This window comes from Lysinibacillus sphaericus OT4b.31 (genome assembly GCF_000392615.1).
GTDB classification, from domain to species: domain Bacteria; phylum Bacillota; class Bacilli; order Bacillales_A; family Planococcaceae; genus Lysinibacillus; species Lysinibacillus sphaericus_B.
Genome location: NZ_KB933403.1, coordinates 1 through 53,994 on the forward strand (window position 1 = coordinate 1; position 53,994 = coordinate 53,994).

Below are 53,994 nucleotides of genomic sequence, written 5' to 3' on the forward strand. Positions count from 1 at the left end.
TTCTTCGGTCTCTTAAAATCAGAATTACTTTACTTACAAGAGTTTGAAAACATGGAACACTTCAAGCGAGAGCTTGAACAATATATTGAATACTACAACCACAAACGAATTAAGGCAAAATTAAAAGGATTAAGTCCAGTACAATATCGAACTCAATCCCTACAAGCTTCTTAACTAAATAAAGTGTCTAACTTTTTGGGTTCACTTCATCACGGAGTGGTCTTGTTATGGATTATTTAATTAAAGCACCCCATTATCTTATAATATTTTTTAGTTAATATGATAATGAAGCCACATACTATTGCTATGCCAAAAAACGAGGTGCCTAAAAAAACTACTGGGGAACCTACAAAAACGAACATCACATCGGTATGACTTGTAGCTACATATCCCCCCAATATATCAGGCTTATCGAATTTCGTTTTAATATATGCCCATCCATAGGTACTGAAAAAATATACTATATGTATAAACAGCGAACAAAAAAATGCCTGCATAATTGTTTTCATTACAAACTCCCCCATTTAACTAATTCACAGGAAGGAATCTACTCCCACCTTGGTTATTTACCATCAATATTTTTTCTCATCTTCCCTATAAATCAATACGTATGTTACATTTATTTTTATCATTTTCTATTATCACTTCCAATTTTCTAATCTAAATATCTAATGTATAACAGGGACGTTCTTCAACTAACCTGCGCCGTTAGTTTAATAATACCTCAAATCAGACCCATTTGGATATTTATTTCCATTTATTGTTGTGACATATACAAAAAATGACCACCCATCACCGGAGTGGTCTTGTTTAAATTTGTTCAACTAAACCCTCTAATCCTTCATTTATCCATTACCATGGCCTATTTCTTCAGCTGCTGCATCAGCTTTCGTTACATGTACTGTACCGAATGGATGGTTAGGAGGAGCATATATCGAATAAAGTTTTAATGGTTCGTTCCCTGTATTCGTTACGTTATGCCATGTTCCTGCAGGGACCATTATCGCAAAATCTTCATAGATGTTCCTTTGGAAGTTTAAATTGTCTTTGCTTGGCCCCATCTGAACAATTCCCTGACCTTGTTCTATACGTAAAAACTGATCAACATTAGGATGCACTTCCAAACCAATATCTTCGCCTACTTCTAGACTCATTACAGTAACTTGTAAATTCGATCCTGTCCACAACGCTGTACGATAATTATTGTTTTGTTTAGTTATCTTTTCAATATCAATAACAAAGGGGTTAGGTCCATAATCCTTTAGTATGTTTGCTTCCTGAAAATAAGGATTTCTCCCCATGTGCTCTACCTGATTGGGATAGGTCCAATACACAGGTTGATAACTATAATTATACATCTGAGCATTGCCATAATAAGGGTAATACATTTACCTCAATCCTCTCGCACATTATAAAATCATATTATGCAATTTGTTGAAGGGATGTGTTTACCTTTAAAATGAATGGTGAAAATAAGGTTTTCTAAAAGCTATCCCTTACCTCTAACCAGTTATAGAAAGGTACTGAACGCTCTCTATTAGTTGTTTCTTCTATATATGATGAATTTACTAAACTTCATACTAGAACGCTCTACAGCCTTACTATATGCCCCTACAACTACGGCTCTTAATGTACTAGCAACTGTCAGTACACCTTCTTTAATATCCATAGCAATTTTGAATAGTACGTTCTTAGCTTTTATGAAGTCAGGTGCACTATTAACCTGAGTAGCCAATACAACCTTGTGCAATTCATCTTTTAAGTTATCTGCTAATGGCAAGCTATTCATGAAATCGAACAGCATTTGTTGGTACTCATTCATGTATTCCTTACAAGCTTCTTTTTCAGCGTGAGCATCTATATATACTTGCTGTAAAGTGCTTGTTTTAAAAGAAGAAAGATTAAAAGATTTAGATGATTGGTTTTCTGTAAATTGCTCCGAAACCACGTCGTTACTAGCTTCGTTAGCTGTCTCTCGTTGGCACCCGACTTAGGTGTTAACAATGTAGTAGGAATGACTGGTGCTATGAATGCTACTCAAATTAGTGTCCATAATGATTGAAATGAAGTAAATTTAGTCACTCAACAGAGTGGCTATTTTATTTACTCTGTTTTCTTGTAAACAAACAAAAAAGACCAGGTACTCACTTTAAAATGAGCGCCTGGTTATTTGTTTACTACTTCTCGAACTTTATCAAAATTAAACCTTTTAAATGATACTGTTCTTAGAGAGCCTGTGTTAGTTTTCTCTAAATACTGAACCTTACATTTTGTTAGTTGAAGAATCTAAATTTCTGTTCCATTTGAGAGTCTCTTTTTAATAACAAAATAAGTTACTACTCCTAAGCTAATGTAGATTATTAACATACTACTACCCAATATCGCAGAGTATTTATATACATCATAAAGACTGTATATACTTTGTAAAATATAGATTGTTAAAAACACAAATCCTTTCTTTCTGCTTTTCACAAAGACTGAGGAAAAAATAGACAAAACTATACTAACGACTGCCAACTGAAATAAAATGAGTATTGTGAACATCAAAATATTATTATCCATTACACCAATCCCCCCTTCATGACTTCTACAAATGAAATCAATTTCCTTGTTCCGCTAAACTGCTCCGTTAGTACAATAAAATGTTGTATAAAAATTGAAGTCTTATCGTTGTAAATCCGAATAAATTTGACTAGCCTCATCTAAGACGATGGTGCAACATCACTTCAAATGCTTCAAAACCTTTGCCATGACTGACTTTTAACAAAAGTGCATAATACAACGCATAAACAATGTTCATAAGAAAAGCCACGAACGTTGATTTCACAATATTCGTGGCTTTTTCATGTGCGCCCAAACTTTCATTTGGGAACGGTTTTTTAATATAAATCTTATAAATATTCATTGTAAAAATTATTCTACGGATTATGTGATATAGGATAAAAGGTGAAAACTAATTTTATTCTTTATTAGCAAACCATTTTTCACTTAAGTATTGAGAAAACCCGAGAATAATCGTAATACTAATGCCAATTAAAATAAATCGTATATCTTTATTAGGTAAAATTCTATTTATGATAAAAACAGAAATCATTACAATAAGTGCAAATGTTATTGAAAATAATATTTTTTTCAGCATTCGTTACACCAACTTTTTTTGATATATTGTTTATTATACCAATTTTTGGATTGTTTTCTCAATGTTATTAAGCTTCCCAAAGCGCCGTTTGGTAACAATTCTTTCCTTAACGTTGTAAATCCGCATAAATATGGCCAGACCCCTTATTCCACTAAAGCACCCCGTTCGTATTATAAGGTCAACCGGAGAAATCTGGTTGACTATTTTTTATTCAATTTATAGATTGATAGTAGCCGGAGTAGAACGGAAGCACCCGTGGGACTTGATCCCGATAACTAAACTGTTCGCCCTCTACCTGTTAACACATGATTAGGCTGGTTGGAACATAGTGATCCCGTATAACAAGCGAAGATATGAATAACAAGCTAGATAGAGGTTGCTGGTCAATCTACTTCATAAGGAGGAGATAATTTATGAATCCAGTTGTAGGTCTGGATGTCGCAAAAGGTGAAAGTCAAATTCAAATGTTCTTGGATAAAAAAAGGCCCTATAATAGTGTGAAAGTTGAACATACGGTGGAGGGGCTAGAAGAGTTACACTCTTATTTAATAGATTTAGAGCGTCAAACAGGGATGAAACCACCTGTTGTTTTGGAGTCAACAGGACACTATCATGCCCCAGTTGTTCAGTTTTTAGAAGCAAGAGAGTACATTGCTATTATCGTAAATCCACTAGTATCTTACCGAGCAAAAAGTTCTAACTTACGAAAAACCAAAACAGATGCCATTGATGATTATCACTTAGGCGAACTGTATTACAAAGAGGATTTAGAGCCTCAGAAAAAGCGTGGTGTTCAGTTATTAAACCTTCGGCATCTAACAAGGCAACATGAAAATATGACGGGTATTATGATTCAAACTAAGCTTCAATTTCAAGCCGTATTAGATCAAATATTCCCTGAGTACAAAGGAGTTTTTGGCGATTTATACGCTGAGATTTCCATAAAAACTTTACAAGCCTACCCTACTTCTGAATCAGTCAAAAAAGCAGGTGTTGAAGAGATCGCACAATTCATTGATACACATTGCAAAGCACGTTCGTTTAATTGGGCGCTCGAAAGATCGGAAAAATTAATCGGAGCTGCAGAACGCAATCCATTTCAATCAACGCTTTATCAAAGTCTTCTAGTCAGTTTGAATATGTATATTGATTTATTTCAAGTGTACCACCAATAACTTTCTACGTTGGAGCGTGAGATTGATGAGTTAGCGGCACAACTTGAAGAATATGAATTACTCCAATCAATTCCCGGTATAGGTGAAAAAATCGCTGCCACGATTATTTCAGAAATCGGAGAAATTGGTCGGTTTAATCATCCAAAAAAGTTAGTGGCTTTTGCGGGACTAGATCCAAGTGTATTTGAATCAGGACGCTTTAAAAGTACGAAAAATCACATTACTAAACGTGGCTCAGCTAGGCTTCGTCACATGCTTTATACAGCTGTTCGTTGTTCTATTCGAGATAGTCGGAAAAAGAAAACAACACCTGAAACTTTAGCACGAAATAAGCGATTACGAGCTTTCTATGATTTAAAACGACCATATAAAGCAGCTATAATTGCTTGTGCTAATAAGCTTTTACACTGGATTTATGCCATGTTAAAAACGAAAACACCATTCCAAGAAACTATATAGTAACAGCATTTTCAAATACAACAAAAACCTTCCAAATTGAATTCGGAGGGTTATTTGAGTTGCGCTTTTTAGTATAGCATGAAGTGTTATTTAATTTAAAAGATTTTATTGATAATCTATTAGCTGGTTTAGCTTAAGAAGATGTTTTATGATTAAGGTTTTTTCCCTAAAGAAAACCCTTCAAATAGTCGACCGCCGAATGGTTCCAAAACCATTTTACTTAGTTGAACAACTTTTCTTTTCTCACCCGTTTTATAAAAAGTATCAAAGGCTTCAATGAATTCTTCGGTAAATTTTACATCGTAATGCTTCAAAGCACGAACAACCCATTTTGAAGAACCTATCCAACAACCATTAGTTCTTAGCACAAATTCATGAATAAGCTCAGCTAATGTGTTAGCTATAAATATTTCTTCGGCTCGATTATTACAACCTATAAAATCATCTAGGACATCAGTTAAAAAATATCGCTTTGTCGTAATTATTTCTTCTGTCCATCTTTCAGGACCCTTATCCAATATCTCTTTAGCTTCTTCTTTAATAGAGTCTATAATTCCTTCATCTTTTAATATAATCCCTTCTAATAACATTCTTTGCATAGAAGGCTTAGCATCTTTATAATCCATTTCGAAAAAATGTTTATAAGAAGTTAGATTATGGACGAAAATCTCTATTGGCCAACCAAAATCTATCAATGACTCCCTGTACGACGAGGTTATACTTTTTTCAAAAACGACAATATCAAGGTCAGAGGTATCTGTTTCCTCACCTCTAACAACACTTCCAGCCAATACAGCTCCCTGACAGTTTGGGAAGCTCTTATTAATAAATCTTTTAGCTGCCTCTATTGGATTTAACTTTTTAGTATTACCCATTTACTTCGCCTCATTCTATTTGAATTCCTACTAACCCAGTATTCGTTACTTAGCCTCAGTAATCCTCTTACTTTTACCTTATTAAAGTAATCTGCCTCGTTAGTTCAATAAAAATTTAACAACTTTATTATTTTTCAAAGGACTTTATTGTATATTAAACAACTTTATTATCTCTTAACACCATGGTCACTTCTTATATTGTGTTTTCTATTTAATCTTGTTTAAGGCATGACCCATTTCATTTAGCCAGTGTTTCCCACCATACACAACAAATGTAGTATTATTTTCTTCTCTATCAAAAATATGAACTCTTTGTGTAATAAGAAGATTTAAACCGAGTTCAGTTCGATCTACCCTGCCTAAACTTAATTCCCAATATAAATTAGGATTTATATTAAGAGCATGGGCGTAAAAAATTAATCGTTGATTTGTCAATAATAGCCGGCCACCATCAGAAGGCTTTTCACTTACTAATGAAAAATATGATCCTGTAACAAACAATGCTAAATCTGTCCAATCAAAATATTCATTTACAAAAGTTGCCGGCATTGCAATTGATGGTTTCCCTATTGGTTGGTCAGAAGCATTTACCATGCGTACGAATATTAAGATTACATCTGTTAGCGGCGAGATTATAAAATATACAACAAATTCTTATACAGAATAACATATAAATCTGTCTATCTATAAAATTTTCTAATGTTTTTAAAAATTAACTGCATCTCAATTATTAGATGAAATCTAACTATTGGGGATGTGGTTTTTTTATGACTAAATTTATAATGCAAGAAAGTTATTTAGAGGTATTTAAGCGAAAAATTAAGAACTGCCGATACAGATATTTTAAGCTGAGTGAATTAAGATTAAGGCTGGTACAATTAGATGGAGAAATATTGTAAATGGTTTCAATCAAGTGGAACTATGTAGATATATGTCTCGTAAAGGCAACTGTCACGACAACTTGTGCTGGGAATTTCTTTAAAATCCAAATTCCTATATATTGAAGGGATTTGAAAGTATAGAGCAACTTAAAAAAGTACTAAAAAAACATATCATTACAACACGCAACGGATGCAGGCAAAATTAAAACTAAGTCCGATAGAAAATCGAACTCAGCCTAATGAAATAACCGTATCTAATTTTAAAGGGTCACTTTATTTGTCTTACTTTGGTAAGTTCACTGAAAAGTACATTTTTAAATAAGAGCGTTGACGTGGACGAAATTTCATTCGAGTCATCGACTTTTTTCGCTCTTACTTATTAAACCAAAAGTTGTTTATCGTAATATATTAATCTATTTCTTTTAGCAAATTTTCAATTTTAATTACTCGTTCATTTAATTCATCTACTCGTTTTTGTAAAACAAAAGCTTGCTGTTTTTCTACGTTTAGTCTTTCCTCTGCACGCTTCATATTCTTCTTATATGCTTTATAAATAAAAATTACTAGAATAAAGGGAATTGCTATCAATCCTAATATAATAATTGTTGCTATTATATCTCCAAAGTTCACTCCGGATACACCGTTAAACATTAATTTATTCCTCCATTTTCTTATTTTTTTTCATAGTAAGCGTTGGTTCTAACCTAGTAATGAGCTCCTCATTAAGTAAAAAATTGAACGAATTTAGCATATAGTATTTCGCAGCTTTACCACTCTCTAATAATTCCATATCACTTGAAACGAGATTTGCTTCTTCAAGCTTTTGTAAATGAAGATATAAGAGTGGTCTGCTTATACCCAGTTCTCGGGCAAGTTGACTAACATATTGTTTACCATTAGACAAAATGCTAATAATTCTTAACCTTTGAGGATTAGATAAAGCTTCCAAAAACAAAAGTAATTCATTCCCGTTATCAATATGTTTCATATGTAATAATTTTATTACATATGGTGTTTTTTGTCAAGTTACAGCGAGGTTTTTGAACAATTTTTTCTAAGTCTGACTTAAGTAAAACCCTTTTACGTAAAAATTTTCTTAACTTATATTTTCTGCTTTTTGTTGGTTGTTATTTATTTTAGTTTTATAGAAAAGGGTCAAAACTATAAAGAAAAAAAGCCCAGGCTCAAAATTAATTGAGTCCTAGGCTTTAGTATTTTTATGATTAAATTTAGCAAGTACTGTACTGATTTTAACTATTTTTTATTATTTCTACGTTGCTGAATAGTTATTTGCAATCCAATCAAACGATCCGTAGTCATCACACCATTCTGTAAATCCTTCAAATGCGATTCCTGAATAATCCCATCCTTAACAGCCTGTGCAATAAAGTTTTCTGTCTCAGTTTTCATAGCTGGCGAACCTGGATTCCTTGTTGTATTTGTCACTTTAATTTCCTCCTTTTTGTCTTCCACAATTAATTGAACTTTTTTTGCTGTTGCTTGGTACAATTACTTGTCCTTCCAATTTGTAACTCTTCGGCATTAACCAATTAGCTTTTACTTCAAAGTGGGGACGGTCAATAGCGTTTGTCCATGTACCTCCCCACTCAATGCCTAATTTTTTAGCAATGGCACCGGCTTTATTTAAAGTAGTCACATCATATAAAGTTTGTGGAGGGCCTACAGCAATGTCCCATGCTAGACGTGATTTATGATTGCTATTTAACGTCCCAGTAACAATCTGCCCTGGTCGAGTGCGTCCTTGTGCGTATAGATATTTTTGGCGTTCCTGTGACCGATATGTTTCAGTAATGAAGATGTTCCTAATGCCCGCCTTGTAACACTCCTGAAATAGCAATCGACAGGCTGTTTGTGCAGGTTGTAATAGTTCGGCTAAGTCTCGACATGTAGTTGTTACACTTGTCATTTCACATCATCCTTTGGTTTGTCATCATTGTCGATTTGAAGTTGCGTAAAAGCATTTGTTAAAAACTTTGGCACTTTGATTCCTAACTTACCTAGATTCTCAATCATACTGATACCTTCCATGCCAATAAGGAAAAGAACCATGGCATTACGCATAAAGTTACCGCTCTCGGTTGCTAAATCTAATTGCACTGCAGCAATAACCATTAAACACATTGCTGTCTTTATGATTAACCCCTTAAACATCTTTTTACTTTCAGTTTTCTTGAAGACTAAACTAACCATAAATCCTAGTACATAGTCGATAGTCATGAATATAACTAACGCTTTTATTAAATGGTCAATGCCGCCAACAAAATAAGTGCCCCATGCCATTGAGCCGCCTACAAGTGATGTATATAATGTATCTGTTTTCATTTGACACCTTCTTTTTAGCATAATAAAAGCCCTCCACAGATGATTGTGGAAGGCGTAATGTTTAAAATTTTACTCAGTTATATATCCCCGTACAACGTCCCAATACACACCATAAAAAACTAAACTTTCAAGATTGAATTGCTCTACTATATTCCATATTTGTTTACCTAATTCATCACTATATCCATCACCATATTCCATAGTAAATCGCACGTAGCAATCACCGTTAATTTGTTCTACTTTAACGTTATCTATGCCTTTAGTAAGGAATAAGTAATGTGCAAATTCATAAGCTTCTTTTAGATTATTTGTAAAAAAGTTAACTATATTCATTATATCTTTTCCATAGTTTGAGAAAACCTCACTTTATTTACCCTACCCATTAACATTCTCCTTTCCACTGTTTAAACGAATTATAAACAACGCTTTTTTCAATTTTATTACTATGTTACCATATAAAGAAGTATAAGCTTTAGGAGGAATACAATATGAAATGTAATAAAATAGGAATACTACTATTAATAAATTTACTCTCTATCTTACTATTATCTGCTTGTAGTAAAGAAAATGATACAGGTTTCGATGAACAATTTGTCGCTGATTTAAAAGACTATATTAAAGTAGAAAGGGAATATAAAAACATAGAAGAAAATAATATTATTAGTTTGATTAATTTACATGAATCACAATCACATTCATGGCTAAATTCTAGTGATGAAATAAAAGAATCTCTTGCACAACAGCTAGTATTCTATGAAGATGCAACAAATTATTCAGATATCAAAATAGATTTCAATCCTAAAACAAGCTCGCCAGAAGAAAAAGAAGTCTTTGATGCAATAGATGATTTTGAAACAAAAAAACTCTCTCATTACACCCCAACTACCAGTTTAGTCGATGCAACAAATCAAGGTAATATACAAAACGCTAAAGAAGAGTATGAGCATTCTTTACGTGAACTAGATAAATCATGGGATAATATTAAATCTCTTTCAGAAAAGTATAGTTTGAATCTTTTTGGAGATGTAGAATGAACGGATATTTTTAAATTAATTTAATCGAAGAAGCCTTACATGTTACCTCGTGTGTAGGGCTACTTCATCACCCTCAGCGTAATCAATTTCAAATTTAAACATTTCACAATCACGTCTTTCAGTAGCTTTTTATTTTTCTTGTTCTTTTAATAACACATCGGTTCTTATTTGAACGTCTTAATAGTCATTGTCCCCCTGTGAAACAATTTGTAATGTAATTTCTTTTCACTCAAATCCACTTAAATGATTAAACTCATAACACCTACCTTCCATAGATAATCAAGGAGGGCAATATAATATAACCTACCCAAAAGAGTAAGTTGTCAAAGTTGATTTTTGGTAAATATAATTTCAGTTTTTCATATCCTATTTAATATTCCAAAAATATAAAGAAAAACTTGACCCCCTAGGAAGTCAAGTTTTCATATTAATACGTCGATTGTTGCACTTGTTGGCGCAGTTTTTTTGCAGCGGCTACCATATATGCTAGCGCCTCTACAGTCTCGGGCTCTTTCCTTGTCTTCAAGCCACAATCTGGATTAACCCAAAATTGGTTTTTTGATAATACCTGTAAGCTATCCTGCATAATGTTCAACATTTCATCTTCACTTGGTACGCGTGGACTATGAATATCATAGACACCCAGTCCAATACCTTTTTCATAGGGATTTACTTGAAGGGAAGAAATCAGCTCTCCATGACTACGAGACGTTTCAATGGATATGACGTCCGCATCGAGCGCACTTATTGGCTCGATAAAATCATTAAACTCACAGTAGCACATATGTGTATGAATTTGTGTGTCATCTTTTACGCTTGCTGTTGCCAGCTTAAAGGCATTGACTGTCCATTGCAAATAGCTGCCCCAATGTTCTTTACGCAGTGGTAAGCCTTCTCGCAAAGCAGGCTCATCAACTTGAATGATTGCAATGCCTGCTGTTTCAAGCGCCTCGACCTCTTTTCGAAGGGCCAATGCAATTTGATAAGTCACATCTTCTCGTGAAATATCATTCCGTACAAAGGACCAATTTAAAATTGTTACGGGACCAGTTAGCATTCCCTTTACGTATCGCTCTGTTAAACTTTGAGCATACACTGTTTCTTTCACAGTCATCGGTGTTTCCCACGCAACATCTCCGTAAATAATCGGTGGCTTTACACAACGAGAGCCATAAGATACGACCCATGCCTTTGCCGTAAAAGCAAAGCCTGTTAGCTTTTCACCAAAGTATTCCACCATATCTGTACGTTCGAATTCACCATGTACCAGTACATCGAGATCCAACTCTTCTTGAATAGCAATCCATCGCTTCGTTTCTTGTGCAACAAATGCTGCATACTCTTCATCTGATAACTGTTTCTTACGCCATGCGCTACGCGTACGTTTGACCTCATCTGATTGTGGGAAGCTACCAATTGTTGTCGTTGGGAATAAAGGGAGCTGTAATTTGGCTTGCTGAATCATTTGGCGAGCTTTAAAATCATGCTGGCGTTCAAAATCCTGCGAGGACACAGCTTGGACAGCCTTTTGAATCGCACTATTATTACGTACTGGATGATTTTTTAAAGCTTCAATCGCCTTCATGCTCTCTGAAATTGTTTGATTCGTGGCATGATTTTTTTCCTTTAAATATTTTGTCACTTCCGTAATTTCTAGTAATTTCTCATCGGCAAAGGCAAGTGCATTTTTTACAACGGGTTCAAGCTTTGTCTCAAGTGCCGTAGTGATAGGCACATGCTGTAAGCTACAAGAGGACTGAATCCAAAAATCCTTGACATGGCTCAGCTGTTCAATCGCCTTTACTGTTGTGCTAACCTCTGCTAAATTTGCCCGCCAAATATCCCGACCATTAATAACACCTACAGCTAAAACTTTATCCTGCGGGAAACCATATTGACGCAGTGCCTCCATATTATTATCGTAGCCATGTACAAAGTCTAAACCAATCCCTTTGACAGGAAGCGCTACTATATCTTCATATGCGGATAACGATTCAAAATAAGTTTGTAGCATAATATTTGCACCTGGTACAGATGCGGTTAATTGTGTATAAATTTCCTGAACGAGCATTATCTCAGCATCATCTAGTGTTGTGACAAGTGATGGTTCTTCTAATTGAATCCAATCGGCGCCAGCATCTATTAGCTCTTGGATAACCTGCGTATAAAGTGGTAGTAGTGCTAAAATAAATGAAGCCTCTGTAATTTTGTCATAGCCCTTTGTCAGCTTACAAAATGTATACGGCCCAATCAGCGTTGGCTTCGCTGTAATGCCAAACGCTTCTTTCGCTTCTAAGAAAGCAGCGAGAATTTTATTTTCTGTCAGCTGTAATGTTTGTCCCTCGAATTCAGGCACAATGTAATGATAGTTCGTATTAAACCATTTCGTCATTTCACACGCTACTGCGTGATCGTTACCACGAGCCGCACTGTAATAGGTTTGTAAATCTACTTCATCCCCTTGCCAGTTAAAGCGTTTGGGTACTAAACCAAACATCATCGCGGTATCGAGCATCCTATCATAATAGGTGAAATCACCTACGCTTACGATATCTAAGCCAGCACGAAGCTGCTTGTCGATTCGCCCTAAGCGAATTTCCTTTAATTTCTGTAAAAAGTTCTCCTCTGAAAGCTCATTTCTCCAAAATGCCTCTAATGTTTTTTTCCATTCGCGGTCTTCCCCAATATATGGGTAACCTATTGCTGTAGTTGTATATGTCATGTCTCTCTCTCCTTTTGTAAAATAAAAAAAGCCATTGTCCTATTCGGAAAATGGTTTATTGTACGTCGAAATTAACTAGAACGAAACGATACGAAATTCATCCTAACATCGTACTATTTCTTTCGTTTTCGCACAGTGCCGATACGGTCACATCTCACCACCTATTTCCACGTAGGTTATTTGGTGTGTACTAGATATTGGCAGGTCTCCTGGCTTCTCATCCACACCTCACAGCCTTCCCAGTTCCCCAGTGGCATTTGTGATTTGCTCCGATTTACAGTTGCGGGACAGCGTCGGATTCTCACCGACTTCCCTTTTAAGCCAAACTTTCATTTGGCACCAATTCTTACACAATATTCAATTATGCTCTAACTATAGCATATATTTTTCAGAAAAGTAGAATTATTTCGGTAGTGGTGTTGTTCCTATCCATCAGTTCGGGAAGTCTATCCGTCAGTTTGGTGAGTCTATCCGTCACTTCGGGAAGTCTATCCGTCAGTTTGGCGAGTCTATCCGTCACTTCGAGGAGCCTATCCGTCACTTCGAGTAGTCTATCCGTCTCTTCGGCGAGTCTATCCGTCTCTTCGAGGAGTCTATCCGCCTCTTCGAGTAGTCTATCCGCCTCTTCGCCAGTTCTATCCGCCTCTTTGAGGGGTCTATCCGTCACTTCACCCGTTTTATCCACCACTCCCTAAAACCATCTAATTTATGGGCTGTAATATATTTAAAGTAATCGACTTCAGGCACTATACAAGGCCGAGTTTCACTGACATGGGGCGATTTGCCTTGATAGACCAACTTGTAGGATTCACTAACAACATAGGCACCTATTTCAGCTAATAATACAGTAACTGAAACAATTGTAATGAAACTGTAAATTCCTACGATAAAGCCTTTTATATCAAGCTTTAAGGCCTAGTCAATGCTGCGCGTGGAAACATTTACCTAGAAGAACCGCTACTTTTTCATGCTACGATTATTCCAATCACTAGCCAACAGTATTATTCCAATCGCTAGTATTACAGGAGGTAACACACAGCATGAAAAAACAATTTTTAACAACTACATTAGCATTAACATTAGGTTTTAGCTCATTGGGCATGGTTCCAGCTACTATGCATCCAATAGAAGTAGAGGCCGCAACTACAAATGCACAAAAAAACGCACAAGCCGTTGCAACGAAAGCGGACCAACTAATTCAAACTGGGAAAAGCTTAATAGGAAAGGCTACATACAGCAATACAGAATACAAGCCTACATATCCTTACAAATTTTCTTGTGCTTCATTTTTAATGTACATTTTCGAGAAGAACGGTGTAGATCTAGGCACGTATAATGAAAATTATATGATTCAACAAGGGACATATGTTGCGAGAAATCAATTACAAAAAGGGGATCTACTATTCTTTAAGAGTAAAAAAACCGGAACAGACCCCGATCATGTAGGCATGTACATTGGTGACAATAAAATGATTCATATGGCTGATACCAAGCAAAATATCGTTATTTCTGATTTAAATAGCAAGCCGTATTATACAGAAAATTATGTATCTGCGCGTAGAGTCTTACCTACTCTACTGTCAGCTAATCCTGCAACGAAGGGCGATAAAATTGTTGAAAACGCCCTAAATTATAAAAACAAAGTTACAATGAGCTCAACAAATAATGAAGCAAGTCTACGCTTTACAGCACCAGGGTTTGTAGACTTTGTCTATCGAAAAAGTGGCGTGAATCTTGGTACAACAACATTAAAGGAACAAATGAAGGTAGGAACAACCGTTTCACGTGCCAATTTAAAGAAGGGTGATCTCGTATTCTTTAATAGTGTTAAAGGCTCTCAAACGCCTTCACTTGTAGGCATCTACGCTGGGGATCATCGTATCATCATTCCGAATTCGGATGGTGTCATGACAAGAGTGTTATTCGTTGACTATTATGCTGAGCATTATATTACAGCAAAACGTGTTTTTTCAGAGAACTCCACTCCGGTTGTCAACGCACCATCAGCTTCTGCTGATAAAATCATCGCTACTGCTTCAAGTATGACGGGTAAAGCAAAATTCGGTTATACGTATAACGAAAGCTCACTGACATTTACAAGTGCAGGGTTTACCTTTTATGTCTTTAAAAAGCATGGGATTGATTTAAAGGATAAACTAGCGAGCAAACAGGCATTAGTTGGTAAAGCCGTGCAAAAAACACAACTGCAAAAAGGTGACCTACTTTTCTTCTCTACTAATAATGGTGGGAAGCAAATCACACAAACAGGGATTTATCTTGGAGGCAATCAATATATTAGTATGACCGCTAACAATATAGTGAAACAAAATCTAAATTCTACATGGGCGAAACAAAACTATGTTTCAGCTCGTCGAGTTCTCTAGATCGTAGTATTTCAAAAATCAACTAATTTTAACAGAAAGGGGGTGTCTCAAGTAACTTTGAGGCACCCCCTTTCCCTACCTTATTATATATCTTTTAAGTTATTCGCAAATTCAATCATAGATCGGCTAGACATAGGACCCTTAATCAGCACAATTGTGTCTGAATCAAGTTTTGGCTTGAGCACATCTAAAACCCCTGTAACGTCTTTAAAAATAAGTACTTCGGCATTTGTTCCATCTTCCTTCGCTTGCTTGGCTATATCTTCAGCCCTTTTTCCAATTGTAATCAGCGTATGAATATTTCTTTCGGCCACCATCGAACCAATTTCACGATGATACTTCGCTTCGAAATTACCTAATCGCTTAATATCACCAAGTACAAGGATTACTTTTTTCTCTTTTCCTATCGTATCTAAAACCTTTAAGGCCGCTTCAACAGATGTTGGGTTATTAGTCCATGTATCATCGACAATGGTACATTCACCAATTCCCGTTGAAAATTCTAAGTGTCTTGCCATTGGCTTATATGTCTTTAAACGAGAAATGGCATTTTTAATGGTCATGCCCATTTCTTTTACGGCAGCAATAGCAGCTAATGCATTGTACACTTGGTGTTCGCCGTATCCAGGAACAAAAACACTATATTTTTCATCTGCCACTTGCAGTACAAATTTCATGCCATTCTTCGTAAATTGAATTTTAGAAGCTCTGTAATCTGCCTTTTGCTGCACCCCTATCTTAATAATCTTGCCTTTAAAAGACTGCAAAGGTACCTTTTTTGTATTTTCATCATCACCATTGATGATTAAAGTACCCCCTTGTGAAATGCCTTCTACAATTTCTGCCTTCGCTTTGATGTAACCTTCAAGATTTTTACAGCCATCTAAATGATGCACTCCGATATTCGTAATAATGCCTATCGTAGGTTGATAAATCATGCATTGATGTTTAATATTGCCTGTATTCCCCAAACCTAACTCAAATACAGCTGCTTTTGTTGTCTCATCGATGCCAGTTAAATAGGGTAAGGATTGACGTGGCTCATTTTTACTGCTAACGGATGCCTGCACATTCCAGTCCTTACTTGCTATATGTTTAATCATTTCTTTCGTCGTTGTTTTCCCACATGTTCCGGTTAAAGCTACGACAGGGATTTGAAAAAGACCTCTGTAATATTCGATAAACTTCCAGTATGCCTGCACAATACTTTTCACTTGTATAACAGTTGTATTGTCTAGTGCATTTTTCAGCTCAGATGAAGACTTATTGGAAATGACAAGAGATGGCCCCTTACTGTCTATTTCCTTCCAGTTGATTGCATCGTTTCTATTCACAAACATAAGTGTATTACTGTGTGTCAAATCATGCCGATTATAATAAATTGCATGTTTAACAGACCAATTCTCAGAACCATTTACTAGTTCACCTTGCAGTAACTTCCTTATGTCCTTCACACTTATATTTTGCAAGTTATCTTCGCCCCCTCTCATAATCGTATGAAATGCGCTTTCTGGACGATTGGGTAGTAAACAACCAATCCTTCCATCTTACTAGCATTAACTAGCTTTTTATACAATACTTTATGTGCTTTCCGGAGCTCCTTTCTAATAGAATAATATAAAATATTATCGACTACCCTTGTGTGGCACAGTTTTTATCACGTTGTCTTAGTTGGTCTCTCTCATCACGAGTGTATTCTATTCAGAGGGTAATGATGGCTTTATCTTTAAATCTGCTGCCAATTGGAACATTTGCTTACTGTACATATCTCCTTTTATGAGCACAATGGTATTTTCGTCCACAATCTTCTCTAATAACTTATATGCGAGCATACCATTCCTAAATGTATAAACGGGTTCATTAAACCCTAAATCAACGGCATGATCTGCCATTATACGTGCATGCTCCCCTATCGTAATGAGCACATCTACACCTATGCGGTGGATTAGCTCACCTGCTTGCTCATGAATAATATATCCCCAGGATCCTAAATCCGTAATTGTTCCAATCACCGCTATCTTTTTCTTACCATCACCAAGCGAATTTAAAACCCGTAATGCGGCTTCTAAGGAAGTCGTCGTAATGCTCCATGTATCGTCTAATAATATAGAGTGATTAATGCCTTCAAATTTTTGTAGTTGCTTGTTTAATTGCCGGAATGTATACAATTGGATGGCCGCTGCTGTAATTGGGACACCCAGTTCACAAACAGCTGCAATAGCTGCTAGTGCATTATATACTTGATGCTCACCAAATCCAGGGACAAATATTTCATGCTCCATCATATTGTGATGAATCGTAAATTGCATACCATTTTGACCGTAGTGAATATTACTTGCTCTAAAATCACAGGATGCATCCTTACCAATTCTAATAATGCGGCCTCGGAATCTCGACAAATCAATTTTTTGTGTGTTAATATCCTCAGCATTCAGAATTAATGAACCGGTGGGGTCAATAATATCCACCATTTCAGCTTTAGCTCGTATATAGCCCTCTAAAGTTTTACAGTAATTTAAATGATGCGCGCCTATATTCGTAATAATCCCGATTTTCGGCTTGAAATACTTCCCTGCAATCGTGACATCCCCCGGTGAACCAACAGCTGTTTCAAAAACGGCTGCATCAGTTTCCTCGTCAATGCTTAATAAATACTGCAAAGAGGCTGTTCTGGAATTACTACTTAGCGTAGTCGCCGTCACTTTTTTTCCAGCGGAAAGAATATGTTTAATCATCTCCTTTGTCGTTGTTTTTCCAGAAGTACCCGTAATAGCGACAATAGGGATATCAAATTGGCTACGGTAAAAATGTACAAAGTTCCAGTATGCCTCATCAGTATTCGCTACTTTAATAATGATTACATGTTTAGGAATCTCATTTTGACTATAGGACCAATCCGTAACGAGCACTAGAGGAGAAAGTGGTTCAAGGCTTTTCCAGTTTACAATACGTTTATTTGTAAAAAGGGCAGTATTTGATTTTTTTACTTGTTTTAGTCGATATGCGCCATAGTGGATAAGCACTTCATCCGACCCTTGAACTAATTTACCTGCAATAATCGCTGTTAAATTTTTCACCGTAAGAGGCTTCATATCAATTCACACTCCTTTCTTTTCTAGTATATGTACGTCGACAAAAGTTGCTTGGATGTAAACATGATACATAACTAGAAGAAAACCATTTGTGCGCATATATATAAAATGTATATTAAGAATCCAAGTTCCAATTAAAGGAGTGATATAACTGAAAGCGATTATATTTGTTGGCACAAACAAATCCGGGTCAAGTCGTGAAGCCATAAAAGCAGCAGAGAAATTGGGTTACTTGACTGTACTTTTCACAAACAATGAAAAGCAATTACAGCAGAGAAAAGCCTATCCAGATATTCATAAAATGATTTTCATCGACACTTCAAATATAGAAGAAATGAAAGATAAAATTTACGATTTATTCAAGACTGGTTTAGAGATTAAAACAATTGTGAGTTTTATAGATCCCTATGTGCATATTGCTTCCATTTTATGTGATGAATTTTGTGACAACTATACGTCATCTGAAGCCATCGAAATGATGGAAGATAAAGAGAAAACCAGAAATTTCTTAAAGGATCAACCTTATTCACCAGAGTTTTATCTTATAAAACCATCTGAATCATTTACTAAAGAAATGGACTATCCAGTAATAGTGAAATCTCCAAAATCTACCGGCTCTAAGGACGTACTATTAGCGGTAGATCAAAGTCAACTTCATACACATCTGCGTTTTCTCCAAAACAAAAATCCAGGTGAAACAATTATGATAGAAGAATATATTGATGGACCACAATATTTAGTAGAGGCATTTGTTCATAAACGGCAAGCTCATATTATCGGTATTATTGAACAAGAGATTACACAGGGTAAACGTTTTATCATTACCGGTTATGGAGTATTAGCAGAAGTTCCAAGAGCTATTCAAAGCGGTATTGAGGAAGTGCTCCATTCCATCGTCAAAGCATTTAACATTGAAAATGGCACACTGCATTTAGAGCTTCGTCTGACAGCACAAGGTTGGAAGCTTATTGAGATTAATCCTAGAATTTCAGGGGGAGCTATGAATAATATGCTTCTCGCTGCATTTGGTTTTAGTTTAGTGGAAGAAACACTTAAACTATTTTTAGGTGAGCAACCTAATGTCAAGCCGAGGCACAGAAAATTCGTCTTTACAAAATACGTTATTGTAGAGAGTAGAGGCGTTTTAGAGAGAGTCATCGGAAAAACACGAGCAACTAAGTCAACAGGTGTAGTGGATGTCTATGTGAAGCCTAGAAAAGGAACAATCCTAACCCCACCGTTATCTATGGGCCATCGTTATGCCTATGTCATTGCTGAGGGGAAGACATTAGTTGAAGCGAAAAGAAATGCTACTACCGCTGCAAGGGAAATCAAATTTCTACTAAAAGCACTCTAAATACGCAAGTAGGCTATATTCACTTCTACCATTCCCTTCCTAGTCCCTCTACAAACACGTTTGATTCACCAGTACTTTTCTATCTTGGTTTTCGCAAAAGCTGATGAATGGGCCCTAAAAAAATATCCCGAATAATTGCCACTATGAAACGGGCAGTTACTCGGGTTTTTAAATTTAAGCTTTAAATGTTTGATCTAAGAATTTAACCGTTTCAAACATATTCGTTTTACTAGCGCCCTTTACTAAAATGGTGTCCTGAGGTTTCACGATTTTTTCTAATAGCTTATGCAATTCTTCCTTGTTCGTAAAATGATAAATGTTGGATTGAGCCATCCCTTTTTCCAATGCTGCTGCACCCATTTCTTCTGTGCGGAATCCATAGGTTATTAAAATGTCAATTTCTTGCTCACAAATATATTCGCCCACTTTACGATATTCTGCTTCTCGTAAGTCCCCTAGTTCGCGCATCTGGCCAATTATCGCAACTTTTCGCTTCTTTGCAATGTTGGTGAGCACATCAATAGCAGCTCGTACGCCTTGAGGATGAGAGTGAACAGTATCATCAATGACTGTAATTTGATCACGGCAATCATATAGTGTTAGTCTTCTTGGTGGTTTTTTGAAATTTAGGCCCGCTTTAATATCCTGCGGGGCGAATCCTAAATAATCAGCAACCGCAATGGCATTGAGTGCATTATATACATGATGTTCTCCTAAGATTGGGATAAATAATTCAATTTCTTGCCCTTGCAGATTCATCTTAAAGCTCATGCCGTTACCTTTATACAAAATATCATAGGCCTTATAATTAGCATCCGTGTGGATACCGACTGTCAGTATTTCACCTTTGAATTGCTCTGTCGATAAATACTTCGAATTGTCGTCATCCTTATTTAAAATAAGCAATCCTTTTTGATTCATGCCATGTATTAATTCTGATTTTGCCATTGCCACTTTTCGAACATCCCCATCAAAGTTCCCAACATGCGCCAGACCGATATTTGTGACAATACTAATATTTGGTTGGATGATGCTACAGTGATTTGTGATAATACCTGGATATGCCATTCCGTATTCAAGTACAACTGCTTCATGGGTTGAATTAATCTCTTCAGCATGTTTTTTTGTGTGATCTGTAGTGTTCCAATAATCTTTTGACTCAAATACATTCCATTTTGTTGATAGAATAGAGCCGAGGAACGCCTTCGATGTAGTCTTACCTGCACTTCCGGTAATGGCGATGATCGGTAAGCCTAGGGCTGCATCTAAATTCTTGTATTTTCTTTCCATTACTTCTTCTTTAATGACTTTCTGGTTTTCTGCAAGATACATAGCATAGCGAATTGAATGCACGACAACATCTAATTCTAAATAAAATGCAGGAGGGCAACCCGGACGCCAGTTCACTTCGTACATCCAAATCTTTTGTTGCTCATCTAATCCGACATCTATGCCGATTTCGTCAATGACCTCCCCAAATTTCTCCATTTGTATGTCATCTAAATGGTGTGCCAATGACAATGAAAAATGTTCCAGCATGCGCCGAATATTATAGGCTTCTTCTTTAAATTCTTGCTCCAAAAAAGGATCTAAATAGTTAGTAAAACCACCACTGTTTATATTCGGTATAATAGAACCATTTGGCGCGATTCGTGGATAAACGGTTGTCACCACCCACTTACCCTCTCCGTTTTTTTGCACATGTAGGCGAAAATCATAAACTTGCCCCGATTTTGTCATCGATCTAATATAGGGCTGCATGATAAACGTCCCTGAAGAAAGCTGCTCCTTTAATAAGTCATTTAATTGAGCTTTCGAATAATTTCTTTTTTCACTATTCACCCTCACCTCAAATGCATTTCCCATTTTCGTAATAAAATAGATTCCCCTGCCTTTTCGTCCATCAATCGGCTTAAAGACAACTCTTTTATAATGGGCAATATAGTTGTGGAATAATTCTACATTTTTCACTATCTCGGAAGGAATCAAATACGTATCAAATTCCTTTGCAGCTTTTAAGCGTTGCATAACATTCCATTTATTCCCTATTGAATGTGTGGTAAACGGGATTTCCTTTTTCAATTTTTCTATAATTTCTTTTGATACTGCTAGTTTTTCAGGACTCCCTGCATTATAAATTACATCTGGGAAGGGCATCACTCGCTCGTGCCACTGCCCCTCTTCATATACTTTCGCTCTAATCGTACGGTCGTCAAAGTTAACACTTCTAGGTGTAAAATAAAAAAATTGAGCCCCTTCCGCTCTTGCAACTACTGCATATGCATATGACTTGATTACCGTATTTGGGTCTAGTCGATGATGCAGCATTCCAATAATCGTCATGCGTTAACCTTCCTTTCATTAGATTCTCTTTTTATTAAATTCAGCCAATGCACTTGCATGTAGACAGATGCTCTAGTTTTGAAATTATTTTAGTAGTTTTAACGGGACATTTATTACCATTTAGGCTCAATGAGGATCTTCTTTTTTAATAAATCAGGATTTAACAGCTGAATGGCCGATATACTGCTTAATTCAATGGATTTTTCACTCGCTGTTCTTTCTAATCTCACAACATCAGCAATTGAATTCGTCTCATTCCCTTCATAATCATAGGCGCGTAACAACGAAATAGTGCCACGACAGCGCTCTTTATCAATAGATTCTATACGAAAATACTCCGTTTCAAATTGCTTATCTGTATCTAATAATTTTAAATGAGCACCGTTGTTGGTGATTAAAAAAAGGGGAATGGTATCACTACCAACTATTTTCACGAGTAATTGACCATAATATTTAGAATGAAAATTTGTTATTACATCCTGGAGTGCTTTTATGTCATATAACGCTTCACATACAAAATTTTTTCTTCCTTTTTCAATGCTCAATCCTTGCCAACTCCTCCCTAGTCCGTTTCAGCAATTTGCAAACACCGAACAACTACAACTTATTTTTTAACCTTTCTCGTTATAATATGTAGGGCGAAGGAATATGACGACATGTTTTGCAAAAGGAGCGACAAAAAAATGCCTCCTTTGATACAGCCATCGATTGTTGCAACGTTGTAGGAAATTAATTGTTTACCTTTTTCCAGTTCAATCGTTATCTAGGTAGGAGGGTTGATATGAATGAGCTATTTGGTAAGCACTTACAGGAAAAATTAAAAACAATACAGTTTACATTATTAAAAATGGGCGCTGGCAAACAGGATGCTGAAGACATTTTGCAGGAAACAGCCTATCAATTCAGCAAATACATAGACGGTATTGATACAGAGTTTGCTGAGGCTTGGCTATACCGCGTAGCGATCAACAAATATTATGATGCTCTGAAAAACAAAAAGCTGACGAACGTTCTTCCGCGAAAGCGAGTGCTTTTTCCGGACCAGATTATGTTCTTTCTCGAAAAAAAAACTGTAGGCAATAAACTCGATTGCCCCGGAGTTTGCTCTACAGTCATCGCCCAAAATTTAATTTTGGGCGTTTTTCTATATTTAACTGTCAATGCAATAGTAATTTCATGACGAGCTTAGTGTTGCCTCATTTTGATTACCTTGATTCAAGAGAATAACACCGCCTATAATTAACGAAATCCCCAATGCCGTATACACATTAAAAGTGTCCCCCCATATAACAATACCTACAACAACTGTTAGTGCAGTACCAATACCAGACCAAATGGCATAAGCCAGACTTAAGGGCAAGGTTTTTAAACAAAGGGATAAGCAATAAAACGAAATGCCATAACCGATTGCAACAGCGATTGATGGACCAATAACTGTAAAGCCTTCCGAAAGCTTAAGCATCATCGTCGCGAATACTTCACTAACAATGGATATTGCTAAAAATATGTAACCTTTCATGATAAAGCCCTCCTTAATGTCCACCACCAACAAGATTGAGTACAACTACTCCTGCAATAATCATGCCGATTCCTGCAAGTTTTTTCACACTGAAGTACTCTTTATAAAACAGTACACCAACAATGGCAGTTAATGCCGTACCTAATCCAGCCCAAATGGCATAGGCAGTGCCAATCGGTAAAGATTGGAGTGTTAAGGATAAGAAATAAAAAGCAATACCATATCCAACAACTACCCCCATCGTCGGTAGTAATCGTTTAAAGCCATTTGTTCGTTTCAACATCGAACTGGCAAAAACTTCAGCGATAATTGCAATCAATAGAAAACTAATAGCACTCATGAAATATCGTCCTTTCTTGTCATTTGTAATAGTTGTTCAAAGACGATTTCCATTATCTCGTTTGAAACAGGTGCAATATTCAATAGCTGTGAATAATACAATCCGTCAATCGTTAAGCGAATCAGATGAACAATCGATGACTCAAGATCATCATGTAACAGTTCATCAAGTAATCGTTCATACTGTGCTGAAATAGCGGTATGCTCATGTTGAATAATTTGAATAGCGATATTAATCCAAGCACCCTCTGCTAGATCTTTTTGTGAAGCTAAAATAAAACCTCTTGTCCTGTTACCAGCACCTTGCTCCATCTTTCCTAGATGCTCATAGGATGTTGTAAATTGCGCCATAATGGTATCTGCTATAGCAGCTTGTAACGCATCCTTCGTTTTAAAATGATAAAGAAGCCCACCCTTACTAACTCCAGCCTTATTGGCAACCTTCTCCAACGTTAAAGTATTTAAATCATTGTCCTTTAAATAGTGCATCGCGGCACGAATGATGAGTGCACGTTTTTCACTTGCTTTTGTTGACACGATAGTGCCTCCTTTGACAACATACTAGATAAAATAAAAAACCGTCTGGACGGTCTTTTTTATTTTATCTAGTACAATAGTAAAAGTCAATTCTTACAAAGAAAACAACGTTCCAAATAGAACATCCTATTTGGAACGTTGTTCATTCTTCTTCCTCTACATATTCTAAAATATCTCCTGGTTGGCAATTCAACGCCTTGCATATTCTCAATAAGTTTTTTTGTTTGTCATTAAAAGAAATTTACAATTTTTAAATATATAGGCAAATATTATAAGTGTACTATTACCAGTTTCGATCAGATAATGAGGTAAAGAACAACTGAAAATCTAGTAGAATTTCACATAAAACCAGATTAATGTAAAAATATACCATTAAATATATTTGCATTCCATTTATGTTTAATATACCCTTGTATATAGACATTCTTTTACAAAGAACGTCAATATAGTTAAGGAGTGCATTTAACATGGCCAAAAAAATTAAGAAAAACAAAATCGAGGAAGCGCTACTAGAGAAAAAAGCGAAGAAAAAAGCAGACAAAAAGAAACTCGAGAAAAAATTAGCGAAGAAAAAAGCTGAGAAGAAACTAGAAAAGAAAGCTGCTAACAAGAAAGTGAAGAAGAAAAACAGTAAAAAAGCTGCCTAACCACAAAAATAAAGTAGCTGGAGAAGACCGAATAGTTTTTCTCTAGCTACTTTTTTGTATGAATGGATGCTATTTTTATATCTGCAAATCATTCTTTTTATAAAATATAAACGTAATCATTGCAAGTATTCCCATCAGGCTAAAAGACAATAAAATAAATTTACTGTCTAATCCCCCACCAATGTGATATGGTCCACACAAGATTTTTCTTTAGCGTATAAAAAAATCGTTAAAGCATAAACGAGCACTGCTTTAACGATTTACTTGTAACACATTATTTATTTTTCTTTAAAATCCGTACACCAAACCAACCTAGCGTATAGGGATGTGATTATAGCAAACCAGCTTTCTCTAAATACGTTCGTGCTACGTCTGCTATATTTTTGCCTTCTACGTTTACTTGATAATTCATTTCACGCATCTCATCATCCGTTATGTGATTAGCAAGTTTACTTAAAGCTTCCTCGATTTCAGGATATTTTTCTAGTGTTTCTTTTCGTAACAAGGGTGCTCCTTGGTAAGGCGGAAATAGCTGTTGATCATCTGCTAACACGGTCAGGTCGTATTGACGTATCTCACTATCTGTTGAATAGGCATCTAATAAATCAATATCGCCTGTTTGTATCGCTTGATATCTAAGCTTCGGCTCCATCGTGTTAATATTAGAAATCGTGATGCCATAGTGCTTCTGAATACCTAAATAGCCATCTTCCCGATCATTAAATTCTAATGTAAAGCCAGCTTTAATGGACTCTTGCAGTGCCTTGATGTCCGAAATTGTTTGTAAATCATAGGTTTCAGCCACTTCTTTGGAAACGGCCAGTGCATATGTGTTGTTGTACTTCATTGGATGAAGCATAACCATGTCGAATTTTTCCATCAAGCCTTCTTTTGCTTGGTTATATACATCCTCTTGGTGATTGTTTACCGCTTCCTCTTTTAAAAATTCAGCAATGGCCGTCCCCGTAAATTCTGGATAAATATCGATACTACCCGCTTTAAGTGCATTAAATACGAAAGAAGTCTTACCAAGACCCGGTTTTAGTTGCACGGTTAAGTCCGTTTCATTTTCAATCAGTATTTTATACATATTGATAAGAATTTCAGGCTCTGCTCCAAGTTTCCCTGCAATCACTATTTCATCCTTATCGTTGGCGTTTACTAACGGTAATAGCATCATCAGTAAGGCCGCAACACTAATTGCACTTAATGCTATTAACGTTTTTTTAAAGGACAGTAATTCAAGCTTTTTGAGCAGAAAATCAAATACTAAGGCTAAAATTGCGGCAGGAACCGCTCCTAAAATAATGAGTGCTGTATTATTGCGATCAATACCTAGTAAGATAATATCGCCTAATCCCCCTGCGCCAATTAATGCAGCAAGGGTAGCTGTTCCAACGATTAATACCATGGCTGTCCGTATACCTGCCATAATGACTGGCATGGCGAGAGGAAGTTCTACCTTCACTAATCTCTTGCGCGTATTCATGCCCATCGCCATCGCCGCTTCTTTTAACGACGGATCCACTTCGTTTATACCTGTAAATGTATTTCTTAAAATTGGCAAGAGGGCGTACACTACGAGGGCAATGACGGCAGGATATTTTCCGATGCCAAACAACGGAATTAATAAACCTAATAGCGCTAAGGAAGGAATCGTTTGCATAACTGCACTGATTCCGATAATACTTTCCGCTATTTTCTTGTTATGCGTTAAATAAATTCCTAGAGGAATAGCAATGATTACTGCCAGAAATAGCGCAATAAATGAAATCTGAACATGCTCTATTAAAGAGGCAACTAACTGTCCTTTTCGTTCGTTAAACACGTCAAAAAAATTAGCCATTTGCCTCACCTCTTTGTGAGCCATCTTTAGCTAAAAATTGCAACATTGATTGTCGTGTTATTACACCTATTATGGTACCATCATTTTCTACCGCCAAACATGCATGCTGTGCTAATTTACTAAGAATTACTGGCAAAGAATCTTTACAAGACACTACATGTTGAAGCTCCCCATTGGTCATTGGTTCGAGCACTTGTTCAATATTAAAATCATTGAACGAATGTTCTTTCACTCCAATAAATTCTTTCACAAAATCATTGATTGGATTTTCCATAACTTCTTGAGGCGTACCAACTTGCACAATCTCTCCATCCTTCATGACACATATTCTATCCCCTAATTTCAAGGCTTCTTGCATATCATGCGACACAAAAACAATAGTTTTTTGTATGGCACGTTGCAGCTCTAGCAGGTCATCTTGTAATTTCGTACGACTCATCGGGTCTAGCGCACTGAATGGCTCATCCATTAAAATAATCTCGGGATCTGCCGCTAATGCACGAACAACACCAACCCTTTGCTGCTCTCCTCCTGATAGTTCTTTAGGTTTTCGTTGACTATACTTGTCTGGTTCGAGTCCCACCATTTCCAATAACGCTCGCACTCGTTGCTGGATCTGTTGTTGACGCCATTTCTTCAATTCTGGCACAATGGCTATATTTTCTTCTATTGTCATATGTGGAAAAAGCGCAATTTGTTGTAACACATAACCGATATTCCATCGCAGCTCATGGATGTTATAGTCACTTATTCTTTGTCCATTAATACGTATAGTTCCTTCCGTTAAATAAATTAAACGATTAATCATTTTTAGTAATGTCGTTTTTCCACACCCACTAGGCCCTATAATGACAAAGAATTCCCCCTTCTTTATCTCAAGATTAATCGCCTTCACCGCAACTTGGTCGTTATCATATTTTTTTGAGACATTGTCAAATGTTATCACTATTTTTGCTCCCTGTAATGAAAATCTGTTTTCGCCGTTCTCCTATTATAGATATAGTGACTTTATTAACATAGTACATAAATAACCTCCCATTTTACCATCTCTTTAATGTCATATACGTCTTGTATTCCAGATCTAGAACAAGGAAATAACATATTTTATGCTTGAATGTTCTGCTCCCCTTCCCTTAAATAATTCACAAACGGCATGAAGTTGAAACATTTTTTACTGATATATTTCATGCCCAGACCTTCCATTGTTCAAAGAAAATAAAAATCCATCATGACAGGACCAATTGTCAAAATGGATTTCACAGTAATTATTCGTCTTAACTAGTAGGTGTTTACGGGTAACTTCGTACCTCATTAGGTAGTTTACAATTCGATTGAATAGGTTTGACGTACACGTATTGATTGGCATGCAGGCGCTATGAGAACAGCGTGCCAAAGTGAGTCCCCATAGGCCATGGAAGCCATCCATCGTAGTGGAAACCAACGACATGTTTAGTTACCTATTACTGATTTCAGCATGCCAAATAAAAGGAGTAGATTGTTCATCATCAGACGCGCCTAGTTCATGTATATTTATTTTTTAAAAGACTTTTCTCTCATATATACGAATGGATAGTAGCCATGAGCCAATATATAAAACAATGACCATCAGTATCGCAAAGAAATATAGTTGGATTTCTTGTAAAGTCAGGATTTTTTGTGTCAATTCCCTTACTACATCATGTAAATTTCTAATGAAAAAACTAATTGTTATCAAATAGATGACTACTAATGCAACCAGAGCCATATGTAGGTATTGCATCTTAAATTTATATAGGAATGGAAGAAGGAAAGATGTAGTAATCATCACAAGACCGATAATAAGCAGCATCTCTTTTACTAAAAATGACGCTTTATTTCCATTCAAAATGAAATCCCCAACATACATAACGATAACAAATAACATTGTAAATAGTAATGCTCCGATATACTTTGAAGCGACAATTTCCTTTCGCGTGTAAGGGAGCGAATTGAGCAAAATGTTGATGTTATCTTTTTCATCAAAAGAACATGCACTCATGATAAATGATAGACTAAAAATAAATCCTACATAGACAGATGCATCACCAAACAATGAAAAGAGTAGTAATATCGCGATGTACAGTAAAAGGATATGTTTTTGTAATAAAAAATCCTTTCGTATTAGGCTAAACATACAGTGCCCCTCCTTTTTTCGAATAATACATAATATCTTCAAGCGTTGGCTTTTCCATAATAACAGTATCTCCAAATAAGTTTGCCACACGATTTTTATGAGCTGTTAATGCTTCAAAACCACTGTTCGTTTTCCGGATAGCAATAAACTCTTGCTCCGTTTCCCGATCCAATAAATCCAGTGTTCCTTTTACAATGGCATATTCCTCTTCAATTTTATAAAATTCCTTTGTAAAAATATGTTCGCCATTTTGAATAAAGGTAATATAATCCGCTATGCGATCTAAATCCGTTGTTATATGCGTCGAATAGAAAATCGTTTTATCCCCGTTTTGCATTAAATCATGTAAAGTATTTAGTAATTCCCGTCTAAATATCGGGTCGAGACCAGATGTTGGTTCATCCATAATGATTAACTCTGCATGATGAGCTAATGCAATAATCAGCGAGGCTTTCATCTTCATGCCTTTTGAGAATGTCTTCATTTTTTTATTCAGCGGCAGTTCGAACTGGACAACATAATGCTGAAATGCCTGATCATCCCAATTTTTATAGGCTGGTTGAATAATCTTTTTCATTTCATTTAATGTTAAATGTTCATAAAAAATGTTTTCATCGTAGACAAAACCAATACGTTCCTTTATTTCTTTCTCATGCTGCTTATAGTTCATGCCAAAAATCGAAATAGAACCACTATCTTGCTGTATTAAATTCATAATCAATTTGATTGTTGTCGATTTACCAGCACCATTTCCCCCGATAAATCCAGTCACATAGCCTTTTTTCACGGTAATAGAGAGATCTTTCACCTGAAATCCATTAAATGATTTATTAATATGCTGTAATTCAATAACATTTTCCATCATTCTTCCTCCGTATACAATAATGTCAGCATTTCCTTCAGTTCTGCTAAGCTTATGCCCATTTCTTTACTATTTTGAATGGCAACGACTAGCTTTTCTTCGATAACTTTCATCTTTCTTTCCTTCACCATCTCCATATTTTGTTCGGAGATGAACGAACCTTTTCCAACAATGGAATAGATAAATCCGTTTTTCTCAAGTTCTTCATAAGCGCGTTTTGTTGTAATGACGCTAATTTCTAGGTCTTTGGCAAGTTGGCGCATAGAAGGTAATGATTGACCCTCTTGTAATTCACCCGTTAAGATCAGTTTCTTGATTTGCGCATAAATTTGCTCATAAATCGGCTCTTTTGAGTTGTTTGAAATAATGATTTGCATGCAAATACCTCTTCTTAAATATTGTATATATACTTTATATACAATATATACACATTCTAATTATTTTGCAAGCTAAAATTTCACCGAATACAGCGTCATAATAAGGAGGCGCAGAAAATGCCATTTGCTCTCCGCGGACGAACTAGCAAGCCGCCTTCTTTTCTTCGCTCGCTTCGAGCAGGGCACGCTCGTTTTCCAACAGTAGTCTAACTTTTACTCTTTATTCGAAATCAAGAATTGTTGTGTGATGATGTTGAAAAACTTACAAAATACACGCGAACATTTTGACATGATGACGATTTTGCAAACAGTCCACAAGATTCCTTAATGTCTCGTTTTGAACAAAAATCCACAGAAAAAATCAAAAAGGTTTCAGGAATACTGAACATTCCCGAAACCTTTTGATTGTATTTCTTTATTGCTTTCTATATACCTCCCCTTTTGGCACAGATGTTGGAAGCATGTGCAGCTACGGTTACCAGTCGATGAACACAACAAAATGACTTTCATTTTTTCATCGACAGTAAATTACATATATTTGACAACGCAATGAAGGCACCACCAATAACACTCCATTTGAGCCCTCCGATAAAACCGAAAATACATACTATTATTCCTAACACTGTTCCGAGCATTGAACCTATTCGTATTGTCTTTTGACTAGGTTCGGGGCGCTGAATGGATACACCAAAAAATTTATTTACTTTATCAAATGATTTATCTATTTTTTTAACAAACTGGTGCATGTAATTCTCTCCTCTTTTAAAGCAATTTCGCAACGATTTGGATTGTATGTGTAATTATAGTTAACGAGCCTAAAACCATACAACATGTTGCTAACGTACTTTTTTTATGTTTTTTTTGCTTTATAAGTCCATAAACGATCAGGCATAATCCAATCGTAATAGATACAATGTTAAGCATGATAAAAAACGTTTCATGTACTGATGGGAAGTAAAAAATACTTTCTAATTGCATGCTCAATTTGTCTCCTTATTCTTGAAATTTCAAGTTAAACTACTAAATCATACTTTGTGATTTTTGAGTTATAGTTCTTCACAAAGTTGGAATTTCTACAGGTTTCTCACCTTCTTGTTGTTGGCAGTTCTTCCAGTTAAATCTCATCCTTGCTCTCAAGAATGCGAATGGCTAAGTACGCAATCACCACGCCAACTACTGCAAGCCCTAATTGAAATGGAATGAAGGTCCCCCCATAGCGTTCATCTCTCCTCTTCCCTATTCACACCTTAATGCACGGTCATATAAGCAATACTCAATATGTTAAGTATTGGCAGTCCGTAATGATTGTTGTATTCCTCCATTATTAAACGAAATAAACTAACAGCTACATAAATAATAAATGTGAGTTTAATAAAAATATTCATTAATGACATGAACCCTAAATAATCTGTAAACATCAGGCAGCTCTCAACTTTAAAACGCCACGCTATAAGACCAACAACCAAGCAAATTACTACGATACCAATGAATCCTCCGATAAGATGTTTAGATATATGATGTTTTTTCCATCTTAATTTCAGTAGCTTAAGCATGAATGCTGTCCCGGTCATTAAATTTAAGTAATACGCTTTCTAAAGGGCAGTGCGTTTTTTATAAACATTTAATTTCCCCTTTCACCTTGTATGTTAATTGTACGAATCGATCATCTCTTTTTTCTTACTCATTTCTTACAAAATTATTAATTGTTGTCCGTTCATTCACAGGTTAAATCCACCACAAGTAAAGCCCAGAAATGTTGATATAACAACGTTTCTGGGCTTTTACTAGTAGTGAAAAGAATCTATGTGACTCCTGCTCTTGTTATTTGTGGAGAAAGAGTGAGGAAAATGGAGCGACAGAAGAATATTTTTTGTTGCGAATGTGCAACGTCAGTTACAAAGAAATCGCCAGCCAAGCAATGCGGCGCAGGCATTGAGCGTTGAGGCAGTTTAGCGTAACTACGGAAAACGAGGAGGCTTTTGTGATTTATCTAATTATTTTTAGTAGACTGTCCCATTTTACAATTGGCCTTCTACTTCATTATTTCATCCTAAATACCTCACCTTTTGGTACAAATGGTAGCTTTGCGCCTTGTGGCATTACAAAGGCATGCTCTCTTTTAATCGACAAGCGATCACATTCGCCGTCCGTGATAATAAGAATAGGTCCATTTTTCGGGAAGTCGGCGGCTTGTTCAATTAATTGAATACCTGGCTGTAAAATGGTCCCTCCTCTCCCTCTCACTTTGACTTTTGTTAAAAGGTCTTCTGGCGGCAGGTATCCTGCATCGTAAGCAATCGCATCACAAAAGATAACGCGAACAAGCGGGACATCCCGTGCGATGCTGTAGCTCGCAATCGTTCCTAGTGCTTTCCCCAACAACTCCCGATCCATTGAGCCAGAGGTATCAATGATAACCGCAAATGTACGGCCATGCTCTTCGCCACTTTGATGTAGCCATCGCGGTCTAGCGATATCCGGTGTTGACGCTTGTCTTCTGCTTGGACGAGCGTACGTACGGACTTTTTCGATTGGTTGAAACATGCGATCAAACCATTTAGCTAATTCCACATCCCAGGCAATCGGCGGTTGTGAAAGACTTCGAATTTCTTCTATTAAGCCCTGCGGCAAATACCCTCTATCTTGAGAGAAATGATAGCTTAACCCTTGGCTTAAAGCCCTTCTATAAAAGGTGTCCAAATCGATTCCCGCTTTGCCTTCCCAAAAATCAGGCGTTTTTGTCTCAATAATATCGACCGCTCCTTGCCCTCTAAAAGTTCGTAGTTTTCGATACATCCTGATGTCTGTCACAATGCGATCATAGATAGATTCAGCCGATAATCCTTTTAACTCGGGGTCATACAATCCACCGATTTCCGGCATATCGCCAACTTTCATTTCGATTAGCCAGCCATTTATGACATAATCACAAGCGACATTCCATAGATAGGGATCTCGTCCTTGCCTTCTAGTGGCATGGCTTAAACCTGCATGCAGCAATTCATGCGCCATTAAAAACTTCATTTCTTCATCAGACAGAGGCACAGACGAATTAATATAAATTTCCTTCGTGTCGACTGCAATGGCAGCAACGGAAATGTCCATTCTTGTGCACACAAGGGGATCATCGATAATTTCAAAATCAGAGGCTAGTGCACCAAACAACGGGTAAGAGCTCATGAACCACGCTTTGGCATTCTCTGCTTTGGTTTTAATGGCAGAACCTGAGATAGAAGAATTAACGCCACCTGCTACTCTAATTGCACTTTGAACGGCTCTCGATAACCCCTCTGCAAACAACAAAGGATATTCACTTGGTGTTCCCCAATAGTAATAGCTATCCTTGTCTTGGGTGATTTTAAAATCTGCTTCACCGGGCATTGTACTATATAGTTTTAAATGATCCGGTACGCCTTCTCTTATAAAGCGTTCATACAACTTCACTTCATCGGAGAAGGAATCGTAAAAAGGTTCACTCATTTCTCTTGGTGCTTGTCCGAACTTTAATTCTCCAAGAAATTTTGTAATATAACAATCGCACGCTATATTCCAAATTTCACTATGCTCTTTTGTTTGTTTGTGATTTAATCCTAAATGTAACAAGCAATGCGCAACAACATATGCCCATTCAGCTGGTTGTCCCTTTTTACCTTGATTGACATAGATTACGCCAGAGCTTGTGACATAAGCCCAAGACTGTGCCGCCATGTCTTGATATTGAATTGAAACATTACTTAACAAAGATTCAAACAAAGGATGCGCTTTTACTATTGCTTGACCTAGCGCAATGTTTTTTTCATTTTTATGTTCCTTCATGGATTTGTTGTTTTTTTTCGCCACTTTGTTACTCATCCTTTTTAGCGACTAATCGTGGTAAATCTCTTATGACCTCAAGCATAAACCATGCAGGAAGGGCTTCCCCTTTTTGTTCAGACACTACCATTTGGGCAATTTCTAAGCTAATAGACGACAATTCTTTGATGAGATCCTTGGCACGAAATGCAAGTTGTCTTTGATTGCCTTTTATAGTTGTATTTTCTTTAGGTAGTTCCTTCATAAGCTGCGCCCTAAACGATTGCGCCATAAAATATAACAAATCTCTTTCTTGTGGTTGGTCTGGCCATCTTAATTCGCCATTGATAATTTTGGTTAGGTTATATTTACTTTGCAACTGTTTTAAAAAGGCTTTAAACTGTACAGCAGTATGTGGGGAAAGACAACTACTTGCTAGTAGCTCGATATCTTTTTCTTTTATGTTCTCGCCATATGCATACAAGCAATCACTTAACATATGCCAAGATCTCGGCGTAGAAAATGGCTCTTCCGTTTTAGGCGGCTCGCTCCATAAATGATCTGGGCGCATCTGGATATATTCAATCACATGCGGATGAATTTCATGTTCGTACGCCCATACTAACCAATCTTTATGGGATGCTCTTAACTGCACATGGACCATGCGATTGATTAGAGCAGAGGACATCGGTTTAACAATGGCGTTATCTTGCGCTCTGTTTCCTGCCCCAATCACTATCGTTCCTTCTGGAAGCATAAACTCTCCAATTCTTCGATCATGAATTAAGCTGTAAAAGGCTTTTTGTACTTCTTGGGAACAAGCGTTTAGTTCATCTAAAAATAAACAATAGGGTTCGTCCCTCGCAATCATTTTGGGCGGACAAAAAACGCTGTAGCCATCCTTTATTTGTGGTACGCCAATAATATCCTCTGGCGCTAATTGGCTTCCTAGTAAAGAAACGCATGTCATCCCTAATTCTTCTGCGAAATTTTCTACAATTGACGATTTCCCAATCCCAGGCGCCCCCCATATAAATACAGGTCTAATCGTAGCTACGTTTAATAAAAATTCATATAATTGATTTTGCGTTACACTATAAATAGTATTCAATGAAAACTTCCTTTCAAAATTTAAAACTTTTACACTAGAATTCATTTCATAAATAGTTTTTCTATAAAGAACCACGAATATTTTGTTTCTTTCATCATATTCGCCTTTATTGATAAGAAAGTGAATTATGAAATTGATTTACTAAGGTTAATAATACCATTTTTTGATTTTCAAGACACCAAAGTACATATAGAGCCCGCGTTTTGCTTCTATCAATATGTTGAAATGCTACCATCCCAATTTCTAACAAAATAGGTGGGAAATATATTTATAAGGTTGCAAATATAGGAACTATTTGGTTGCAATTTCGTTCTATTAATTACGGACACTATAAAAAATACACGGCTTTATTTTATGTTGTAGCTCTGTCATAATTAGAAATATAGCACCTTAGTATGTACTCACTTGTAAAGGAAGGAGGGAGATGTTGTCTTCTACCAACATCATCACCAATGAAATTATTCAAAAACTTGATGAAAGGTATACTTATATTCCTAACTGTTATCGGTATATCGATTTTCATGATTATACAACTATTTGATTCTATGTTTAATAAAGAGACAAAAGAGCCTGAATATGTTGAAGAAGGGCCAAGTACAGAGGAATTCATCGGCTCTATTGCAGAAACCGCTCGTAGGCTTGGGGCAGAAAATGACTTATACGCCTCTGTTATGATTGCGCAGGCTATTTTAGAGAGCCAAAATGGACAAAGTGGTCTAGGTTCAGCTCCTAATAATAATTTATTTGGTATGAAAGGCCAATTTCAAAACGACTCTGTCACGCTAGAAACATCTGAAGATGATGGTTCTGGTAATATGTCAACCGTAATGGCTGAGTTCCGTAAATACCCTTCCTATGAAGACTCTTTGAAAGATTATGTAAAGTTACTGCGTAATGGGGTGTCTTGGAACAAGGATTTTTATACAGGTGTCTTTAAGAGCCAGACAAAGACCTATGCAGACGCAACAAAATTTTTAACAGGCTCCTATGCGACAGATTCAAAATACAATGAAAAGCTTAACATGCTCATTGCCAAATACGACTTACAACAATACGACAGCCCAGTTAAAAACAAAAAAACCATTACGGTAGCTGACGGTGACTCACTCATGCATATCGCAGAAGCCCACAAGGTTAAGGTGACATCCCTCAAGCAATGGAATCAGCTTAGATCTGATCGATTAGAAGCGGGTCAACAACTCAATATCTATCAATACTAAAAAAAATCTCCATGCACACTTAGGACTGTGAAGCCCCCTTTGTAGCTTGGAGATTTTTTATTTTTTAATAAAGCGCTGTAGAGAAATTCGTTACGCAATGAATCCAATGATGTTATGGTTGCGATTTAGCGAACCCTGATAGCATAAGGGTAATATTTTCATTCGATACGCCTTAAATTAGCTCAGCGTATATAAAAAAACTTTACAGAGATTCTCCTCCATAAAGCTAGTAAAAGTTTGCTATTATGGGCTTGTCAATCGTTGAATCACTGTTTCTACTTCAAAAACACGCTTGTTTAAAGCGCCAGTTCGATCTTTTACTTGATGCGCAATTTTTCTGTGAATTGCCCTAAGTTTTCAACCATATTTTTTGCAGCTCATCTATTCCAAGTTTAACCTCTCGAACATCATCCTCCATTTTATCTAATCGTCGATCGATTCCGTCCAAACGCTGTTCCATGCCATCAAATCGCTTATCCATTCCGTCCAAACGCTGATTTACCGGTCCCAATTCTTCTTTTAAAACTGAACGTAATAATTCTTTTAAGTCATTATCCAAACACATTACCTCCAATTTTTTTATTGATAATTGTAGCATAAAAAAATTAGAAGTTGCCTCTCTATTATTTACCTATTTTTTGAATCTAATGAGATGAGCACATTGTTTCTTTGTATGCACCCAAACGCGGCGATCCGCAAGACTTACAGTTGCTAGAGTATCTGTAAGTCTTGCATGGTTCGCTCGGTTTAAAAGATACCCCCTATAGGATTGTTAGATCGTGAATTTCTATCATGTAGATTCCCCATTTCCTGTGTGCTTGTTTTACTGTTTATCGTTAGTTGCTCATCTGCATCACCCCTAGTTTTTTACAAACAAAAACAGATGCCTCTGTTATTAAACAGAAGCATCTCGCTTAGGCAAAAGTATTGACTCATTGACATAGAAATCATAGAGTGATGGCTTATAAATATGACAGGTGAAATTTTGCTTCTTGTGTATTTATTATATGATTGGCTTTTCGCTAATACTTATCAATGCTTCCTTGGTGCTGTCGTCTTTTACTTTGTCGTTAAATTTCGTACCGACAGCTGGCACTAGCAACGATCGTTCATTGGTGTCTTAGCTTTTAATCCGCAAAATAACTCCCTACCGCTGTGATGGTCGTCGCTAAGTCTTCCCGATAAAGCGGATGTTGTTCATTTAAGCTATTTATAGTTACTTCATTTCCGTCTAGTGAGGAGTGCACATATAGATTGTCGCCAAGATACAGCGCGATATGACCTGGGAAGTACAATAAATCGCCCTTTTGCATTTGCTCCAGTGCAATCTCCTTTATCGGAAAGTCTTCAACCATTTTGGCGTCTCGGTAAATCAATACCCCGTTTAGCATATACGCCATTGAACACAGGCCCGAACAGTCAATACCAAATGGGGTTTTGCCTCCCCAGCGATACGGTGTTGTTAAGTAGCTCAGTGCCGTTTGTACCACGTTTTCCCGGAATTGTTGCTCTGATAGGCTATTCTCCGTGACTTTTTCACAAAGCCATTTTTTGCGTAAATAGCCCCTTTCGCCTGTAGCTAATTGAATGACCGCCCAATGTGAGTCTAGTTCTTCGTCAGCTACATAACGCACGATTGAGCCTCTCACAAGTGTCATTAATTTCGAGCTTTGAATGCGAGGTTGTTGTAAAATATCGGCAAAGCTTTGGCTAATAACATGCGATGCTTCAACACGCCAAGCACTTGTTTTCACATTATCTAGCATTATATTCACTTTTCTGCAGTAGCCCCGGTACTGATAGGTTGTTTGTACATGCACCCAGTAACCATCTAACTCTTCAAGCATTTGTACAGGCATTCCGTATAATAACTCATCAATTAGCTCAGATGTTCCATTCGGTTCAGCGTACAGATTCGCAATCATCGACGTGACAATGGCATTCATTTTAACTCCCCTTTCTGTTGTACCAAATACTCATAAACGACCTTCGAAATGCGACCAATTAGTTGCCTCGCTTCCTGATTGTTGGTGACCTCTGTGACAAAAACACCAATCAGATAATCTTTTGCGTCACTATAAACAATGCCTACATCATGGTCAACCGTTTCAAGCCCCCCAGTTTTATGGGCGATTATCACATCATCTACCAGATATCGACTGAGTGCTTCATGTACACGTTGGCGACTCAAAATATCAATTGCCAGTGCACTGAACGACGGTGTGAATAAATCTTGGCGATAAATATGTGTAAATATATGAGCCATATCACGTGCTGTCGTGACATTGTCAACGCCATTCGCCCGTCGTACAACATCCATCATCTTTCGCTGCAATATTGTGTGCTTCAGCCCGTTTTCACGAAAATAACAATTCAGCGCATCCATACCCATATAATCAATCAAAATATTAGTTGCTGTATTATCACTGGTAATAATCATCCACACCAATAACTCATAGATTGTAGCCGATTTTAATTGTTGTTCACTGATTACACTAAAGTCGACCCAGTCTTTAGGTGTTATCATCAACACTTCATCCAACGTTAGACGATTGGTCTCTACATGATGTAACACAGCAAGAAGTATAGGTACTTTCATGAGACTTGCACTGGAGAACACTTCAGTAGATCGTTCACTTATGAGGGTTTCGTCTGTCCGAAGATCTTTGACAATTATATGCACTTTGTAGGGCGTTTCTTGTAGTAGTTGCCGAATCAATGGCTGCATTATTTTCACCTACCCTACCACTTTAATCGTGTGCGTCTCTGCGTTAACGGCTATTGTTCGACCTAATGGAAGTGTCATCGTTGGTAAGCAATGACCACAAGTAATATCCATGACAATTGGTTTTTTAAGTGGCACTAATATTTCATTAAAAATGGTTTGCAGGGATAAGCTATTTTCTGGTTGCTCCGGATTTTCTGGACCACAGTCTGTCCAAGCGCCTAATAATATACCCGCGGCTTCATCAAGCTTGCCCGCTAATTTTAACTGCGTAAGCATGCGGTCGATGCGTTGTTCGTTTTCATCTATATCCTCTAAAAATAAAATCTTGTCCTTTGTATCAATTTCATAGGGGGTTCCAAGTGATGCCGTGACTAATGTTAAGTTTCCTCCAATTAGCTGTCCAGTTGCTTGTCCTGTGACCAGTGTTGTCATTGGCTGTCCTGATGGATTTTCAAGAGATAGTCCCTTTCTTTCAGTTGCCGTCACACTATTGATAAAAGAATCCCATGAATAGTCATCCATATCCAATTGAATAAATTCCGTAGAAGGCATTGGCGAATGGTATGTCACGAAATCACATTTTTGGTTAAACGTAATGTGAAGTGCTGTCACATCGCTATAACCTGCAAATACCTTAGGATTGGCTTGTATCATATCGTAATCAAGATAGGGTAGAATTTTTGTGGCACCATAGCCGCCACGAATACAAAAAATGCCATCAATACTAGGATCTCGGAACATTTGGTTGACTTCAGCGGCACGAAGTTCATCTGACCCTGCTAAATAGCCATGCCTCGCCCGACATGTTTCCCCTACAACTACTTTAAAACCGAGCTTCTCCACACTGTCAATTGCCGGATGTAATTTACCGGGCGGTGTTGCACCTGAGGCACTCATTAAACCAATGGTATCGCCTTTTTTTAACGCTTTTGCTATTCTCATCGATCAAACCCCCATTTTTCGTGTCGTACGATAGTTTTCAATTTCCTGTTCGTTGGCCAGTACGAAATGGCCCTCCTCCATTTCGACAAAGGATGGTGGATGTTTGTCATAGCGGTGCTGCGTAGGATCATAAATTTCAACGATTTTTTCCCGCTCCTTGTAAGGATTTGGCTCCGGTACTGCCGATAATAATGCCTGCGTATAAGGATGGATGGGATTGGAAAATAGTGTTTCTGTCTCCGCCAACTCCACAATATTGCCTTTAAAAATAACCGCTGTACGGTCTGTAATAAATCGTACAATGGATAAGTCATGTGCAATGAATAAATAGGTTAAGTTATTTTGCTGTTGTAAATTTGCTAGCAAGTTTAACACTTGTGCCCGTATCGACACGTCTAAGGCAGAAATTGGTTCGTCCGCAATGATAAACTCCGGCTCCATCACTAATGCACGTGCAATGCCAATTCGCTGACGCTGACCACCTGAAAATTCATGTGGAAAGCGATTGGCAAACTCAGGTAGTAACCCAACATTCAACAGTGCCTTTCGCACTTTTTGCTGACGGTCTTCCTCACTTGAAAATTTTTTTGTATTGACCAGACCTTCTGAAATAATATAGTCTACCTTCGCTCGTTCATTGAGCGATGCCATTGGGTCTTGGAAAATCATTTGGATTTTCTGGGTAATTTCACGATTCCAATCCTTTGAGATGTTGCCGTTTATTTTTTTTCCACGGTACAAAATTTGTCCCTCGGTTACTTCATTAATGCGCATAATAGCACGGCCAATTGTTGTTTTCCCTGAGCCTGATTCACCTACTAATCCAAATGTTTCGCCTTTAAAAATCTCAAAGCTGACATCGTCAATGGCAACGAATTTATGTTTTCTTTTACCGAAGACAATCTTTAGGTTTTTTACTTCCACCAGTACTTCTTTTTCATTCATTGGCGTGTTGCCTCCCCTCCTCAAAGAATGCTTGTAACGCTTCAGGAAGCTCTATTTTTGGTGCGCGTGGGTCCAGCAGCCATGTGCGTGCAAAATGTGTGTCACTAACCTGAAAGAAAGGCGGTCGTTCTTCGTAGTCAATCTTTAATGCATATTGATTGCGTGGCGCAAATGCATCACCCTTTATGTCTTTGAACAGATTTGGTGGAGTACCTTTAATGGAATAGAGTTGTTGCCCTTTCAATCCGAGCTGCGGTAATGAAGAAATCAGTGCCCATGTATAAGGATGCTGGCCGTTGAAGAAAACTTCGTGGGTGGCACCCACTTCGATTACATCACCTGCGTACATAACCGCGATACGATCGGCTACTTTTGCCACCACGCCTAAATCATGCGTAATATAAACGGTGGTAAGCCCGTATTTCTGCTGCAGATTTTTTAATAGCTGCAAAATTTGTGCTTGAATGGTTACATCAAGTGCAGTCGTGGGTTCATCGCAAATTAATATTTTCGGATGACAAGCAAGTGCAATCGCTATGACAATACGCTGCCGCATCCCTCCAGAAAATTCGTGAGGGAATTGCTTATAGCGTTTTTCTACATCATAAATGCCGACATCGGTTAGTAATTTAAGTGTTTCTTCATAAGCGGCTTTGCCCTTTAAGCCTTGGTGTAAAACAACACATTCTTCAATTTGTTTACCTATCGTTTTCAGTGGATTTAATGATGTCATGGGATCTTGGGTAACCATGGCGACTTCTTTTCCTCGTATTTGCAACCACTCTTGCTCTGTTGTAAAGTGCGCTAAATCCATATTGTTGTAAATAATTTGACCTTGCTCGATGTAGCCGTTTTTATCGAGCAGGCCCATTATGGATTTCACAAGCACCGATTTACCTGAACCCGATTCCCCAACAATTGCAAGACTTTCACCTTGATATAATTCAAGGGAGATATCACGAATGGCTGTTAGCACCTGACCTCGCAGTGTAAATTTTATGACTAAGTTTTGAATCGATAAAATTCGGGACTTTGACCGTTTCTCCTCCATCGTATTCCCCCTTTATACGTGATTTTTTGGATCTGCTGCATCCGCAAATGAATTGCCAATAATATAAAAGGCAATGGTAATAATACTTAATACAATACTTGGGAAAATTAGCTGATAACGTAAATCTGGTGACATCATCAAGACACGGCCTTCATTGATTAAATTCCCTAAAGACGGTTCACTGATTGGAAGCCCTAGCCCAATATAGGTTAAAAACACTTCTGCACCAATGGCAAAAGGAATCGCGAGGCTCATCCGTAGCATAATGACCGAAATTAAATAGGGTAATAGATTCTTTATAATAATGCGGTAGTCAGGCGTCCCTAAACATTTAGAGGCCAAGTTATATTCACGGTCACGTAAAATCACAATTTGGTTCCGAATGAAGCGGGCCATTTCCACCCAGCCAGTAATACACATAGCAATGATGATGGTCGAAATACTCGGTCGTAAAATATAGGACATTAAAATAAGGACAATTGTTGTCGGAATATTATCCACCACATTGTAGAGCTGTGTAATCGGTACCTCTAACTTACGAGAGAAGCCCCATAGTGTACCAATTGTAATTCCAACGACGGCCTCAACCAACGCAACAACACAACCAATTAGTAACGAGGTACGAGTCCCTGCCCAAATACGCGACCATAAATCCTGCCCAATCGAGTTTGTCCCAAACCAAAATTCAGCGTTAGGTGCAACATTGCGAGCTTGCAAGCCTGTTTGGTCGTCAAGATAGATTTCAGTTGGTGAGTTTTGCTGTGGTAGGTACGGTTGCAGGATGGTAAATGCGACAATTAGACAAACGACGACTAATAAAAAGACCGCCAAGCGATTTTTCAAAAAGGATTGCCATGTCGAACGCCAGTAAGAATAATTGGAGTAGGCTGTTTCTTCAGCTTTACTGTCACTAGCTTCAGCAAACTGAAACAGCGCTTCACGCGACTTGTCTGAGATATTATTAATTTCTTCTGTATATATGCTCATTAGCGTACACTCTCCCCTTTACCTAATTTAATGCGTGGGTCAACAAGTGCCATGGCAATATCACCTAAAATCAAACCGATGATTCCTAGTGATGAAAAAACAAGGACAAGTCCTTGGACAATGGTATTATCCTGCCGCTGGATGGCATCGACGAGTAAGCCCCCCATCCCTGGAATGGAATACAAGGATTCAATATAGATGGAGCCTGTGATGGTAAATAAAATGGTTGCAGGTAAGTACTGTGCCATCGGAATGAAGGCATTTCGGAGGACGTGACTAAACATTAATGTCCGCTCTTTCACGCCTTTTGCCCGCGCTAGCTTAATATAGTCTTTATTTAGTTCATCTACCATGTAGCGACGCATCCACATGGCGTAGGAAGCTGTCGGTGCTAAGGCCATTGACAGTAGCGGTAATATCCAAGTAATGGGATTATATTCGTCAAAGAGCATCGGCAAACGGAAGATTTCTGTCACATACATTTGAATGACTAAGTAATAAACTGCTGCCGGTACAGCTACGACGAAGACAATGTAGCCAGTTCCTAAACGATCGAGCCAGCGACCTTTCGTCTGCGCCATTAAAATCCCAAGTGGTACACCAACGATGAGTGACAGTGCAACGGCCCCTAGTCCAAACAGTAACGAATAAATGATCTTATCTGCGATGATCGCGACAACCGGTACATCTGTACGATATGTAACTGATTTGCCCAGATCTCCTTGCAATAAGTTTGCATAAAAATTTCCTAATTGTACAAGCAGCGGATCTCGTAGACCTAAATTGGTTAAATACACTTCCTGTTGGGCGGGTGACATTTTGTCTGCCGCTGCTCCTAAATAACCTTCTTCAGGCATTAAACGTAGTAATGAAAAAACAATCGTGATAATGATAAAAAGGGTGAAGACTGATTGTAACAATCGTTTGCCGATATACCACAACATCGTTTATTCCTCCCTACTATGACTAAATTCGAGAAAGAAAGAAGGAGATGCCGACTAGTCTCTTTCGGTCATCTCCTTCTTCATGAAAATCACCACTAGTAGCTATTTGAATGTAGCTTTGCCATGATGATGTCGAGCTGTTATTTTGTTGCATTGACTAAAGCATCCGCACGTTCTTGCTCCCACTTTGCTAAAGCTTCCTTGAATTCATCATTACTCATAGGCTTGTCTAAGACTTGTTGGCCTTTGAATTTTTCAGATGTTACACCAAATGGCGAGTATTGCGCTTCAAATGGGTTTAATTTTGAAGCGACATAGCCACTACCACCTACTGCATAAGGAATGACAAATGCTTCTTCAATTAAGAATCTTTCCGCTTTCGCAAATAGATCATAGCGTTCAGCAGTATCGATTGTCGCTTTCGCTTCATCGATTAAATTTTGATACGTTGTTTTTCCATTGGCTTCTTTATAGCCCTCCGCTAACTCTGGTTTGTTATAAGTGCCATCGACACTGAATGGTTCTGTATATGTTGATGGGTCAGCATAATCCGGACCCCAGTTCGCTTCCAGTAACGCAAATTTACCTGGGCGACGTACCTCTGATAAGAAGCCTGTTGATGGGCCAGCCTCTACGATAATATCAACATAATCAGCCCCTAATAATTTTTCGATTTGTTGTTCAATTACTTGTGTACGGTTTGCCCAATCTGGACTACCTGAGTTGTATGGCATCAATACTTTCACTGGGAAGGTCACTTTTCCTTCAAGCGCAGCCATTGCTTTTCCCTTAAATTCTAGTGCTAGATCTTTATTAAAGGAATCACTACTTGTAATAGGCTCTAATGGGGCTAATAGTGTATAATCGACCCCTGCCACATCCACAAAGTTTCTCGGTGTCACCGTATTACTCAGCATGTCCTGTGGATTGTATGGTTCTACTGTTAACATGGCTGATACGCGATCAAGGGCATGATAAAGTGATTTTCGGAAGTCTTTATTATTAACAGCAATCTTCCAATTATCGGGTTCATATTCAGCATCGAATTGTGGATCAAAGTTTAACGCATAGAAATACGTATAGAAGTTATTTTGAGTTTGACGGACCTGAGATTTTTTCTTGTCATCATTGAACCATTCATCAATGATAGAGGTCGGGATACTTGCTGAATCCACTTCACCACGCAGGAATAGTTCTGGCGCTACAGTGGCTGCTTCTTTGTTATATTTATAGCGAATACGGTCGATTAGTACCTTGTCTTTATCCCAATACGTATCATTTTTCACCAGTACACGCTCATTTTGAGGCTCAAACTTGTCTAAAAGATAAGCACCGTTATAAAGGAAATCTTCACGTGTTGTGCCGAATTTCCCACCTTTATCAGCTAAAAATTCACCATTAACTGGGAAGAAGCATACATAGTTCAGCATAGAGAGGAAATAGGGTGTAGGTGCTTCTAAAGTATACTCTACTGTATGTTTATCGGTTGCCTTTATACCAACTTTTGAGAAATCTGTTATATCACCGTTATAGAACGCTTCACCATTTTTCACAACAGTTGCACTCCATACAGTTGACGATTCATTTTTTGCATCAAGCACATAGTTTAAGCCGTCCACAAAATCTTGCGCAACTAAATCTGCGTACTCTTTGCCGTCATGTGTTACCCATTTCACATCATCTCGAAGTTTAAAAGTCCACACGGTTGCATCTTCATTTGAAGTCCATTCTTTTGCTAAACCTGGTTGTACAACACCATACTTATCATATTCAATCAACCCGTCGACTAAGTTAGCCGCAACAGCAAACTCATTGGTTTCAGAAGTTTTTAAATAGTTTAAGGTTTTAATTTCTCCTGAATAAACTACTCGGTATTCTGATTTTTTATCTTCTAAAGAATCATTACTGCATGCTGTACAAAGTAATGCGATAAGACACACTAAAAGAAACCAATACTTTTTCATAAAAAGCCTCCCCCTAGCAATCTTTTTATATCGAAAATCCTATTCCAACTGCATCCGTCATGGTAATGCGAGCGTTGTCAAAAATTGGACCACCTGTAATAGGATCTTTCAAACATAAACTTGGTCCGTCTAAATCTATCATTGTGATATTTTTTTGTGATGCCGCAAAATGAGCTGCCGCACTTACGCTAATTTTTGTTTCCAACATGCAACCAATCATGCAGGGCATGTCATTTGCCTCCGCTATGTGGCAAATCTTCTGTGCTTGATGGATACCACCTGTTTTCATGAGTTTGATATTAATGATGTCAGCTGCACGCTTTTCGATAATCGTCAAGGCATCTCTGGCGGAGAAAACACTTTCATCAGCCAAAATATTCGTCAATGTATTGGCTGTTACATATTGCATACCAGCTAGATTGCTATAGTGAACAGGTTGCTCCACTAATTCTATATTGATGCCTGCATCCTCAAGTGCTCCGATAATTTGCACCGCTTGCTTTGGCGTCCAACCTTGATTTGCATCTACCCGTAATGTAATGTGTTGGCCAACAGCTTGTCGTATCGCCACAACGCGCTTCACATCTCCTAGTGGATCCTTGCCAACCTTGACCTTTAGAATCTGGAAACCACGCGCTACAGCTTCAAGACTATCTTTCACCATTTCTTCTGTCTCATTCACACTAATCGTAATGTCAGTCGCGAGTTCCTTGCGGTAACCACCGAGTAATTTATACAACGGGATTTGATAGTGCTGTGCACACAAATCATAAATCGCCATATCTACCGCAGCTTTAGCACTGGTATTTTGATATATACTTGTGTCTAATCGTTCCATTAAGTGGACAATATCTGCTATATCCAGCCCCATAATGGCAGGCTTGATATAGTGTTCAATGGCGTGCGTAATCGAGCCGAATGTTTCGCCCGTAATAACAGCTGTCGGGGCTGCTTCGCCAATGCCGACTTGCCCATCATCGGTATAGATATAAACAGCAATATTGTGAATACTATGCACCGTTCGAAGGGCTGTTTTAAATGGCGTGATGAGCGGCGCCTCCACTTTCGCAACCTTGATATCTTTAATTTTCATCCCTGCACCTACTATTCTGTTTGGCTTATGTTAGGAACTGTAAAATGCGAAGCACTTCAAAATAATCATCCGTCACGAATTCAACGGTATTATGCGGCTTAAAAGTTGCATTCGGATAAAAGGAATTACGATAGGCACGTGTATGGTCACGGTAAATAATTTCTACGACAAAGCGCTCAGGTAATGTCACTTGTAACGCCTCTCGCTCCACTTTCATAGATGTTGCTACTAGACGTTTCGTTTCTTTAATGGTCAACTGTGGGCTCACGCTAATCGTTGCATTGCCAATCCCTTCCTTCGTAGCAAATGTAACGATGTTGTCATTGATGGTTTGAATCTCCTCGGTTAGCCCCACATCTCCACTGACAAATGCAACCGGCACGCCATGAAGAGCAGCCGCGTACGTATTAATTAAAAATTCACTGGCATATTCGCCATTAATCTTCACATCAGCAAAGACACAAAGTGTGTGCGCTAATGGATTTCGTGCACTTCCCCCTTTACTGTGATACCCAATGAAAATGGCACGGTTAAAGCTGTTATCAAGCCCAGCGACCATACACATCGGTTCATATGTCCAACCACGAATGACCTTGCAGTTAACAGGTAGGTTGGAAATATCCAGATTACGTGCGGAATCATGCGCATCCTTTAGTAAAATTTCTGTTGCCCCGCCAAGAATCGCTCCTTCGATAGCAGCCTCCACTTCCTTTGTCATTTGCTTGCGAAAAAACTCATTATCTGGCGCATTGAGCTCCGTTTCGCTCCAAGATGTTGTCCCCGTAATTCCTTCAATATCTGCACTGATATATACTTTCATAGATATCGATACTCCTTTACTTGATTGTCATATATTTGTGCTTCGATAGCACCATAACTGGCTTGTTGCGCATCCACGCGTCTTGCCCAAGCTATATTGTGAAAGTCGTAGTGCCACCATTCCTCTGCATAGTTCGTAAAACCAGTCATTGTCATACAGTTATATAGTATCCGTCGATGTTTACAAGCTTCCACATTTCCTGCTGTATGCTGTTCGAAATAGCGCGTTGCTGATTTTTCACTTATTTCATCAAATGCCGTACCAAGATCTAATGCCTTGCCATTTTTATCTCCTAGTGTTATATCAATGGCTCCCCCTGTTAGATGAGGAGCCAGATGTTCATTTCCTAAGCTAGGAAACGCTACATACTTTCGCGTCTCTTGTAAAATCTGTTGTTCTGTGAAATTTGGATTTTGGCTCTTTATTTGCTTCGAAAATTGCGTAAACAAAAACTGTTGCACCTGTAATGGACGATAGCCGTCATACAAAATGAGGCTATAGTTTTCAGGCAATAAAAGAGCAGCTTGTATCAAGCGCTCATACGCACCCTCACGCAAATAAAGCGATTTTAGGCTGTGTGGGATACGCTGTAAATAATAAATCGGCTCGACAAAAATTCTAGGATGATACGCCCCAACTTTTCTTAGTGGCTCCCTATTCTCCTGTAAGGATAGAGACGGTTGACTATTGGCTATTTTTAGTACCTCAATAGGCCGAACTAGCTTTCCTAGCATCATCATGCACCTCAACTCTCCACAGAATAGGAAGCTAAGTATATGTTTCATTTTTGGATAATTCAGTATTTTTAATGTAAATGTTAGCACACCGATTATTCGTTGACTAGATAAAAAAAGCATTATTACAAATAAATGGTTATTATCTTGTTTTCTTACAAAATGGGCTATTCCCTTGTTGGAAATCTACGTAGAAAGTCGAAATGCAATGCTTTCTATGAAAATTTAGGGATTTTTATACAAACATTTTGTTAAATCGTGTTATATTTGAATTAGTAGTTATAATTTTACATATTTTAGGAATAAATCTAGCTTTAAAAAGGAGGATTCTATGGAAATAAAAGTTATCGCTGAAGTTTATAGATTAGGTTTAGCGATAGGATATCATTCTGTTCAAGATGTAATTAGATGGGCAGACACTATAATTGAACAACTTGATAAACCACCCTATGAGATTATTGAAATTTCATTATCTTCAAAGGAAAAACTAGTTGATGTCTGTTCTAAATTACATATGTTCTATGGAGGTTCCAATAACGACTTACCTTCTAAAATCATACTTGCTTTGCTGAATAAATATTTCCTTTCACCCAACAACACATCAGATATTTTTTCCATGCTGTCACGTTTAATTGACTATGTACAGTTGGAAGAAAGAAATGGGTGGATAACAGGCCATTTATTTTATTTGTCGGACGCTTATTATTTAACTGAGCAAAATATATATGGTAGTTTACAAGAAGTGAACAACGATTTAAAGAAATTTTTAATGCAGTTTGTGGACTATACAAAATACTTTGTTCATTTATAAGAATTTATTTGTAGGCATGAAGTTCTAGCCATGAAAAATAAAAAAGTTATTGAAACCCATTGAGGTGCCTCAATAACTTTTCTAATTACCATTACTACTTTTCATTAAAATGATAAGCTTCTACTACGTGGCCATCTCGACCAGTGGTTGTCTGTGCCTGTGATAGAGAATTTAAAATGGCTTCTTCTGTCGCTTCTGCCGTTGCAGTAAATAATTGATTCATAATGGGATGATCCTCACGCAACTGCGTACGTGTTTCTACATGTTGATTCGATGCATGTGGGATTTTGTGGGCCGTTGTAAAGCCAATGACAATATCCCCACTACCGTGTGAGAAATGACTGCCCGTACGTCCAAGACCAATGCCACAGCGCTTAACGATACGAGACAGCTGGCGACTACTAAGCGGGGCATCCGTCGCTAGGACAATCATAATCGAACCATCTGTTGGTGATATGGAAGATTCACTTTGAGCATTCACGACCTGGTAACGGTCGGCTAAAAACTCTGTACTATGTCCAAAATTACTTAACACCATACAGCCAACTGTATAATTTACTTCTTCTTGTTCTACAGTCACAATACGTGAAGATGAGCCGATGCCGCCCTTATAGCCGAAGCATATCATGCCTTTTCCTGCCCCAACTGCTCCTTCCTGTGCTATAGCTTCTGACGCAACGCGAATCGCTTCAATCGCATGCGCAGGCTTAACCGAACAGGCACGAATGGAGTTCAAGTAACTATCATTGCATTCCCCAACGACAATATTAATCGTCCCTGTCGAATCGCCGATCTCTGTATTGGTATCTAACATATAGTGCAAAGTCCCTTGTGTTACAGCAGGTACACCAAATGTATTTGTCAGCATAATCGGTGACTCAAGAACGCCTAGTTCATTAATTTGTACAAGTCCTGTTGTCTTGCCAAAGCCATTAAGTACATAGCCTGCAGCGGTAACCTTTTGCTGAAATAGATTTCCTCCGTGCGGTAAAATGGCTGTTACCCCTGTACATGCATACGCACCGTCCTGATTCAGTTCTTCATCAAGCGTTACATGTCCTACACGCACGCCCGCTACATCTGTTATACAGTTTTTCGACCCTGCTGGTAACGAGCCAATTATCATACCCATGTCTCGTACTTTTTTCCGCATATACTCACCTCACCATTACATTCACTACAATTCTCAGTGGAACCTAGACTATGGATTAACGTATCCAAGGAATCCATCTGTCAAAACGTTGATATTTTTACGATTGAATCGCCGTTGCCACTGCGGCATGGGCATGGATAACCGTTGTATCAAATACAGGCACAGCTACATCTTCCTGCTTAATTAATAAGCCAATCTCGGTACAGCCAAGAATAATGCCCTGCGCTCCAGCTTCTATTAACTTTTCAATCACTTGTAAATAATAATTTTTTGAAGCAGGTTCAATCACACCTAAACATAATTCCTCATAAATGATTCGATTCACGCCGTTGCGCTCCTCTTCATTTGGAATCACTACCTCAATGCCAAAACCTTCGACTCTAGCTTTATAAAAGTCTTGCTCCATCGTATATTTTGTGCCAAGTAGTGCAACCTTTTGTAAGCTCGCTTGTTGAATTTGAAGTGCAGTTGCATCCGCAATATGTAAAATAGGAATCGTGATATTCGCCGCAATTACTTCACATACCTTATGCATCGTATTCGTACAAATCACAATGACCTCGGCTCCCGCCTTCTCTAAAGATTGTGCCGCTTGCCCAAGCACTTGTCCAGCTTGTTCCCATTCACCTGCCGCTTGGTAATGTTCGATTTCTTGAAAATCAACACTGTACAAAATACATTTTGCCGAATGCAAACCGCCGAGTTGTTGCTTGACGTTTACATTGATGAGCCGATAATATTCCGCTGAAGACTCCCAGCTCATGCCCCCGATTAATCCAATTGTTTTCATGTACTCGCCTCCATATAAATATCTAATTATTATACTAGAAATTCATCCCAAAAAAACACGAATTTAACTTTTCTACTCTTTCTCCAGCTTTTTTTCAAATAGGAAAAAAAGGATAAAGTGAAACTTCAGTCGATGCTTCTGATTGTTAGGTGAACCAATCGGCTTTTAAGGTCAGTTGATCACCTACCTCGTTGTCATCTTCCAACTTGTGATGGACGTCTTATTGACCGTTTAATTGGGTTAGATAAAGAATGATTAACATTGGTATGAAAGAAAAAATAACATTTATACTAATAAAAAAGATATTGAAGTTGTCTATTTCAATATGTTCTGAATAGAGCGACTCTATTAACCCTCCCTGATGCATTTTATTCCGTTTCAATCATTTTAAAGTGACAGGGTAATATTATATTCTGATTATTAACATTTTTTAGTATTTTCAATAAGTTGATTTTTCACAAAAAAACAGTGTAGACTAAAACGTACTGAAAAAGGGGGAAGATAGATGCAATGGATTTCAGATATTGTTAACTCAACGAATGATATTTTATGGACGTATATACTCATCGTATTGTTAATAGCAGCAGGTTTGTATTTTTCATTCGGCACTAAGTTTGTGCAAATACGTCTCTTTGGCGAAATGTTTCGTTTAATAGTTGAAAAAAGAGAGGGAGAATCTGGCGTTTCTCCATTCCAGGCCTTTACGATTAGCGCAGCCTCTCGCGTTGGTACTGGTAATATCACAGGGGTGGCACTCGCTATTGGTGTAGGTGGACCAGGTGCGGTATTTTGGATGTGGATTATTGCCATTGTAGGTATGGCTACAGCATTTATAGAAAGTACGCTTGCACAGGTTTACAAGGTAAAAGACGGCAACACTTTCCGTGGTGGCCCTGCCTATTATATGGAAAAAGCTTTAGGTCAACGCAAATTAGGCATTATTTTTAGTATTCTTTTAACGCTAAGCTTTGGTTTTATCTTTAATGCAGTTCAGTCTAATACGATTGCAACCTCTGTCGGAGAAGCTTTTCAGATTAAACCTTCTTACATTGGAATCTGTTTGGTTTTGCTAACTGCCGTGATTATTTTTGGTGGCGTACATAGAATTGTAAAATTTACCCAAGTAATTGTCCCAGTGATGGCTGTTTTTTATTTACTTGTTGCATTTTACGTTGTCGTGACCAATTTCTCGGAAATACCACATGTCTTTCAGCTAATTTTATCGCAGGCGTTTGGCCTTCAAGAGGCAGCTGGCGGAGCAATTGGCGTTGCGATCATGCAAGGTGTACGTCGCGGTTTATTTTCGAATGAAGCTGGTATGGGTAGTGTACCTAACGCAGCTGCAACTGCCAATACTTCACATCCGGCCAAACAGGGTCTTGTACAAAGTTTAGGCGTATTTTTTGATACAATCCTTATTTGTTCGGCTACAGCATTCATTATTATTTTGGCGGGTCTTTATGACACAGGTGAAAGTAACGGCATCATCCTCACTCAAAATTCGTTAGCTGAACATATTGGTGGATGGGCGCCTTATTTTATCGCCATTGCGATTATTTTCTTCGCCTTTAGTTCCATCATTGGCAATTACTATTACGGAGAATCGAATATTGAGTTTCTCAATGCTCATAAAGGTTGGATGATTGGTTATCGTATTTTTGTGCTTGTCATGGTGATGTTCGGCTCGGTAGCACAGGTGCAACTCGTTTGGAACTTAGCAGATCTATTTATGGGTCTAATGGCGATGATCAATATTGTGGTCATTATGTTACTTGGCAAGATTGCTTTCCTTGTGTTAGATGACTTTACTCAGCAACGTAAATTGGGTAAAAATCCTGTATTTTACGCAAAATCAATCCCAGGATTAAAAAATACGGATTGTTGGGAAGACGATCGTAAGTAAAAAAGACAGAAGCCATCGAGAATTCCCTCTCGATGGCTTTTGAACTTTTTGAATAACCCTTTCAACAAGTGGCTGCAACACATGGCTATCGTGCATATTTCCCGGAGTCACAATGGCACCTAATATAAAGCCCTTTTCATCTGTCGCTGCATGGAAAGAATACGCAACTGCTTTTTGCGTTCATCCTTCACATAATTGTTCACGTTCATTGATGTGATTCTTCGTCATCATTGATAATCACCTCAAAAGTTTACTTTTAATCAACATAGGTATATGGAGTTAGAAGTTGATTGGAACGAAGAGCGGTGATTCCTACGGGAAAAGCGGGAAAGTCGAGATTCTGGACTGAGCGAAGCGAGGGAAGCAACTCGACCCCGCCCGCGGAAAGCATCCGCCCGTAGTGGAAATCAACAGCTTTACTTTACTTAATTTAATTGTAAAAAAAAAGACTGTTAGCAAACTCTCAAAATTTTTTGAGTTTGTCGACAGTCTGAAGAGGCTGGGACATAAATAGTTTCAGTTCACGTAAAAATCGAGATTGCATGATGTAATCTCGATTTTTGCGTTTGATTTTGACAATATGTAGTGAAGAATTATCCTCGTACCGCATATTTTCTTAAATTTACGGCCATTAATGCAAGGCCGATTTCGTTCTCAGCTTTCGATTTTCCACGGACAGAAAATCGTGTGAAACCTTAATTAGCTTTCAAGAATCCGAAAACCGACTCCACGTCAACTTTGCGTTGACGGTAAATCATAGCTCTGTGTTAATTTTTGTAGGGGTACTTAAATTTCATCAGAAGATGTCCTTTTTTTATGCCTAAAATTATGAATAGATTTAATTGAAATAGAAGTGTTTCAATAGTTGTTCGGAGCGAAGGCGGCGACTCCCGCTTAAAGCGTCGCCGTAGCGGAGAAAAATG

53 protein-coding genes, 3 pseudogenes and 1 riboswitch are annotated in these 53,994 nt (G+C 37.7%); of the genes and pseudogenes, 10 read left to right on the top strand and 46 right to left on the bottom strand.

The features are described 5' to 3' along the window. Nucleotides 1-174 (top strand): IS3 family transposase (locus H131_RS23950; RefSeq protein ID WP_010860790.1); only part of this gene is annotated, 174 nt, incomplete at its 5' end. A 62-nt stretch (nt 175-236) separates the two neighbouring features. Here H131_RS23950 and H131_RS19220 read toward each other — a convergent pair. The 4 genes from H131_RS19220 to H131_RS19240 form a co-directional block, all read right to left on the bottom strand. Next, nucleotides 237-509, bottom strand: a complete 273-nt coding sequence (locus tag H131_RS19220; protein WP_010860791.1) for a hypothetical protein — start codon at nt 507-509, stop codon at nt 237-239. Between the two features lie 336 nt (nt 510-845). Next, a complete protein-coding gene (locus H131_RS19225) occupies nt 846-1,388 on the bottom strand; it encodes a cupin domain-containing protein (protein WP_010860792.1) in 543 nt (180 codons plus the stop codon). Nucleotides 1,389-1,537: 149 nt separating this feature from the next. Then, nucleotides 1,538-1,948, bottom strand: coding sequence for a hypothetical protein (locus H131_RS19230; RefSeq protein ID WP_010860793.1), 411 nt, complete (start codon nt 1,946-1,948; stop codon nt 1,538-1,540). Between the two features lie 750 nt (nt 1,949-2,698). Next, complete coding sequence (locus H131_RS19240) at nt 2,699-2,905, bottom strand: hypothetical protein (RefSeq protein ID WP_010860795.1); 207 nt, start codon at nt 2,903-2,905, stop codon at nt 2,699-2,701. Between the two features lie 647 nt (nt 2,906-3,552). Here H131_RS19240 and H131_RS19250 point away from each other — a divergent pair. Then, nucleotides 3,553-4,773, top strand: a pseudogene (locus H131_RS19250) (IS110 family RNA-guided transposase). A gap of 152 nt (nt 4,774-4,925) precedes the next feature. On the opposite strand, the gene H131_RS19255 reads toward H131_RS19250, so the two are convergent. The 8 genes from H131_RS19255 to H131_RS19290 all read right to left on the bottom strand — a co-directional run bounded on the left by H131_RS19255 (nt 4,926) and on the right by H131_RS19290 (nt 9,205). Further along, nucleotides 4,926-5,648, bottom strand: coding sequence for a nucleotidyltransferase domain-containing protein (locus H131_RS19255; protein ID WP_010860796.1), 723 nt, complete (start codon nt 5,646-5,648; stop codon nt 4,926-4,928). Between the two features lie 207 nt (nt 5,649-5,855). Further along, entirely contained in the window at nt 5,856-6,242 is a 387-nt protein-coding gene (locus tag H131_RS19260; RefSeq protein ID WP_010860797.1) for a hypothetical protein, read from the bottom strand. Between the two features lie 695 nt (nt 6,243-6,937). Next, complete coding sequence (locus H131_RS19265) at nt 6,938-7,180, bottom strand: hypothetical protein (RefSeq protein WP_010860798.1); 243 nt, start codon at nt 7,178-7,180, stop codon at nt 6,938-6,940. Nucleotides 7,181-7,184: 4 nt separating this feature from the next. Further along, nucleotides 7,185-7,517, bottom strand: a complete 333-nt coding sequence (locus H131_RS19270; protein WP_036132026.1) for an ArsR/SmtB family transcription factor — start codon at nt 7,515-7,517, stop codon at nt 7,185-7,187. Nucleotides 7,518-7,783: 266 nt separating this feature from the next. Beyond that, nucleotides 7,784-7,975, bottom strand: a complete 192-nt coding sequence (locus H131_RS25555) for a hypothetical protein (RefSeq protein ID WP_010860800.1) — start codon at nt 7,973-7,975, stop codon at nt 7,784-7,786. 1 nt (nt 7,976) lies between these two features. Next, nucleotides 7,977-8,456 (bottom strand): M15 family metallopeptidase, encoded by a 480-nt coding sequence (locus tag H131_RS23205; RefSeq protein WP_010860801.1) that lies wholly within the window; start codon nt 8,454-8,456, stop codon nt 7,977-7,979. Continuing rightward, entirely contained in the window at nt 8,453-8,872 is a 420-nt protein-coding gene (locus H131_RS19285; RefSeq protein WP_036132029.1) for a phage holin family protein, read from the bottom strand. The genes H131_RS23205 and H131_RS19285 overlap by 4 nt, the downstream gene beginning before the upstream one ends. 69 nt (nt 8,873-8,941) lie before the next feature. Further along, on the bottom strand, nt 8,942-9,205 hold the full coding sequence (locus H131_RS19290; protein ID WP_010860803.1) for a hypothetical protein: 264 nt from the start codon (nt 9,203-9,205) through the stop codon (nt 8,942-8,944). 155 nt (nt 9,206-9,360) lie between these two features. Here H131_RS19290 and H131_RS19295 point away from each other — a divergent pair, with 155 nt between their 5' ends. Next, the gene (locus tag H131_RS19295) at nt 9,361-9,906 is read left to right on the top strand and encodes a hypothetical protein (protein ID WP_010860804.1); all 546 of its coding nucleotides are present in this window, start codon (nt 9,361-9,363) and stop codon (nt 9,904-9,906) included. Nucleotides 9,907-10,333: 427 nt separating this feature from the next. Here H131_RS19295 and metE read toward each other — a convergent pair whose 3' ends face one another. Both metE and H131_RS19305 read right to left on the bottom strand, forming a co-directional pair. Further along, nucleotides 10,334-12,628 (bottom strand): 5-methyltetrahydropteroyltriglutamate--homocysteine S-methyltransferase, encoded by a 2,295-nt coding sequence (gene metE, locus H131_RS19300; protein ID WP_010860805.1) that lies wholly within the window; start codon nt 12,626-12,628, stop codon nt 10,334-10,336. 182 nt (nt 12,629-12,810) lie between these two features. Continuing rightward, nucleotides 12,811-12,987, bottom strand: a riboswitch (cobalamin riboswitch). Nucleotides 12,988-13,016: 29 nt separating this feature from the next. Beyond that, on the bottom strand, nt 13,017-13,316 hold the full coding sequence (locus H131_RS19305; protein ID WP_010860806.1) for a hypothetical protein: 300 nt from the start codon (nt 13,314-13,316) through the stop codon (nt 13,017-13,019). Between the two features lie 352 nt (nt 13,317-13,668). Between H131_RS19305 and H131_RS19310 the strand changes: the two genes are divergently transcribed. Next, nucleotides 13,669-15,012, top strand: coding sequence for a C40 family peptidase (locus H131_RS19310; RefSeq protein WP_010860807.1), 1,344 nt, complete (start codon nt 13,669-13,671; stop codon nt 15,010-15,012). An 83-nt stretch (nt 15,013-15,095) separates the two neighbouring features. On the opposite strand, the gene H131_RS19315 is transcribed toward H131_RS19310, so the two are convergent. Then, nucleotides 15,096-16,481: a UDP-N-acetylmuramoyl-tripeptide--D-alanyl-D-alanine ligase gene (locus H131_RS19315; protein WP_010860808.1), complete on the bottom strand. Its 1,386-nt coding sequence runs from the start codon at nt 16,479-16,481 to the stop codon at nt 15,096-15,098. 228 nt (nt 16,482-16,709) lie between these two features. After that, nucleotides 16,710-18,104, bottom strand: coding sequence for a Mur ligase family protein (locus H131_RS19320; RefSeq protein ID WP_010860809.1), 1,395 nt, complete (start codon nt 18,102-18,104; stop codon nt 16,710-16,712). Between the two features lie 151 nt (nt 18,105-18,255). On the opposite strand from H131_RS19320, the gene H131_RS19325 reads away from it, so the two are divergent. Further along, a complete protein-coding gene (locus H131_RS19325) occupies nt 18,256-19,461 on the top strand; it encodes an ATP-grasp domain-containing protein (protein ID WP_036132035.1) in 1,206 nt (401 codons plus the stop codon). A 174-nt stretch (nt 19,462-19,635) separates the two neighbouring features. Here the strand turns inward: H131_RS19325 and H131_RS23955 are convergent, their stop codons facing one another. Together H131_RS23955 and H131_RS19335 are read right to left on the bottom strand one after the other, a co-directional pair. Continuing rightward, nucleotides 19,636-21,804, bottom strand: coding sequence for a YheC/YheD family protein (locus H131_RS23955; protein WP_010860811.1), 2,169 nt, complete (start codon nt 21,802-21,804; stop codon nt 19,636-19,638). A 113-nt stretch (nt 21,805-21,917) separates the two neighbouring features. Beyond that, nucleotides 21,918-22,349, bottom strand: a complete 432-nt coding sequence (locus H131_RS19335) for a CotY/CotZ family spore coat protein (RefSeq protein WP_010860812.1) — start codon at nt 22,347-22,349, stop codon at nt 21,918-21,920. 236 nt (nt 22,350-22,585) lie between these two features. Here H131_RS19335 and H131_RS23210 point away from each other — a divergent pair, with 236 nt between their 5' ends. Beyond that, nucleotides 22,586-22,984, top strand: a complete 399-nt coding sequence (locus H131_RS23210; RefSeq protein ID WP_010860813.1) for a sigma factor — start codon at nt 22,586-22,588, stop codon at nt 22,982-22,984. Here H131_RS23210 and H131_RS19345 read toward each other — a convergent pair. The 4 genes from H131_RS19345 to H131_RS26175 all read right to left on the bottom strand — a co-directional run bounded on the left by H131_RS19345 (nt 22,979) and on the right by H131_RS26175 (nt 24,410). Beyond that, nucleotides 22,979-23,323 carry a DMT family transporter gene (locus H131_RS19345; RefSeq protein WP_010860814.1) on the bottom strand — a complete coding sequence of 115 codons (345 nt, stop codon included), beginning with the start codon at nt 23,321-23,323 and terminating at the stop codon, nt 22,979-22,981. The two genes, H131_RS23210 and H131_RS19345, sit on opposite strands and share 6 nt — an antisense overlap. A gap of 13 nt (nt 23,324-23,336) precedes the next feature. After that, nucleotides 23,337-23,663 carry a DMT family transporter gene (locus tag H131_RS19350; protein WP_010860815.1) on the bottom strand — a complete coding sequence of 109 codons (327 nt, stop codon included), beginning with the start codon at nt 23,661-23,663 and terminating at the stop codon, nt 23,337-23,339. Beyond that, on the bottom strand, nt 23,660-24,199 hold the full coding sequence (locus H131_RS19355) for a TetR/AcrR family transcriptional regulator (RefSeq protein ID WP_010860816.1): 540 nt from the start codon (nt 24,197-24,199) through the stop codon (nt 23,660-23,662). Before H131_RS19355 ends, H131_RS19350 begins: the two co-directional genes overlap by 4 nt. 142 nt (nt 24,200-24,341) lie before the next feature. Continuing rightward, a complete protein-coding gene (locus H131_RS26175; RefSeq protein WP_419185168.1) occupies nt 24,342-24,410 on the bottom strand; it encodes a helix-turn-helix domain-containing protein in 69 nt (22 codons plus the stop codon). A gap of 256 nt (nt 24,411-24,666) precedes the next feature. On the opposite strand from H131_RS26175, the gene H131_RS19360 reads away from it, so the two are divergent. Next, nucleotides 24,667-24,846, top strand: a complete 180-nt coding sequence (locus H131_RS19360; protein ID WP_010860817.1) for a hypothetical protein — start codon at nt 24,667-24,669, stop codon at nt 24,844-24,846. A gap of 331 nt (nt 24,847-25,177) precedes the next feature. Here the strand turns inward: H131_RS19360 and H131_RS19365 are convergent, their stop codons facing one another. The 8 genes from H131_RS19365 to H131_RS19410 all read right to left on the bottom strand — a co-directional run bounded on the left by H131_RS19365 (nt 25,178) and on the right by H131_RS19410 (nt 34,986). Further along, the gene (locus H131_RS19365) at nt 25,178-26,692 is read right to left on the bottom strand and encodes an ABC transporter permease/substrate-binding protein (RefSeq protein ID WP_010860818.1); all 1,515 of its coding nucleotides are present in this window, start codon (nt 26,690-26,692) and stop codon (nt 25,178-25,180) included. Further along, nucleotides 26,685-27,638: an ABC transporter ATP-binding protein gene (locus tag H131_RS19370; protein ID WP_010860819.1), complete on the bottom strand. Its 954-nt coding sequence runs from the start codon at nt 27,636-27,638 to the stop codon at nt 26,685-26,687. Before H131_RS19370 ends, H131_RS19365 begins: the two co-directional genes overlap by 8 nt. 591 nt (nt 27,639-28,229) lie before the next feature. Then, complete coding sequence (locus H131_RS19375; RefSeq protein WP_010860820.1) at nt 28,230-28,844, bottom strand: ABC-2 transporter permease; 615 nt, start codon at nt 28,842-28,844, stop codon at nt 28,230-28,232. After that, nucleotides 28,837-29,706 (bottom strand): ABC transporter ATP-binding protein, encoded by an 870-nt coding sequence (locus H131_RS19380; RefSeq protein WP_010860821.1) that lies wholly within the window; start codon nt 29,704-29,706, stop codon nt 28,837-28,839. Before H131_RS19380 ends, H131_RS19375 begins: the two co-directional genes overlap by 8 nt. Then, on the bottom strand, nt 29,706-30,083 hold the full coding sequence (locus H131_RS19385; protein WP_010860822.1) for a GntR family transcriptional regulator: 378 nt from the start codon (nt 30,081-30,083) through the stop codon (nt 29,706-29,708). Before H131_RS19385 ends, H131_RS19380 begins: the two co-directional genes overlap by 1 nt. Nucleotides 30,084-30,589: 506 nt before the next feature. Then, on the bottom strand, nt 30,590-30,829 hold the full coding sequence (locus H131_RS19390; protein WP_010860823.1) for a hypothetical protein: 240 nt from the start codon (nt 30,827-30,829) through the stop codon (nt 30,590-30,592). A 1,294-nt stretch (nt 30,830-32,123) separates the two neighbouring features. Continuing rightward, nucleotides 32,124-33,923, bottom strand: coding sequence for a DUF2201 family putative metallopeptidase (locus H131_RS19405; protein WP_010860826.1), 1,800 nt, complete (start codon nt 33,921-33,923; stop codon nt 32,124-32,126). A 4-nt stretch (nt 33,924-33,927) separates the two neighbouring features. After that, nucleotides 33,928-34,986, bottom strand: a complete 1,059-nt coding sequence (locus H131_RS19410) for an AAA family ATPase (RefSeq protein WP_010860827.1) — start codon at nt 34,984-34,986, stop codon at nt 33,928-33,930. Nucleotides 34,987-35,459: 473 nt separating this feature from the next. Here H131_RS19410 and H131_RS19415 point away from each other — a divergent pair, with 473 nt between their 5' ends. After that, nucleotides 35,460-36,206: a glucosaminidase domain-containing protein gene (locus H131_RS19415; RefSeq protein ID WP_230491909.1), complete on the top strand. Its 747-nt coding sequence runs from the start codon at nt 35,460-35,462 to the stop codon at nt 36,204-36,206. 349 nt (nt 36,207-36,555) lie between these two features. Here H131_RS19415 and H131_RS19420 read toward each other — a convergent pair whose 3' ends face one another. The 12 genes from H131_RS19420 to H131_RS19475 all read right to left on the bottom strand — a co-directional run bounded on the left by H131_RS19420 (nt 36,556) and on the right by H131_RS19475 (nt 48,420). Continuing rightward, nucleotides 36,556-36,765: a hypothetical protein gene (locus H131_RS19420; RefSeq protein ID WP_010860829.1), complete on the bottom strand. Its 210-nt coding sequence runs from the start codon at nt 36,763-36,765 to the stop codon at nt 36,556-36,558. Between the two features lie 568 nt (nt 36,766-37,333). Then, a complete protein-coding gene (locus H131_RS19425; RefSeq protein WP_010860830.1) occupies nt 37,334-38,152 on the bottom strand; it encodes a C40 family peptidase in 819 nt (272 codons plus the stop codon). Further along, nucleotides 38,149-38,934: a serine hydrolase gene (locus H131_RS19430; protein ID WP_036132057.1), complete on the bottom strand. Its 786-nt coding sequence runs from the start codon at nt 38,932-38,934 to the stop codon at nt 38,149-38,151. Before H131_RS19430 ends, H131_RS19425 begins: the two co-directional genes overlap by 4 nt. Nucleotides 38,935-38,943: 9 nt before the next feature. Next, nucleotides 38,944-39,876, bottom strand: a complete 933-nt coding sequence (locus tag H131_RS19435) for a S66 peptidase family protein (RefSeq protein ID WP_010860832.1) — start codon at nt 39,874-39,876, stop codon at nt 38,944-38,946. Nucleotides 39,877-39,879: 3 nt separating this feature from the next. Next, entirely contained in the window at nt 39,880-40,821 is a 942-nt protein-coding gene (locus H131_RS19440) for an ATP-binding cassette domain-containing protein (RefSeq protein WP_010860833.1), read from the bottom strand. Beyond that, a complete protein-coding gene (locus H131_RS19445; RefSeq protein ID WP_010860834.1) occupies nt 40,814-41,872 on the bottom strand; it encodes an ABC transporter ATP-binding protein in 1,059 nt (352 codons plus the stop codon). The genes H131_RS19440 and H131_RS19445 overlap by 8 nt, the downstream gene beginning before the upstream one ends. A 12-nt stretch (nt 41,873-41,884) precedes the next feature. Continuing rightward, nucleotides 41,885-42,859 (bottom strand): ABC transporter permease, encoded by a 975-nt coding sequence (locus H131_RS19450; protein ID WP_010860835.1) that lies wholly within the window; start codon nt 42,857-42,859, stop codon nt 41,885-41,887. Next, entirely contained in the window at nt 42,859-43,803 is a 945-nt protein-coding gene (locus H131_RS19455; protein WP_010860836.1) for an ABC transporter permease, read from the bottom strand. The genes H131_RS19450 and H131_RS19455 overlap by 1 nt, the downstream gene beginning before the upstream one ends. Nucleotides 43,804-43,943: 140 nt before the next feature. Then, on the bottom strand, nt 43,944-45,767 hold the full coding sequence (locus H131_RS19460) for a peptide ABC transporter substrate-binding protein (RefSeq protein WP_010860837.1): 1,824 nt from the start codon (nt 45,765-45,767) through the stop codon (nt 43,944-43,946). A gap of 25 nt (nt 45,768-45,792) precedes the next feature. Next, complete coding sequence (locus tag H131_RS19465) at nt 45,793-46,860, bottom strand: dipeptide epimerase (protein ID WP_010860838.1); 1,068 nt, start codon at nt 46,858-46,860, stop codon at nt 45,793-45,795. Between the two features lie 25 nt (nt 46,861-46,885). Next, nucleotides 46,886-47,680, bottom strand: coding sequence for a M55 family metallopeptidase (locus H131_RS19470; RefSeq protein WP_010860839.1), 795 nt, complete (start codon nt 47,678-47,680; stop codon nt 46,886-46,888). Beyond that, nucleotides 47,677-48,420 (bottom strand): M15 family metallopeptidase, encoded by a 744-nt coding sequence (locus H131_RS19475; RefSeq protein ID WP_010860840.1) that lies wholly within the window; start codon nt 48,418-48,420, stop codon nt 47,677-47,679. The genes H131_RS19470 and H131_RS19475 overlap by 4 nt, the downstream gene beginning before the upstream one ends. A gap of 325 nt (nt 48,421-48,745) precedes the next feature. On the opposite strand from H131_RS19475, the gene H131_RS19480 reads away from it, so the two are divergent. Then, nucleotides 48,746-49,225 carry a hypothetical protein gene (locus H131_RS19480; protein WP_010860841.1) on the top strand — a complete coding sequence of 160 codons (480 nt, stop codon included), beginning with the start codon at nt 48,746-48,748 and terminating at the stop codon, nt 49,223-49,225. Nucleotides 49,226-49,319: 94 nt separating this feature from the next. On the opposite strand, the gene H131_RS19485 is transcribed toward H131_RS19480, so the two are convergent. Then, complete coding sequence (locus H131_RS19485) at nt 49,320-50,378, bottom strand: DmpA family aminopeptidase (protein WP_010860842.1); 1,059 nt, start codon at nt 50,376-50,378, stop codon at nt 49,320-49,322. Between the two features lie 97 nt (nt 50,379-50,475). Continuing rightward, on the bottom strand, nt 50,476-51,168 hold the full coding sequence (locus H131_RS19490; RefSeq protein WP_010860843.1) for an aspartate/glutamate racemase family protein: 693 nt from the start codon (nt 51,166-51,168) through the stop codon (nt 50,476-50,478). Nucleotides 51,169-51,673: 505 nt separating this feature from the next. On the opposite strand from H131_RS19490, the gene H131_RS19495 reads away from it, so the two are divergent. Continuing rightward, entirely contained in the window at nt 51,674-53,071 is a 1,398-nt protein-coding gene (locus H131_RS19495; protein ID WP_010860844.1) for an alanine/glycine:cation symporter family protein, read from the top strand. Nucleotides 53,072-53,104: 33 nt separating this feature from the next. Here the strand turns inward: H131_RS19495 and H131_RS24660 are convergent. Further along, nucleotides 53,105-53,265 (bottom strand): annotated as a pseudogene (locus tag H131_RS24660) (transposase); the annotation flags it as partial. 399 nt (nt 53,266-53,664) lie between these two features. Then, a pseudogene (locus H131_RS25560) lies at nt 53,665-53,826 on the bottom strand (transposase); the annotation flags it as partial. Nucleotides 53,827-53,994 lie beyond the last annotated feature (168 nt).

Coding starts and splice junctions, on each gene's coding strand:
- H131_RS19220 (WP_010860791.1), bottom strand. CDS start 509: ATGAAAACAATTATGCAGGCATTTTTTTGTTCGCTGTTTATACATATA.
- H131_RS19225 (WP_010860792.1), bottom strand. CDS start 1,388: ATGTATTACCCTTATTATGGCAATGCTCAGATGTATAATTATAGTTAT.
- H131_RS19240 (WP_010860795.1), bottom strand. CDS start 2,905: ATGAATATTTATAAGATTTATATTAAAAAACCGTTCCCAAATGAAAGT.
- H131_RS19255 (WP_010860796.1), bottom strand. CDS start 5,648: ATGGGTAATACTAAAAAGTTAAATCCAATAGAGGCAGCTAAAAGATTT.
- H131_RS19260 (WP_010860797.1), bottom strand. CDS start 6,242: ATGGTAAATGCTTCTGACCAACCAATAGGGAAACCATCAATTGCAATG.
- H131_RS19265 (WP_010860798.1), bottom strand. CDS start 7,180: ATGTTTAACGGTGTATCCGGAGTGAACTTTGGAGATATAATAGCAACA.
- H131_RS19270 (WP_036132026.1), bottom strand. CDS start 7,517: ATGAAACATATTGATAACGGGAATGAATTACTTTTGTTTTTGGAAGCT.
- H131_RS23205 (WP_010860801.1), bottom strand. CDS start 8,456: ATGACAAGTGTAACAACTACATGTCGAGACTTAGCCGAACTATTACAA.
- H131_RS19285 (WP_036132029.1), bottom strand. CDS start 8,872: ATGAAAACAGATACATTATATACATCACTTGTAGGCGGCTCAATGGCA.
- H131_RS19290 (WP_010860803.1), bottom strand. CDS start 9,205: ATGAATATAGTTAACTTTTTTACAAATAATCTAAAAGAAGCTTATGAA.
- H131_RS19295 (WP_010860804.1), top strand. CDS start 9,361: ATGAAATGTAATAAAATAGGAATACTACTATTAATAAATTTACTCTCT.
- metE (WP_010860805.1), bottom strand. CDS start 12,628: ATGACATATACAACTACAGCAATAGGTTACCCATATATTGGGGAAGAC.
- H131_RS19310 (WP_010860807.1), top strand. CDS start 13,669: ATGAAAAAACAATTTTTAACAACTACATTAGCATTAACATTAGGTTTT.
- H131_RS19320 (WP_010860809.1), bottom strand. CDS start 18,104: ATGAAGCCTCTTACGGTGAAAAATTTAACAGCGATTATTGCAGGTAAA.
- H131_RS23955 (WP_010860811.1), bottom strand. CDS start 21,804: ATGACGATTATTGGAATGCTGCATCATCGACTAGACCCAAATACGGTA.
- H131_RS23210 (WP_010860813.1), top strand. CDS start 22,586: ATGAATGAGCTATTTGGTAAGCACTTACAGGAAAAATTAAAAACAATA.
- H131_RS19345 (WP_010860814.1), bottom strand. CDS start 23,323: ATGAAAGGTTACATATTTTTAGCAATATCCATTGTTAGTGAAGTATTC.
- H131_RS19350 (WP_010860815.1), bottom strand. CDS start 23,663: ATGAGTGCTATTAGTTTTCTATTGATTGCAATTATCGCTGAAGTTTTT.
- H131_RS19360 (WP_010860817.1), top strand. CDS start 24,667: ATGGCCAAAAAAATTAAGAAAAACAAAATCGAGGAAGCGCTACTAGAG.
- H131_RS19365 (WP_010860818.1), bottom strand. CDS start 26,692: ATGGCTAATTTTTTTGACGTGTTTAACGAACGAAAAGGACAGTTAGTT.
- H131_RS19375 (WP_010860820.1), bottom strand. CDS start 28,844: ATGTTTAGCCTAATACGAAAGGATTTTTTATTACAAAAACATATCCTT.
- H131_RS19380 (WP_010860821.1), bottom strand. CDS start 29,706: ATGGAAAATGTTATTGAATTACAGCATATTAATAAATCATTTAATGGA.
- H131_RS19385 (WP_010860822.1), bottom strand. CDS start 30,083: ATGCAAATCATTATTTCAAACAACTCAAAAGAGCCGATTTATGAGCAA.
- H131_RS19390 (WP_010860823.1), bottom strand. CDS start 30,829: ATGCACCAGTTTGTTAAAAAAATAGATAAATCATTTGATAAAGTAAAT.
- H131_RS19415 (WP_230491909.1), top strand. CDS start 35,460: ATGAAAGGTATACTTATATTCCTAACTGTTATCGGTATATCGATTTTC.
- H131_RS19425 (WP_010860830.1), bottom strand. CDS start 38,152: ATGAATGCCATTGTCACGTCGATGATTGCGAATCTGTACGCTGAACCG.
- H131_RS19430 (WP_036132057.1), bottom strand. CDS start 38,934: ATGCAGCCATTGATTCGGCAACTACTACAAGAAACGCCCTACAAAGTG.
- H131_RS19435 (WP_010860832.1), bottom strand. CDS start 39,876: ATGAGAATAGCAAAAGCGTTAAAAAAAGGCGATACCATTGGTTTAATG.
- H131_RS19440 (WP_010860833.1), bottom strand. CDS start 40,821: ATGAATGAAAAAGAAGTACTGGTGGAAGTAAAAAACCTAAAGATTGTC.
- H131_RS19445 (WP_010860834.1), bottom strand. CDS start 41,872: ATGGAGGAGAAACGGTCAAAGTCCCGAATTTTATCGATTCAAAACTTA.
- H131_RS19450 (WP_010860835.1), bottom strand. CDS start 42,859: ATGAGCATATATACAGAAGAAATTAATAATATCTCAGACAAGTCGCGT.
- H131_RS19455 (WP_010860836.1), bottom strand. CDS start 43,803: ATGTTGTGGTATATCGGCAAACGATTGTTACAATCAGTCTTCACCCTT.
- H131_RS19460 (WP_010860837.1), bottom strand. CDS start 45,767: ATGAAAAAGTATTGGTTTCTTTTAGTGTGTCTTATCGCATTACTTTGT.
- H131_RS19465 (WP_010860838.1), bottom strand. CDS start 46,860: ATGAAAATTAAAGATATCAAGGTTGCGAAAGTGGAGGCGCCGCTCATC.
- H131_RS19470 (WP_010860839.1), bottom strand. CDS start 47,680: ATGAAAGTATATATCAGTGCAGATATTGAAGGAATTACGGGGACAACA.
- H131_RS19475 (WP_010860840.1), bottom strand. CDS start 48,420: ATGATGATGCTAGGAAAGCTAGTTCGGCCTATTGAGGTACTAAAAATA.
- H131_RS19480 (WP_010860841.1), top strand. CDS start 48,746: ATGGAAATAAAAGTTATCGCTGAAGTTTATAGATTAGGTTTAGCGATA.
- H131_RS19485 (WP_010860842.1), bottom strand. CDS start 50,378: ATGCGGAAAAAAGTACGAGACATGGGTATGATAATTGGCTCGTTACCA.
- H131_RS19490 (WP_010860843.1), bottom strand. CDS start 51,168: ATGAAAACAATTGGATTAATCGGGGGCATGAGCTGGGAGTCTTCAGCG.
- H131_RS19495 (WP_010860844.1), top strand. CDS start 51,674: ATGCAATGGATTTCAGATATTGTTAACTCAACGAATGATATTTTATGG.